Raw genomic sequence first — 55,926 nt, forward strand, 5'->3', positions numbered from 1 at the left:
GCATCGCGGGCGGCTCCGGTATCGCACCCATGGTCTCCATCCTCGATGCGGCTTCCGAAAGCGAGCATGCGCGCCATCGCGGCGCCTGGCTTTTCTACGGTGGCCGCGGACCCGCGGACGTTCCGGTGATCGACGACATCCTGGCGTCGCACCACCTCGAGCGCGGCTTGCAGTGGCACCCCGTCATCTCCGTGCCGGCGCTGGCCCAAGGGGGCGACTGGGCCGGCGAAGTCGGTTTCGTCCACGAGCTCCTGCCGCGCAAACTGCCGCGTCCGCTGCCCGAGTACGAGTTCTATTTCGCAGGGCCGCCGCCGATGATCGAAGCCACGGTGCGCCTTCTCGTGCTGGGCCACAAGGTTGCGGCGAGCCAGATGCACTACGACCGTTTTTTCTGAGACGCACATGAGCTCAACTGCCGGCGAACTGGCGCTTTGCAAGACCGCGGACGTGGACGAGGGCGGCGCGGTGCAAGTCACCGTCGAAGGCTACAAGCCCTTCGCCGTGTACCGCGTCGAAGGCGAGTTCTACGTGAGCGACGACACCTGTACGCATGGGGAGGCATCGCTCTCGGAGGGCAGCGTCGAAGGCGCGGAGGTCGAATGCCCCTGGCACAGCGGCCGCTTCTGCCTGAAGACGGGGACGGCGCTCACCTTTCCGGCTGTCGTCGCGGTGCGCGTGTACCCCGTGAAGGTCCGCGAAGACACCATCTTCATCAACCCCGATGCCGACCAGTGAATCTCCAGTCGCCTCGATCCACTCACGCATGACGAACTCCCGCAAGCTACGCGTTGCCATCATCGGCAGCGGCAATATCGGTACCGACCTGATGATCAAGGTGCTGCGGCATGCGCAGCATCTGGAGATGGGCGCGATGGTAGGCATCGATTCCTCCTCCGACGGTCTGGCACGCGCTTCGCGCCTCGGCGTGCCGACCACGTGCGAAGGCGTCGAAGGACTGATGCGGATGCCGGGCTTCGGGGAGATCGACATCGTTTTCGACGCCACGAGCGCTTCGGCGCACGTGAGGAACGACAGGTTGCTGCGAACCGCGCGTCCGGCGTTGCGCCTGATCGACCTCACACCTGCGGCGATCGGGCCGTATTGTGTGCCGGTCGTGAACGGAGCGGATCACCTGGACGCGCCGAACGTGAACATGGTGACGTGCGGCGGGCAGGCGACGATTCCCATCGTGGCCGCCGTGAGCCGGGTGGCAAAGGTCCACTATGCGGAGATCGTCGCGTCGATCGCGAGCAAGTCGGCCGGGCCGGGCACGCGCGCGAACATCGACGAGTTCACCGAAACCACGTCGCGTGCCATCGAAACGGTGGGTGGCGCGGCGAAGGGCAAGGCCATCATCGTGCTGAACCCCGCCGAGCCGCCCCTGATCATGCGAGACACGGTCTTCGTGCTGAGCGACCTCGTCGCGCAAGACATGCTTGGCGCTTCGATCGAGCAGATGGTCGCCGACGTTCACGCCTACGTGCCCGGCTACCGGCTGAAGCAGAAAGTGCAGTTCGAGCGCATCGACAAGCCCATCCGGATCCCGGGCGTGGGCCATGCCATGCAGGGCCTGAAAACCTCCGTGTTCCTCGAAGTGGAAGGTGCCGCGCACTACCTCCCGGCCTACGCCGGCAACCTCGACATCATGACCAGCGCCGCCATGGCGACGGCGGAGCGAATCGCCGCGCGCCTGCCCGATCGCCCCGGCGTTGCCGCCTGAAGGACCACGACCGTGAACGGCAAGAAGATCTACATCTCCGACGTGACCCTGCGCGACGGCAGTCACGCCATTCGCCACCAGTACTCGGTCGGCGATGCCGCCCGCATCGCGCGCGCGCTCGACGAAGCCGGTGTCGATTCCATCGAAGTGGCGCATGGGGACGGGCTGCAAGGAGGAGGTTTCAACTACGGCTTCGGCGCGCATACCGACCGCGAGTGGATCGAGGCCGTCGCCTCGGCCGTGAAGCGCGCGAAGGTCGCGACGCTGCTGATCCCGGGCATCGGCACCGTCCATGACCTGAAGGAAGCGTATGCCGCCGGCGCGCGCATCGTGCGCATCGCCACGCATTGCACCGAGGCCGATATCTCGAAGCAGCATATCGAACATGCGCGGGAGCTCGGCATGGACACCGTGGGCTTCCTGATGATGAGCCACATGACGACGCCCGCGGCGCTCGCGCAGCAGGCGAAGCTGATGGAAAGCTACGGGGCGACCTGCGTGTATGTCGTGGACTCCGGCGGAGCGCTCGGCATGCAGGACGTGCGCGAACGGTTCCGCGCGTTCAAGGACGTGCTGAAGCCGGCAACGCTCACCGGCATGCACGCACACCACAACCTGAGCCTCGGCGTCGCCAACAGCATCGTCGCGGTCGAAGAGGGCTGCGACCGCGTCGACGCGAGCCTGGCCGGCATGGGCGCGGGCGCCGGCAACGCGCCGCTGGAGGTGTTCATCGCCGCCATCTCGCGCCTGGGCTGGAACCACGACTGCGACGTGATGAAGCTCATGGACGCGGCCGACGACATCGTGCGGCCGCTGCAAGACCGGCCCGTGCGCGTCGATCGAGAGACGCTCGCGCTCGGCTACGCAGGCGTCTACTCCAGCTTCCTGCGGCATTCGGAGGCGGCTGCGAAGAAGTACGGCCTGAAGACGGTGGACATTCTGGTCGAACTGGGGCGCCGCCGCATGGTCGGCGGGCAGGAGGACATGATCGTCGACGTGGCGCTCGACCTCGCGGGAGCAAGGGCATGACGACGCGGAACCCGACGCCATCGCAACCCTGCACGGGGGTGCGCGTGATCGAACTGTCGGCAATGATCTCGGGCCCCTATTGCGCACAGATGCTCGCCAGCGTGGGTGCGGAAGTGATCAAGGTCGAACCCCCGGGCGGCGACCTGTTGCGCCAGTCGCGGCCCGTCTACCGCGACATGGGCGCACTCTTCACGCACCACAACCGCGGCAAGAGGAGCATCGGGATCGACCTGACGAACGAGGAGGGCCGAAAGCTGGCACAGGACCTCATCGCGGGCGCCGATGTCGTCGTCGAGAATTTTCGCCCGGGCGTGATGCAGAAGCTGGGGCTCGGCTACGAGGAAATGTCCAGGCGCAATCCTCGTCTCATCCACGTCTCGATCACCGGCTATGGCCTGGACGGCCCCTACGTGAAGCGGCCGGCCTACGACCAGGCGATCCAGGCCCTTTCCGGCTACTGCTGGATCCAGGGCAACGACGGGAAGCCCGAGGCGGTGCGCAGCACGATCGTCGATCGGCTGTCCGGCGTCACCGCCTATCACGGCGTGCTGGCCGCGCTGCTGCATCGGGAGCGAACCGGCGTGGGCCAACTCGTCTCGGTGCCCTTGCTGGACGCATACGCGGCGGTGATCCTTCCCGGCAGCACCAACAACGAGACCTTCCTGGACGCGGACTTGCCGCACTACCAGCCGCGCAATATCTACCAGCCCATCGCGACACGCGACGGCTACGTGATGGGCCACATCCAGACCGACGCGCAATTCGAGGCCGCCGCGCGCCTCTTCAAGCGCGAAGACCTGATTGCCGATCCGCGCTTCAAGGGCGTCGGCAACCGCCTTTCGCACATCGAGGAGCTTTGGGGCGAACTGGCGATCAGCGCACGCGCCATGGGCACCGACGAGGTGATCGCGCTGTGCGTCGCCAACGACGTGCCCATCAACCGGGTGAACCGGGTGCAGGATCTGATGGTCGACCCGCAGGCGCTGCACAACGAGACCTTCTTCGACTACGAGGATCCCGAATACGGGCGCCTGCGCCAGCTGAATTTCCCGGTCAAATTCTCGGCCGGCCCGAAGACGGCGCGCGTGCGCGCGCCGAAATTCGGCGAACACACGGCCGACATCCTCCGCGCCGCGGGCGTGTCGGATGAGCAGGCCGAAAAGCTGCGCAGCTCGCGCGTCGTCTTCTGATCCGGCGGAGCCGCGCCATGAGGTTCAAGGACAAGTCGGCGCTGGTCGTCGGAGCTTCGGAAGGCATCGGCCTCGCGTGCGCACGCATGATGGCCGGCGAGGGTGCCACCGTCTTCATGATCGCGCGCGACGCGGCCCGGCTCGCCGCGGCCGCGCAATCCGTGGGACCGCGCGCGGTGGCGATCGCGTGCGACGCGACGAATGCGCCGGCCGTCGCGTCGGCAGTGCGCCAGGTGCTGGAGACGGCCGGACGCGTGGATGTGCTCGTCAACGCCGTGGGTGGCAGCACGATCGTCGCCAACGCCGGCAGCCTGATGGAGGACATGGCGCTCGAAGACTGGCAGCAGCTCTTCTCGTTCAACCTCGATCCGATGTTCTTGTTCTCGAAGGCGGTGATTCCGGCGATGAAGCAGCAGCGCGGCGGCAGCATCGTCAATCTGTCCTCGCTTGCGAGCCGCGGCACGGGGCCGATGGTGAGCGCCGCCTACGTTGGATCGAAAGCAGCGGTGACGGCGGTGACGCGGAAGATGGCTTTCGAGCTGGGCCCGGACGGAATTCGCGTGAACTCGATTTCGCCCGGCCTCACTTTGTCCGCGCGCCTCGAGCCCACCTGGGACCGCCTGGGAGAAGCGGGCCGGGCCGAGCTATGCAGCCGGATTCCGCTTCGCAGGGTTGCCACACCCGAAGACCAGGCGCGCGTCATTTGCTTCCTGTGCTCCGAAGACGCGGGTTTCGTGACGGGTGTGAACATCGATGTGACCGGCGGGCAGTAGGAATATGGCGCAGGGACACATCGTCAGCGGTTCGCGGAAACTGGGCACCGAGGCCCTGCAGGAGCGAGCCGCGCGTGCTGCGAGCGGGTTCGAGCAGTTGGGCGTGGGCGCCGGCGACACCGTCGTGCTGTACCTGCGCAATGACTTCGCCCTGATCGAGGCAAGCCTGGCGGCCGGGATGGTGGGAGCCTACCCGGTCCCGGCGAATTGGCACTTCACCGCGGAGGAAGCGGCGTACCTGTTCCAGGACACGGGCGCGAAGGTCATCGTGGTGCATGCCGATCTGCTGGAGGCGATCGAGTCCGCGATTCCTGCCGATGCCGCCGTGCTCGTCGTTTCCACGCCGCCGGAGGTCCAGGCGGCCTATCGGATCGCCGCGCGCGGCGCGACGGCGCCCTCGCGGCCCGAGTGGGACGCGTGGGTGGCAAGTTTTCCGGCGCGGGACAAACCGCCGGTGCCGGCACCCGGCACGATGATCTACACGTCCGGCACCACCGGCCGGCCGAAGGGAGTACGCCGCCTTCAGCCGACGGCGGCGCAAAGCCGACTGGCCACCCACGTCTGGAGCAGCACCTTCGGGTTCGATCGCATCGAGCCCTCTTCGCTCGTCACCGTGGTGACCGGGCCGATGTACCACTCGGCGCCGAATTCCTACGGCATCCTCGCCGCGCGCATGGGCGGCACCGTCATCCTTCAGCCGCGGTTCGACGCGCTCGAACTGCTGGCACTCGTCGAGCGCCACCGCGTAACGCACCTGCACATGGTGCCGATCATGTTCAACCGATTGCTGAAACTCGACGCGAGCGAGCGCGAACGCTGGGACCTGTCGTCGCTGCAGTTCGTCATCCACTCCGCGGCGCCCGTTTCGCCCCTTGTGAAGCGCGAAATGCTTCAGTGGTGGGGGCCGGTGATCTTCGAGTACTACGGGACGAGCGAAACGAGCATCCTCGCCTCGTGCGGACCGCAGGAGTGGCTCGAGCACCCCGGCACCGTCGGCAAGCCCTTGCCCGACGTGGACCTGAAAATCTTCACCGACGATCCCGGTGCCGGCAGCGCCGCGCCGGGGCCGATCGGCGCGCGCACTGCGCAGCGGGCAGGGTTTACCTATCACCGCGACGATGCGAAGCGCGAACGTGCGAGCCGCGACGGCTATTTTTTGACCGGAGACATCGGCTACCTCGACGCCGACGGCTTCCTGTTCCTGTGCGACCGGGCAACGGACATGATCATCTCGGGCGGCGTCAACATCTACCCGGCGGAGATCGAGGCCGAACTGCACAAGATGCCCGGCGTGAAGGACTGCGCCGTCTTCGGCATTCCCGATGAGGAATTCGGCGAATCGATCTGCGCCGTCATCGAGACGCCGGATGGCGCCGCGATCGGTGCGGATGACGTGAAGTCGTATCTGCGAGGGCGCTTGGCCGGCTACAAGGTCCCGCGCCGTGTCGAGTTCGGACGCGACCTCCCGCGCGAGGACTCGGGCAAGATCTTCAAGCGCAAATTGCGGGCACCCTACTGGGCCGGCACGGGTCGGACGATCTAGGCCAGGGCCGTCACCGGGGAAGCCCACGATCTTCGCGCAGTCGTCCGGCTTGCCGGACTCTTTCAAATCAGATACACAGGTCGTTCCAATGAAAATTCTGGTTCCCGTGAAGCGAGTGGTGGACTACAACGTGAAGGTGCGTGTGAAGTCGGACCAGACCGGCGTGGACGTCGCCAACGTCAAGATGAGCATGAACCCCTTCGACGAGATCGCTGTGGAAGAGGCGGTCCGGCTGAGGGAAAAGGGCATCGCGACCGAGGTCGTCGCCGTCTCCTGCGGCGTGCAGCAGTGTCAGGAAACGCTGCGGACCGCCATGGCGATCGGCGCCGACCGCGCGATACTCGTGCTCACCGACGTCGAACTGCAGCCGCTCGCGGTCGCCAAGCTGCTGAAGGCGCTCGTCGACAAGGAGCAGGCGGGCCTGGTGATCTGCGGCAAGCAGGCCATCGATGACGACTGCAACCAGACGGGTCAGATGCTGGCCGCACTGGCCGACCTGCCGCAGGCGACCTTCGCCTCGAGGGTCGAAGTGGCCGAGGGCAAGGCAACCGTCACGCGCGAAGTGGACGGCGGTCTCGAGACGATTTGCATGACGCTGCCCGCGGTGATCACCACCGACCTGCGCCTGAACGAGCCGCGCTACGTGACGCTGCCCAACATCATGAAGGCGAAGAAGAAGCCGCTGGACACCGTGAAGCCCGAAGACCTGGGCGTGGACGTGAAGCCGCGCCTGAAGACGCTGAAGGTCGTCGAGCCGCCCCAGCGCGGTGCCGGCGTGAAGGTGCCCGATGTCGCGACGCTCGTCGCGAAGCTGAAGAACGAAGCGAAGGTGATCTAGCCCATGGCTGCTCTCGTCATTGCCGAACACGACAACGCGCGTATCCGCGGCGCGACCCTCAACACCATCACGGCGGCCATCGCCTGCAGCGGCGAGGTCCACGTGCTCGTGGCCGGGGCCAATGCGGCAGAAGCCGCGAAGGCCGCTTCGCAGATCGCGGGCGTCGCGAAGGTGATCCACGCGGACGGCGCGCAATTCGAGCACGCCATGGCCGAGAACATCGCCGAACAGGTACTGGCAGTCGCCAGGGGCTACTCGCACATCGTGTTTCCTGCCACCGCAGGCGGCAAGAACGTCGCCCCGCGCGTCGCGGCGAAGCTGGATGTGGCGCAGATCAGCGACATCACGAAGGTCGGTGCCGCCGACACGTTCGAGCGGCCGATCTTCGCGGGGAACGCCGTGGCCACGGTGCAGTCGTCCGACGCCGTCAAGGTGATCACGGCGCGCACGACGGCGTTCGAGCCGGCCGCGGCTTCCGGCGGCAGCGCGTCCATCGAAAGCGCGACCCCGGTGGCCGACCGCGGCAAGTCGAGTTTCGTCGGCCAGGAGATCGCCAAGAGCGACCGGCCCGAACTCACCGCGGCGAAGATCATCGTCTCCGGCGGCCGGGCGCTCGGCTCCAGCGAGAAGTTCCACGAAGTGCTGGAGCCGCTGGCCGACAAGCTGGGCGCCGCCATCGGCGCCAGCCGTGCGGCAGTGGACGCGGGCTATGCCCCGAACGACTTCCAGGTCGGCCAGACCGGCAAGATCGTCGCGCCACAGCTCTATGTGGCGTGCGGCATCAGCGGTGCGATCCAGCACCTGGCGGGCATGAAGGATTCGAAGGTGATCGTCGCGATCAACAAGGATCCGGAAGCACCGATTTTCTCGGTGGCGGACTACGGGCTGGAGGCGGACCTGTTCACCGCCGTGCCGCAGCTGGTTGCGCAGCTGTCCGGAACAAAATAGTCGTGCTGCAGTCGAGCGAGTGACCGCAGGGGTCGCCGCCGATGCTACGCGGGTGTCAGGATCGAGCCTCCGCACACCGAGATGCATTGACCCGTGACGAAGCTCGAGAGGTCCGTCACGAGGAACTCGACCACCTTCGCGCAGTCTTCCGGCTCACCGGCGCGGCCGAGGGGAATCCGCTCGATGTCCGCCGCGGTCCCGAGGTTGCGTTGTTGCGCGCTGTACTTCATTCGCGATGAATGAATGAGGCCGGGGGCGATGCAATTGGCGCGAATGCCGAAGGGGCCGAGCTCCATCGCGAGGTTGCGAGTGAAGTGCGTCACGGCCGCTTTCGCCGCACCATACATCGCGAAGCGGCCGCCGCGCACCACGTTGCGAGCCGCGGCGGAAGACACGTTGACGATCACGCCCGATCGCTGCGTCTTCATGTGCGGAATGACGGCCTGGCAGCAGAACACCGCGATCATGAGGTTCGCATCGAGTGTCGCGCGAATGTCTTCTTCCGGTATGGCGCAGGCGTGACTGCGTTCGATGGGTGTCAGCAAGCCTCCTGCGTTGTTCACGAGGATGTCGACGCGGCCCAGCTCGTTGACCGTCCGCTCGACGAGACGTTGCGCGTGCTCCCGGCGCGACAGGTCTGCCTCGAAGTCGATCGCTCGCCGGCCGAGCGCGAGAACCTCCTCGCGCACGGAAGGGGCGGTGAGTGTTTCCTCGTAGCGCGCCGCACCGTCCAGGTCGATGTCGGCAATGGCGATGTCCGCGCCGAGACGGGCGAGCCGCAACACATATGCCCTTCCGAGGCCGCGGGCGCCACCCGTGACAATGGCGACTTGTCCTTGAAGGCTCATGCGGGTTCCGTGGGTTGAGGTTCAGGCGGGCAGGGCGATGCGTGGTGGCTCGCGATCTTCCACTCGCCGGCAATTCGCACAAGTGCGAGAGTGAGCCGGTAGCGGGAGGGCAGGCCACCTTCTCGGCGAAACGAGAGGAAGCCCGCCGTCGAAATCACCGAGGCAGCGAGCACGCCCGAGCACTGTTGTTCGAAGTCGGCGCGCAGCACAACGGCGGGCAGGGAATCGAAGTAGTCGCGGATGGCGCGGCGACCGGCGGAAAGTGCGGGCTTGCCGCCGAACAGGAACGCGTCCTGCGTGTAGAGCGCCGCGAGCCGGTCCACGTCGCGCGCCTCGAAGGCCAATTTCCACTGTTGCAGCAGCTGCGAGACCGCGGCCGGGACGGGAGTGTTGTCCATCGCTAGCTCATGCTCTCCATTCCGGCGTCCACGCTGATCGCCTGGCCGGTGATGCACGCCCCGAAAGGACTCGCAAGGTACAGAGCCATGTTCGCGATGTCCTCAGCGGGCACCATGCGCCGAAGGCTCACCTTCGCGAGCGCGCGTGCCGCGTATTCGTCGACATCGACGCCTGCCTGTGCCGCCTTGGCAGCGAGGATGGTGCGCACGCGCGCCCCCTCGACGGCGCCGGGAAGAATCGCGTTGACGCGGATATCGTGGGGCCCCAGCTCGATGGCCAGCGAGCGTGTGAGGCCGATCACGCCCCACTTGCTTGCCGAGTAAGGCGTACGCAGGCTGAAGCCGAATTTGCCCGCGGCGGAACTGAGGTTGACGATGCAGCCGCGGCCGGATTCCTTCAGCGCCGCAACGGCCAATCGCACGGTGTGAAACTGGCTCGAGAGGTTGACGCGGAGCACCGTATCGAGATCGGCGGGCGCGATGGACTCTACCGCGGCCACGGGTCCCGCGATGCCGGTGTTGTTGACGAGCACATCCAGGCCACCGAGGCGACCGAGCGCCTCTGCCATGAAGCGCTCGACGTCTTCCACCTTGCCCATATCGGCGACACACCCCGCATGCCGGCTCGCCGAGAGGGCCTGCGCATCGATGTCGCTGATCTGCACCTGGGCGCCGCAGGCTGCGAACGCGTCTGCGATCGCAGCCCCGATGCCGGCAGCCGCTCCCGTCACGATGACGCGCACACCGGTCATGTCGACTGGGAGATGGAGAGTCGTGCGCGTGGACATGGAAATGATGCGAACATCGAATGTGGCGCCATGTGAAGGCACGGTCAATCCAGCCTTTGTCGTGCGGCGTGAGTTTTCCTGCGGCGCCGCGGTGTGGCGCCCCGTGCTGCTGCGCGCATGGACAAGCCCTGACCGGGGGATGGCCGCGTGGTCGTCCTAACCGAACCGTCCTTCATGGCGACATGCGATCGTCATGTCGCTTCTCACCCCTGACGATTGCCCGCCGTTCGTGTCGGCTTCCTTTTCGCGGGCCGGCGTCGCCGCGCCGCCCGCGACTGCTCGGCCGGCAGCGCAAGTGCCGCCTCTCGCAACAGGGATCGCAGCCAGGTGATCGCCGGATCGCGCTCCTGATGACGGTGCCATTGAACCTGCTCGATGAAGCGTGGAATCTTGATCGGACATCCGAGCACCCGCAAGGGAAAGCGCCGTGCCATCTGCAATGCCAGCCGGGTCGGCAAAGTCGCGATGCGCGCCGTTCCCACCAGAAGTTCGGGAACCAGCGTGAAGGATGGCGCAATCACATCCTGCCTGCGAGCGCGGCTGCCCGTTGCGATGAGGCGCGCGTCGATCGTGACGACGCGCCCGCTGCCCCACTCGACGCCCACGTGCGCCGACGCGAAGTAGCGGTTGGCGGTGAGTGATTCACGCTCGGAGAACTGTTGTGCGCACACCAGGCAGGAGAAACCGTCCTCGAACAGCGGCTCGGACGGGTGGCCTGGGACCATCGCGAATTCGGGCGAGATGAGCAACTCGATTTCGCCGCCTTCCAGGTGTTCGGATGTCTGCGGGCCGCGTGTGCGCAAGTCGAAAGTCATGAGCGGCGCGAGCTTGGCGGCGCGCCTCACCACGTCCGACAAGAGCACGCTGATCACATAGTCCGACGACTCGATCCTGAAGCGGCGAACCGACGTTGCCGGATCGAAGCTCGGCCGCGCCCGCGTGATGGCCTGCACTTGCAAAAGCACGTCGCGAACCGGCTTCACCAACTCCACGGCCAGGGGCGTGAGCACCTGGGTCTTGCCGACGGATTGCAGGAGTTCGTCGGCGAAGTACTCGCGCAATCGCCGCAGGGACAAGCTGGTGGCCGGTTGGCTCAGAAACAGCTTCTCCGCCGCGCGATTGACGCTGCGTGTCGCGAGCAATGTATCGAGCACGACCAGCAGGTTCAGGTCCAGTTTTTCGAAACGCATCGCACCTCCAGATATTTGCGCGGCAAATCCACGAAATTTGAACAATGAATTTTACAGATTGATCCGCAACGCCAATCATCGCAGCCAGCGTAGTGCGTGGCATGTGGAGACAAATGCAAAACTGGGATGTGATCGTCGCCGGCGGCGGCCCGTCGGGCTTGACCATGGCGGCCGAATTGGCCGGGTCGGGTGTGCGGACCCTGGTTCTGGAGCGCCGTACCGAAGGTGTCCAGTCCCGAGCGGGCACGCTGCTGCCTCGCCTGCTGGAGCTGTTCGACGCTCGCGGCATCGCCGAGCGCTTCATCGACAAGACGCGCGAGATCGCGCCCTACCCCTTCCGCCCGTCGCACATCTGGGCGGGATTTCATCCCATCGAGTGGCGCCATCTCGAGACCCGCTTCGGTTTCACGCTGGGCTTGCCGCAGAACTTCACCGAGGAAATCCTGTGGCAATGGGCGATCGATAGCGGCGCCGAAATCCGGCGCGGCGCCGAACTGACGTCGTTCCACCAGGACGGCGACGGCGTTCGTGTGGAGGTCGCCGATGCGGCCGGCCAGGCGTCCACCTTGAGCGCCCGCTACCTCGTCGGCGCCGACGGTGGCCGCAGCAGGGTGCGCAGCGTCGCGGGGTTCGCGTTCGAAGGCCACTCGGGCACTTTCCGCGGCATCGTGATCGATGCCGAGCTGGATGCGCCTTGGCCGGGCGGGCGCATCAACGTCGACAACGAAATGGGCTGGGTGCGCGGGTACGTCTTCGGAGACGGCATCACGCGCTTCAACATCGTTCATCGCGACCGGCGCCATGCGGCCAAGGACGAGCCCGTCACGCTGGAGGAGGCCCTGCAATGCATCCGCGACGTGCACGGCACCGACTACGGCATTCGCGGCGCACGCTGGATGTCACGCTTCGACGACCAGATGCGCGCGGTGCCGAATCTGCGCAAGGGCCGCGTGTTCCTGGTTGGCGAGTCGGCACGCATCCATTACCCGGCCAGCGGTGTCGGCATGAATTTCTGCCTGCAGGACGCTTTCAACCTGGGCTGGAAACTCGCCAACGTCGTGAACGGCCAGGCCGACGAAGCCACGCTCGACACCTACAACGCCGAGCGTCTGCCCGTGATGCAGGCGCTGCTCGCGAGCGTCCGGGCGCAATGCGCGCTGCAATTCAACTTCGACGCCGACGGCGTGGCGCTGAAGCGGCGAATGGCCAGGCACTTCATCCCGCTGCCCGACGTTCAGCGCAAGTTGGTGCTGGAGCTGTGCGGTCTGGAGGAGCCGTACCCCGCCGAGCCCGGCTGCCACCCGCTCACGGGGCAGCGCGTTCCCGATTTTGACTTCATCACGCTGCAAGGGCATCCGACGCGCGTCGCGCAAGCGCTGCGCGACCGCCGTTTCCTGCTGCTCGACCTGGAGGGCTACAGCGGCCAGTTTGCACAGGCCGACGTCTGCGGCCTGCCGGTGAACGTGATGCAGGCGCGCGTGGGCCGGCCCGCTGCATCCATGGCAAGCGTCAAGGCCCTGCTCGTGCGGCCCGATGCCTACGTGGCGTGGGCCAGTGACGAGGTCGCGCGGCCCGGCGAGGTCGAGGCGCAACTGGCCCGATGGCTCAAGAGGTGACGCCATGAGCCCGACACATCATGTCGTCGCGGCGGTCCCCGAGACGCCGATGGCCAACGCCGCCGCAACCAGTCCCCTCGACGGCGAGCTCGCCGCCATCGTCGATGCGATGCGCGCCGGCAATGCGCCGCCACCGTTTTCCGGAACGGCCGATCAGGCGCGCGAGCGCATGCGCCGCGCGGTGGTTGCGGCGCGCGAACGGTCGCAAAGGCCGGTCGTGGGCGCCATCGAAGACTCGATCGCCGCCCAGGACGGCCTGCGCATCCCGGTCCGCGTCTATCGTCCGGTGGGCGCCCCCGCAAAGTTGCCCACGGTAGTTTTCTTCCACGGTGGTGGCTTCGTGCTCGGCAGCGTCGATCTCGCGGACGACATTGCGCGAAAACTCTGCCGCGACGTCGAAGCCGTGGTTGTTTCCGTCGACTACCGGCTGGCGCCGGAACATCCGTTTCCGGCGGCGCACGACGACGCGCTTGCCGCCACCTTGTGGGTGCTGCGCAACGCGGGTGCGCTCGGCGGCGATCCCCTGCGCGTCGCGGTGGCCGGCGAGAGCTCCGGCGGCAACCTCGCCGCATCCACGGCCCTCACCCTGCGCGCGCGCGGCGAGCGCCTGGCCGCGCAATTGCTGGTGGTGCCCGGCGTCGACGTGGCGCGCGACGTGGACCGGATCGAAGCGCGGCGCAGCGACTTCCCGATGCTGTCGCCTGCCGACCTGCGTGACATCGCTCGCCTGTACATGGGCACCAACGCCGCACGTTCGGTCGCGTTTCCACCTTCGCCTTTGCGTGCGCGCGATTTCGCCGGACTGCCGCCCACGGTGATCGCACTCGCCGCTCATGACCCGCTGTGCGAAGAGGGCCTGGTGTACGCGGAGCTGCTGCGCGCCGCCGGCGTGCCGGTCGATGTCCGCTGTTTCGCCGACATGTTCCATCCCTTCCTGGGCTTCTTTCAGACCTGCGCCTCGGCGGCCCGTGCCAACGATGAAGTGTGTCGCGCGTTCGCCGACTGCCTGGCCGGCCATGCGCAAGGGAAATCGCATGCCGGTTGACCGCCTTCCTCCGCTGGCGCCCGAACGATGGACCGACGAGCAGCGCCGGTACGCGCAGGAAATCATCGCCGGCCCGCGCGGCGCGCTTGTGGCCCCTTTCGTGCCGCTGCTGCGCAGCCCGGAATTGATGGCCCACGCACAGCGCATGGGCGAGTACCTGCGCTACCGCAGCGCCATCGGCCAGCGCCTGTCGGAGCTCGCGATCCTCGTCACAGCCCGGCAGTGGGCGCAGCCGGTCGAATGGGCCATTCATGCGCCCATCGCCTTGCGCGAAGGCATCGGATGCGACACGGTGGATGCCATCGCGCAAGGCTGCCGGCCCACCGCAATGCGCGACGACGAGGCGCTGGTGCACGACTTCTGCGTCGAACTGCAGTGCCACCGCGGCGTGTCCGATGCCACCTGGGCCCGGGCCGTCGATCGTCTCGGCGACCAGGGCGTGATCGACCTGGTCGGCATCAACGGTTACTACACCTTTTTGGCCATGGTGATGAACGCGGCGCGCACCGCGCCACCACCCTCGACCTGCGCTTCCCTGCCCACCCTCTCACCTTGAACCCCGAGGAAAAACCATGAAGACAAGCACCCTGTTCGGAGCCACCCTTTGCACCTTTCTCGCCGCGGGCGCCCACGCGCAGTCCTCGGTCGCGATTTACGGTTTCGTCGACGTCGGCATCCGGCACGTGAACAACAGCGGCGTCGGCTCCATCACCTCCGAGGCGAGCGGCGGCTACCGGACGAGCCGCCTCGGGTTTCGCGGAACGGAGGACCTGGGCGGCGGGACGTTCGCCGGTTTCAAGCTCGAAGCGGCGGTCGGCGCCGACACCGGCACAGCCGGTTCGACCACCGTGGCCGGCCAATTCTTCAACCGCGGCTCTTATGTCGAGCTCGGCAACAAGTCCTACGGCACCGTGCGCCTGGGCTTGGACCTCAACCCAACCTATGTCACGTGGTTCGAGAACGACCCGTGGTACGGCATCGGCATGGGCAGCGCCGGCAACCTGTTCAACACCACGCAGAACGGCCCGCTGCGCTCGGTGTTCGGCCCGGTCAGCAACACCGAGACCACGACCTTCTATACGCGCAACATGGTGCAGTACTTCAGCCCGAACGTCGGCGGCTTCTTCGGCGTGGTGGCCTACGCGCCACGCGAAGGCGCCTTGAGCTCGGCCGGCGCGGCCCAGCAGGCTCACTTCAGGCTCGGCTACAACGCAGGCGGCCCCTTCAAGGCGGCGATTTCGCGCGCCACGTCGCATGCGCAAGTGGTCGCCGCGGGGCCGGTGAGCCTGGAGGTCGACACGGACGCCAACGCGAGCTATGACTTCGGACCTGTTAAATTGGCCGCAGCGTGGCGTCAATTCAAGGCCGACACCAGCAAGCAGAACAACTACTTCCTGGCCGCCACGATTCCCTTGCACTCGGGCAATCTGCAAGGCTGGTACGGCAGGAGCAAGATGTCCGGCACCGTTGCCGCCAACCTGGTGCCCGGCACTTCGGCAGGCTCCATCGACCGGGACGGCGCAGCGATGTGGGTTCTCGGCTACCAGTACTTCCTGTCCAAGCGCACCACGCTGTACACCACGGCCGCGCACCTTTCCAACCATGGCCACTCGTTTCTGTCGCTGCCAGGCGGCCCGGCGGTCACGATCGCGAACTTCGCCGGCCACACTTCCACCGGTTACGAAGTCGGCATCTCCCACGCCTTCTGACCCTCACCCCCGCTTCGGAGCAACACCATGCGCCACACCCATTTGTCACGCCGTTCGCTGCTCGCCTATGCTGCCGGACTCGCTTGCGCCAGTAGTGCCGCGCCGGCCCTGGCGGCGAAATACCCTGCGAAGCCGATCCGCGTCGTCGTCCCGTTCGGCGCGGGCGGCAGCCTCGACGTGATCTGCCGGTTATGGGGCGACCGCATCGCCAAGGCGACGGGCCAGTCCGTCGTTGTGGAGAACAGGGTTGGCGCCAGCTCGATCATCGGCACGCAGGCGGTGGCCACCGCACCGGCGGACGGCTACAACCTGCTGTACACCGGCGTTGCGATGTCGATCAACCCGCTCGTGTACGACAAATTGCCCTATAAGGCCGAGGACTTCGTGCCGGTCATCCGGATCTGCTCCGTGCCGTTCGTGTTCATCGTGTCGGCCAACTCGAAGATCAAGACACTGAAGGACCTTGTCGACATGGCAAAGGCCAAACCGGGCTCCCTCAGTTTCGGGCACTATGGCGTGGGGCAGCTTTCGCAGGTGGCACTGGTGATGCTGATGAACATGGCCGGCATTTCGTTGCTGCCGGTTCCTTACAAGAGCGCTTCGGCCGCCGTCACCGACCTCATCGGCGACCGGCTCGACGTGGCGATCGACGCCAGCACGACCGCGATCCCCTCGGTCCAGGCGGGACGTCTGCGCGCCCTGGCGATCACGGGACCGCAGCGCCTCGAAGGGCTGCCGGGCGTGCCCACTGTCTCGGAATCGTACCCCGGCTTCACCGGAAGTTCGTGGCAGGGCGTCTTCGCTCCGCGTGGCACGCCCGACGATGCGATCGCGACGTTGAACGCCTTGTCGCGCAAGATTGTCGAGGCGCCGGACTTCCGCGCGATGCTTCACGAGTCGGGCTTGCTGCCGGCCGGCGGAACGGTGGACGACTTCCGGAAATTCCTGGTTGCGGACGTCCGCTCGTGGGCCAAGGTCGTCAAGGACAACGGCATCAAGGCGGACTGACGCTCGCATGGACCACCCCGCCCACCTTGACCTGGCTGCGCGCCGGCCCGATGCGCTGGGCGTGCATTCGGTCGATCGCGTCGTCTTTGCGGTACCGGATCTGTCCGAGGCGCAGAGTTTCTATCGAGCCTTCGGGCTCGACACGCGCCGCCAGGGCGATCATCTGGATGTGTATACGGCCGGTGGCAGTCACTGCTGGATGTCGATCCACGAATCCGGCCCGCGCAAGCAGCTGCAATATCTGCGGCTGGGTGCCTTTGCCCAAGACCTCGAGGCGCTGCGCGAGGTCATCGCATCGCGCGGTATTGCCACCGAGGCGCATCCGCTCTCCGACGGCGAGGGGCTCTGGCTCAGAACCCCGGACGCCGTTGCGATCCAGATCGTCGCCGCACCCAAGGTGTCGCCTGGCGCGAAGACGCAGCCGCTGTCGCCGGCACCGGTGGCCGCGGGACGGCGCGCCGCGCCGGCCCGAAGCCGCGTGGCGCGGGTCAGGCCGCGAACGCTGTCGCACGTGCTGCTCTTCACTGCCGATGTCAGTCGCATGCTCGCGTTCTCGCGCGAGGTACTGGGCCTGCGGCTTTCGGACCATTCAGGCGACATCATCGCCTTCATGCATGGCGCGCACGGCAGCGACCACCATCTGATCGCGTTCGCGAAATCGGATGCGCCGGGCCTGCACCACACCAGCTGGGACGTGGGCAGCATCGACGAAGTCGGGCATGGCGCCGAGCAGATGCGCGCCGCCGGTTACGTGCAAGGGTGGGGCGTGGGTCGCCACGTGCTGGGCTCGAACTACTTCTACTATGTTCGCGACCCGTGGGGCAGCTACGCCGAATATTCCTTCGACATCGATTTCGTGCCGCACGACGTCGAGTGGCCGGCTGCCGATCACCGACCCGAGGATTCGCTCTACGTCTGGGGCCCCCCGCCCCCGGACAACTTCACCACGAACTACGAGCCGCCGGTCGCTGCATGAACCCGATGAACCCGATGAACCCGATGCTCGAGCAATACCTGGTGAAGCGGGAGATCCTCGACCTGCTCTGCGCCCGCGCGCGCGGCGCCGATCGCTACGACCCCGCGCTGATGAAGGCCTGCCATCCTGCGGACGGCACCGACAACCATGGGACCTACCAGGGCCCGATGCACGGCTTCATCGACAGCCTCGAAACCGCTCGGCGAAGCGGCCCCGAGTGCTTCGGCAAATTGCACGTCATCGGCAACGCGCTCTTCGAGTTCCGCGCCAATGGCGACGTGTTCGTCGAGAGCTATCACGTCGCGCATGAAACGTATGCGCAGGGCGACGGCCGGGTCTTCTTTCACATCGGAGGGCGCTACCTCGACACCATTCGCAAGCACGGCGGCCGCTGGCTGATCCAGCATCGCGACATCGTCTACGACTGGTCGCGCGTGATGCCGGCGACGCGGCCGTACTGGAATCCGGCAACGCAGCCGCCCGACCTCCTCGGCCGCCGCACGGCCGAAGACCCGCTCTATGCCGCCGGCGGCGCGACGCGCGGCCGCCTGCCGGCGAGGACCGCGCCCGATTCAATTCAGAAGGACGACGCAACCATGGATGCCATCCAGCAACTGCTCGCCAAGCAGGCGATCGCGGAGGTGCTTTACCGGCGCGCCCGCGCGGGCGACCGCTCGGACGCCGAGCTCGCGCTCAGCTGCTACCACCCCGGTGCCACCGAGCGGCACGGCGAATTCGACGGGCTCGCGAGCGAATTCATCGACGTCGTGTCGTTCACACGCCCGAAGCCCGGCTCGCCGATCAAAGGGATGATGCACTTCATCACCAATGTGCAGTGCGAATTCAGCGATGCCGACCACGCCTTCGTGGAGTCGTATCACGTGGCCTGGTGCCAGATGACCGACGGCATCGACGCGACCATCGGCGGGCGCTATCTGGACCGGTTCGAGCAGCGCGAGGGGCGCTGGGCCATCGTGCACCGCGACGTCATCTTCGACTTCAGCCGAATGGATCCGGAGACTTCCAAGTTCTGGGACAGGTACCCGGCCGCGCCGTTCCTGCGCGGCAAGCGCGGCGCCGAGGACCCGCTCTACGCCTACATCCACCGGGGTCCTTGACCATGGCGAACGCTTCTTTTCCCGCGATTCACCGCGTAGTCACCGGCCATGATGCCCATGGCAAGGCGATCGTGTCATCGGACGGACCGTTGCCGAAGGTCGTTGAACTCTCGGCCATTCCCGGCACGCTGTTCCACGAGGTGTGGAGCACGACGGGCAGCCCTGCGCCGATCGACAACGGACCCGATCCCACGCTTGGCGAGTTGACGCTCGCACCTGCCAGGCAGGGCACCCGCTTTCGATTTGTCGACATACCTCCGGACACGCCTGAATTCCTTGCACACGGCGCGAAAAAGGTCGGCGCGGCATTCGCACAAACCGGCGATGCCCACGCTTCCACGGTCAAAGCCGATTCGCCACATCCATTGATGCATCGAACGCAATCGGTCGACTATGGCGTTGTGATCGAGGGCGAAGTGACGCTGGTCCTCGACGATTCGGAAGTGCAATTGGCGGCAGGAAGCGTGGTGGTGCAGCGAGGCACGAACCACGCCTGGGCCAATCGCTCGGGCCGTCCGTGCCGGATGTTGTTCGTGCTCATCGGCGGCGTCTGGGATCCGGCCATCGCCAAGGAAATTCTCGAATGAAGTTATTACGTCACGGCCCGGTGGGCCAGGAAAAGCCCGGTGCACTCGATGCCGCCGGCCAGGCCCGCGACCTCTCGCTGCTGGTGCCGGATTTCACGCCCGACTGGCTCGCGCCGGCCAAGCTGCAAGCCTTGTCCGCGATCGACCTGTCGCGTATGCCGCGCGTGCCCGAAGGAACGCGACTCGGCGCGCCGGTTGCCGGCGTGCGCCAATTCGTCGCCATCGGATTGAACTACCGCAAGCACGCGCAGGAGGCCGGGATGGAGATCCCGCGAGAGCCGGTCGTGTTCAACAAGGCGCTCACGTCCATCGCGGGGCCCAACGATGACGTCCAGCTGCCTCCAGGTTCCGAGGCAGGCGACTGGGAGATCGAACTTGCGGTGATCATCGGAACCGAGGCGCGAAGCATCTCGACTTCCGATGCGCTGGGCCATGTGGCCGGCTATTGCCTGGCCAACGACGTGTCGGAGCGCGATTGGCAGATCAAGCGAAACGGCCAGTGGGGCAAGGGCAAGAGCTTCGATGGCTTCGGCCCGCTCGGCCCTTGGCTCGTGACCTGCGACGAGCTGCCGGATCCGCAGAACATTGCGCTCGAGCTTGCGGTCAATGGCCGAATGCGGCAATCGAGCAGCACGGCGGACATGATCTTCCCGGTGGCCCAGATCGTCTCGTATCTGAGCGAGTTCATGACGTTGCTTCCTGGCGACGTGGTCATCACCGGAACACCCGCGGGCGTCGCCCTGGGCATGAAGCCGCCGCAATTCCTGCGCCGCGGCGATGTGATGACGCTCAGCGCGGGCCCATTGGGCACGCAACGCCAGCAAGTCATTTGAGCAGGGCTGCCCGCAGCCCGTTCGATCCAAGTTCAGTTTGCCGCGGACCCCACGGGGCTTCGCGCCTGCGGCGCTAGCCTGGTCTTTCGCCCGTGTCGGGCCGTCGCGACGGTAGCCCGACCGAGCACGCCCGAAGAGGAGACAACGATGTTCAAAGACCGAGTATTCCGCGCGGCGTTGTTGCTGCTGCTCTGCATTGCCGGCCAAGGTGCATGCGCCGACATCGTCGTCGGACAGGTGGCGCCATTGTCGGGACTGGATGTCAACCAGGGCCGCGCGTATTCGGCGGGAATGCAGGCGTATTTCGATCTGGTGAACCGCAGCGGCGGCATCCACGGTCGGTCGATTGCCCTGGTTGTCCGCGACGACGCCGGGCGCGCCGATGAAACAGTCGCCGCCACGCGCAAGCTCCTTGCCGAATCGAAACCCGTCGTGCTCGCCGGCTACTTCGGCGCGCGCAATCTTGCCGAACTCGCCAAGTCCGGGCTGCTCGAGACGGATCGGATCGCACTGGTGGGATATCGCACGTCCGAGGTGCAGCCGGACTCCGCGCTCCTCTACAACGTGCGCGCGGGACTGAAGGACGAGCTGGAGAAGATCGCCGAGCACCTGGGAACCGTCGCCGTGACGAGACTCGCGCTGCTTTACGAGGAAGGCCCCGGGAGCGCCGAGATGATCGCGGCCATGGAGGACGCGGTCGCGCGAAACAAGAGCCGGCTCGTCGCGACGGCAGGCTACGAGGCGGGCTCGACTCGGGTGTCGGCCGCCGTCACCAAGTTCATGGCGGCGAATCCGCAGGCGGTGGTGGTGGTGGCTTCGGGCTCGGCGGCCGCGGCGTTTATCGAGCAGTACCGCACCGCCGGTGGCAGCGCGATGCTGTTCGCGAATTCCGCCGCCGATGTCGAGCAGTTGTCCAGGCGACTGGGCGATGAGCAGTTGCAAGGCGTCGCGATCGCGCAGGTCACGCCCAGTCCCTATCGAGTCTCCAGCCGTATCGCGAAGGAACTCGTGGATCTCGCGGCGAAGAACCCCGATCTCACACAGCACATGAGCTTCGCGACCATCGAGGGATTCATCGCAGCCAAGGTCATCGTCGAAGCGATGCGCAGAGCCGGATCGCGCACTTTGACACGAGAAGCGTTCATCTCGGGCCTCAACTCATTGGATCGGCTGGACCTTGGAGGCTACGCCGTGAGCTACCGCGGAGGCAATCGCACCGGTTCGCGCTTCGTCGAACTGTCGATCGTGAGCAGCACGGGCCGGATTCGCCAGTGATGCTGCAATGCTGTCGTGCATCCGCTGTCGCGGCGCATGCGCACCTCGTCGCAGACGGCGATGACCTCGAGGCGCGCCCGGGGCATCGAGTGGCCGAGGGTTTGTACGAGTGTCTACCATTGTTAGACGAGTGTCTAATAGGCGACATGAAAGACCTTGATGCGCGGGCCGCGCCCCTCGAGACGACTTCGAGGCGGCGCCGCGCCGCCGAGCCGGCCGAGTCGCAACCCAACCGCAAGCAGGCGATCCTGCTCGCGGCTGAAAAGCTCTTTGCCAAGCGTGGCTATCACGCGGTGTCGATGCGCGATATCGCGCAGGAAGCGCACGTGCAGGTGGCCTTGGTGGGCTACTACTTCGGGCTGAAGCACGAGCTGTTCTACGCGATCTTCGAGCACTGGAATCGTGCCATCGAAGAACGGCTGGCGGCATTGCGCGCGGTCTCGCACGACCCGGCCGATCCCCAATCGCTCACCCGAATCATCAAGGCATTCACGGACCCGGTGATCAAGCTGCGGGCCAGTCCGGAGGGCGAATACTACGCACTGCTGGTGGCGCGCGAACTGAGGCAGGAGTCGCAGGAGACCGATCGCGTGCTGCGCTCGTTCTTCGACCCGATGGCGCACGCGTTCATCGACGCTTTGCAAGAGGCCCTGCCGCACGCCACGCGCGGCGAGGTCGCCTGGGTATACCAGTTCGCGGTCGGTGCGTTGTTGCACCACCTGAGCGACATCCGCGTGGAGCGGCTGTCGCGCGGCGAAAACAGGCGGGCCGACTCGGGCGCCGCCGACAAGCTGGTTTCTTTCATCGTCGGTGGCATCCGCGCCTCGCTGCCGCCGCCTGAGCGTTCCCGCTCGCGCGCACCATCCAAGAGGAGACAACCATGAAACGTCGGATCGTTCTTTCCGGTTTCGCCGCCGCATCCGCGGCATCGATCCTGCCTGCCTGGAGCCAGACCCCGAAGATCGTTTTCGGCTACACCGCCGTAAGCGACTTCGCCTCGGTGTTCGTGGCCCGTGAGGAAGGCATCTTCGCTCGCCACGGGATCGACGTGGAGCCCAAGTTCATTCCGCTCAATCCTTCCATCCCCGCGGCCATCCAGTCCGATTCGCTGCAGATGGGCGGCCCTACGCCCTCGGTCTACCTGCAGGCAGTGGACGGCGGCCTGGACCACGTGGTCGTGGGCGGCGGCGGCATGACTTCAAGCCGGATGACCGGCGCCGGCTTCGTCGCACGGTCCGGCACCGGCATCCACTCGGCCCATGGTTGCGTCGGCAGGAAGATCGGCGTCCCGGGTCTGGGCGCCTACCTTCATGTGACGTTCAGGGCCTGGCTCATGAGCGCCCGCGTGAACCCCGATGAAGTCAACTTCGTCGAGGCTTCGTTTCCGCAGCATGGCGACTTGCTGCGCAGCGGCTCGCTGGACGGCGTCGTTACCGCGGACCCCTTCATGGGCCGCATCGTCGACAGCGGCATCGGCTACGTCGCGGCCTACTACACGACGTTCCTGCCGGAAGGCAACCCCACCATCCTGTACACCGCGCGGCGTGACTGGGCAAACAGGAACAAGGATGCGGTCAAGGCCTTCCAGGAATCCATCGTCGAGGCGGCAGCCTTCATGAACCATCAGAAGAACAACGCCAAGGTGCGCGAAGACATCGGCAAATACATCAAGCTGCCACCCGACGTGCTGGCCAAGGCCCAGATCAGTCCGCCCGCTCCGCTCATCAACGAGAAGCAGCTCACGTACTGGGTGGAGGTCATGAAGGCGCAGAAGATGCTCAAGACCACGCCCCAGGTAGCGCAACTGATCGTCAAGTAGCCGGTGGGCGATGGACTTGCTCTTGCCCGTCAATCTGCTGTGCTTCGACCAGGTGGCCATCCGCCTCGGTGGGCGCGAGATTCTTTCGCCCACGAGCCTGGAAGTGGCCAAGGGCGAGTTCGTCTGCATCATCGGGCCCTCGGGCTGCGGCAAGACCACCTTGCTGCGCGCGGCGGCCGGCTTCGTCACGCCCGGCTCGGGCGCAGTGCTGCGCCATGGGCAGCCCGTGAAAGGGCCCTCGCGAGAAGTGGCGTTCGTGTTCCAGGACTACGGTCGCGCGTTGCTGCCATGGCGTACGGTGGAAGGCAATGTGGGCCTTGCGCTGGAAGCCGCCGGCGTGCCGGCGGCGCAACGCCCGCAGCGCATCCGGCGCGTGCTGGAGACCGTGGGCCTTGGCGCTCATGCAACGAGATTTCCCGCGCAACTGTCCGGAGGCATGCAGCAGCGCGTGCAAATCGCGCGCTGCCTCGCGCAGGAGCCGGAGCTCATGATGATGGACGAGCCCTTCGGCGCTCTCGACGCCATGACGCGCCAAAGCCTGCAGGACGAACTGGCGCGGCTGGTCCGGGACAACGGCCTTACCGTCGTGTTCGTCACGCACGATCTGGAAGAAGCCATCTACCTTGGCGATCGGGTGATCGCGTTGCGTACCAACCCCACTGCCGGCAAGCCCAGCGTGGCGGCGGTGATCGAGGTGAACATTCCGCATCCACGCGACCAGCTCTCGACCCGGGAACATCCCGAGTTCCTGCGCCTGCGGCGCGAACTCTATCAATACCTGGGGCATGACTGATGCGGGTATCGAAGCTGCTTCGTGCTCTCGTGTTCCCTGCGGCGTTGCTGGCGGCGCTGGAGGTTTACACGCGCACGGCAGGCGCCGCCAGCGATGCTTTGGCGCCGCCGAGCGCCGCGGCACGGGCGCTTGCCGCTGCTTTTTTCTCGACCGGTGAAAGTTCGCTGTGGCAGGCCACGGCATTCACTTTGGGGTCCGCCGCGCTGGGGCTGCTACTGGGTGCGGCACTGGGTATCGGACTCGGAATCCTGCTGGGACTGTCGCGCCGCGCCGCGCACATGAGTTTCCTGTCGGTGGAAGTGCTGCGGCCTGTTCCTTCGGTCGCGCTGATCCCATTGGCCATGCTCGTATTCGGCTTTGGCCTGCGGATGGAAGTCAGTGTCGTTGCCTTCGCAACATTCTGGCCGATGCTGATCCTCGCACAAGCGGCGGCTTCGCAGGTCGAGCCGGCGCTGCTGGAGGTCGCGCGCGGCCTGGGCCTCACACCATTGCAGCGCGCCGCGAAGATCGTTTTGCCGGCCATGGTGCCGCGCCTGTTTGTCGCACTGCGGCTCGGCGTCGCGATTGCGCTGGTGGTGGCGGTGACCGTGGAGATCGCCGCCAATCCGAACGGCATGGGCTACGCCATCATGATCGCGCAGCAAAGCATGGAGCCGGCGCTGATGCTCGCCTGGCTGTTCTGGATCGGTGTGGTCGGCTATGCCATCAACGCCGGCGCGATGCGGCTGCAGCGATGGGCCGGGCAACGCATGGGCGTGCCGGCCGCGGCGGATGCAAGGATCGTCGAATGAGGCCCGGCGCCCGCTGGATCGCGGCGCTCGAGTCGGGCACCATGCTGCTCGTGCTCGCAGGCCTGTGGTGGCTCGCAAGCCACCAGGAGTGGGTCGGCAAGGTGTTCCTGCCCACGCCCGAGGCCACCTTCCGCAGCCTGGCCGAGGGCATCGTCGACGGCAAGCTCGCGGCATTCACTGCGGCGACCGTACAGCGCATGGTGCTCGGATGGCTCATGGCGTCGTTCGCCGGCATCGCGCTTGGCGCGCTGATCGGCATCTCGGCTGGCGCTCGCGTCTGGATTCAGCCAACGCTCGAATTCGTCCGGCCGCTGCCGGCCTCCGCCGTCTTGCCCCTGGCCATCTCGATCTTCGGCCTGAGCCCGGGCATGGTGTTGTCCGTGGTGGCGTTCGGCGCGATGTGGCCGGTGCTGCTGGCCACCGTGCACGGCTTCGCGTCGATCGAGCCGCGGCTGCGCGAAGTGTGTGCCGCGCTGGAAGTCTCCCGCGCGGACTTCATCTGGAAAGTCGGCCTGCCCAGTGCGATGCCCGACATCCTGGCGGGCATGCGCCTGTCGATGACCGTGTCGCTGATCGTCGCGGTGGTCGGCGAGATGATCGCCTCGCAGGCAGGGCTGGGGCAGGCCATCCTGCTTGCCGCGCGGTCGTTTCGCGCGAGCGAACTGTTTGCCGGCATCGCCTTGCTCGGCCTCATCGGCTTCGCCAGCAACGCGCTGCTTGCCGCCGCGGAAAAGAAGCTGTTGATCTGGCAGAAACCTTGAACGCCCAGGAGTTCCCGCAATGCCTCGCAAATTCGTCGACCTGTCCATCTTCCTCGAGAACGACGTGCTGTCGGACCCACCGGCCTTCGCGCCGAAGATCCAGTACTTCACCCATGAAGACAGCTTTGAGCAGATCGAGCCATTCTTTCCCGGCCTGAAGAAGGAAGACCTTCCCGATGGCGAAGGCTGGGCGGCGGAGCTCGTGAACCTCTCCACGCACAACGGCACGCACCTGGATGCGCCTTACCACTTCCACAGCACCATGAACAAGGCGCTGGGTCACCAGGAGCGCTCCATCGCGATCCATGAGGTGCCGCTCGAGTGGTGCTTCCAGCCCGGCGTGAAGCTGGACTTCCGTCATTTCCCCGACGGCTATGTCGTGACCGCCAGGGACGTCGAGGCAGAGCTGGAGCGCATTCACCACACCCTCGAACCGCTGGAGATCGTCGCGGTGAACACTCGCGCCGGATCGCGCTACGGGCACCCCGATTTCGTGTCGGCCGGTTGCGGCATGGGCTACGAAGCGACGATGTACCTGCTCGAACGCGGCGTGCGCCTGACCGGCACGGACGCGTGGAGCTGGGATGCGCCCTTCGTGCACACGGCGAAGAAATACGGCGAGACGGGCGATGCGTCGCTGATCTGGGAAGGTCACAAGGCAGGTCGCGACATCGGCTATTGCCACCTCGAGAAGATGCACAACCTCGAAGCGCTGCCGCCCGACGGCTTCTACATCTCGTGTTTCCCGCACAAGATTCGCGGCGCTTCGGCCGGCTGGACGCGCGCCGTCGCGATCTTCGACGATGCGCTGATGGCGACCGTGCCATGAGCCCCTAGGGGCGCAGCGCCCCGCCGCTTCGTTTTCCCCGCATCTTCGCAAGCGGCCTCGAGCCGTTGCTGCGAAGCAGCTTCGCCAACGCTTGCCTGGAGATACCTGCCATGTTGAACGAAACGCATGCTCCCGACCTGACCAGCTGGGTGCCGTCGGCCAATCGGCCCGACTGCGACTTCCCGCTGCAGAACCTGCCCCATGGCGTGTTCCGCCGCCGCGGCACACGCGAAGCCTTTCGCGGTGGCGTGGCCATCGGCGATCAAGTCCTCGACATGGCGATGGCTCACGCCACGGGCATCTTCGAGGGTGAGGCCGCCCGCGCGGCCCATCATGCGGGTGCGCCGGCGCTCAATGACCTGATGGCGCTCGGGACAACGTCCTGGCGCGCGCTGCGGCTGGCGCTGTCGCGCGCGCTGCGAGAGGACGGTGGCGATGCCAAGGCACTGCGCCCGTGCCTCGTGCCGCAAACCGACGTCGAGCACACGGTGCCGTCGCGGATCGGCGACTACACCGACTTCTACACCTCGATCGACCATGCGCGCAACGTCATGAGGATCGTGCGACCGGACGAGCCGATCTCCGCCAACTTCCAGTGGATGCCGATCGCCTATCACGGGCGGGCTTCCAGCATCGGCGTGAGCGGCCAGAGCTATCGTCGCCCCATGGGACAGGCCATGCCGCCGGGCGCCACGGCGCCGGTCCACGGTCCTTGCGCGCGGCTGGACTACGAGCTGGAACTCGGCATCTTCGTCGGCCCCGGCAACAGGCAGGGCGAGCCGGTCGCGCTGGCGGATGCCGAGCGGCATCTCTTCGGCGTCTGCCTGCTCAATGACTGGTCGGCCCGCGACATTCAGTTCTGGGAACTGGTCCCGCTCGGACCTTTCCTCGGCAAGAATTTCTGCACGACGATCTCGCCGTGGATCGTGACGATGGAGGCGCTCGCCCCGTTCCGCCATGCATGGAATCGTGCCGCAGACGAACCGCAACCGCTTGCCTACCTGGAGTCGGCCGACAACCGGGCGCAGGGCGCGATCGACATCCGCCTGGAAGCATGGCTCGACACCGGGAAAAGCCGGGCCGGGCACGCTGGCCCGACGCGACTGTCGCACACCAGCTTCAGGCATCAGTATTGGACGCCGGCCCAAATGCTGACGCACCACACCATGGGCGGTTGCAATCTGCAAAGCGGCGACTTGCTGGGCAGCGGCACCATCTCCGGCCCGGGCCCGGGGGAGGCAGGCGCGATGATCGAGCTGACATTGGCCGGGCGCAAGCCACTCGTGCTGGCCAACGGCGAAGAGCGCGGCTTCCTGCAGGACGGCGATGCGGTCACGTTGCGCGGCTGGTGCGAAGCGCCGGGCCGCGCGCGCATCGGTTTCGGCGAATGCCGCGGCACGGTCCTGCCGGCGCTGGCGCGCTGATCGAAATCTACCAGGCCGTTGCGCGTCGGCATTGCGAGGCAGAAGCAGTGCGGCGCCTGAACGACCTGCTGCCGATGTTCGAGGGCTGGCTGCCACCCGGTGCTCTGACGCGTCTTGGCGAGCCGATCGCCAGATGATGAGGCGCCGAAAGGCGCGCCTGACAGGCTGGTCACAGACTGTCCGGCAACAGACACTAAAATGACGCCCGATGCAAAAGAAAGAACCTGCGTTCCAGCGCGGCCAGCTTGTTCTGCCCCCTTCCTGGAAGGAGCGGCAGAAGAAGACCTACCCGAATCTTTCGCCGGCGATCTTCGATGCGTTCTTCGCTTTGCGCCGCACTTCCCAGCGGGTCGACAACATGTACGCGAGCTGGCTTGCCGGCACGGGCCTCACGCCCGCGAAGATCGCGTTGCTGATGCTGATGTGGGCAGCCAATGACGAAGCGGTGAGCTTCTCCAGCCTGGGCTCCCATCTTTCAGTGGGCAGGGCAACGATTTCCGGCCTGGTCGATGGCCTGGTGAGGGATGGGTTTCTCAATCGCAGGGAGGACCCCGTGGACCGCCGCAACTCCCTGGCCGAGCTGAGCGCATCGGGCCGCAAGCGACTGAGGTCGATCATGGACGACCACTCGCGGCGATTGACCGCAGCCTTCGGCAAGATCGATCCGCACGAGCTCGAAGCGTTGACGCATCTGCTGAATCACTTCGCAAACGCCGCGGAGGCGGGTGATTTGCCCGTTGCGAAGCCGGCCCCGCGAAGGCGGGAATCCAAGGCGTCCTCGCTTTCCGCGGCAGGCCGGTGATCGCGGAGAGCCTCCCCCCACCCGGCTCACCGAAGGGCGTGCCTCAGGCCAACCGCACCCGGCTCGTGGGGCGTCGTCCGTGCGCGAGCCGCTCGCGCCTCACTCCAGCGTGAACCCGACCTTCACCGTCACCTGCCAGTAGGCGACCTTGCCGTCGGCGACGTAGCCGCGCGTTTCCACCACGTTGAACCAGTGGATGTTGCGCACGGTCTCGCTCGCCTTCGCGATGGCGTTGTTCACGGCGTCCTCGATGCCGTTGGCCGACGAGCCGGTGAGTTCGATGTGCTTGTAGACGTGGCTGGACATGGTCGTGTGCTCCTTGCCAGCCCATCATCTAACCCTGAGGCGGCTTGCGCAAGTCGAGCGTGAACGGAAACTCCCGGCTTCCCGCCACCCCGATCGTCGCGGGCGGCACCCGCAGCGTCCCCGGCGTGTGCCCGAGCGGCAGGAACCGCGCGAGCCGGCGGCTTTCGGCCTCGTAGGCATTCACCGGGAAGGTCACGTAGTTGCGCCCGCCCGGATGCGCCACGTGATAGCGGCAGCCGCCGAGCGACCGGTTCATCCAAGTGTCCACCACGTCGAACGTGAGCGGCGCATGCACGCCGATCGTCGGGTGCAGCGCCGACGCGGGCCGCCACGCGCGGTAGCGCACACCCGCCACATACTCCCCCACGGTCCCCGCCGGCTGCAGCGGCAACGCCCGGCCGTTCACGGTGACGGCGTAGCGGCTCTCGTTCATGCCGGTCACGCGCACTTCGATGCGTTCCAGCGACGAATCGACGTAGCGCACCGTGCCGCCGGTCGCGCCTTCCTCGCCCATCACATGCCACGGCTCCAGCGCGTTGCGCAGCGTGAGTTCCATGCCCATCAGCTCGATGTGGCCCGCCACGGGGAAGCGGAACTCGAAATGCGGCGCGAACCACGCACGATCGAACGCGAAGCCCGCCTGTGCCATTTCATCCAGCACGTCGTGCAGGTCCATCTGCACGAAAAAGGGCAGCATCCAGCGGTCGTGCAGTTCGGTGCCCCAGCGCGTCGCGGGCGCCTTGTAAGGCTCGTTCCAGAACCGCGCGACGAGGGCGCGCATCAAAAGCTGCTGCACCACGCTCATGCGCGCATGCGGCGGCATCTCGAAGGCGCGCAGCTCCAGGAGGCCGAGACGGCCCGTCGCGGAATCGGGCGAATAGAGCTTGTCGATGCAGAACTCGCTTCGGTGCGTGTTGCCGGTGACGTCGACGAGCACGTTGCGAAGCATCCGGTCGACGAGCCACGGCGGCATGTCCGCGCCGTGGATGCGCCGGTTGCGCTCGATCTCCCTCAGCGCGATCTCGAGTTCCAGCAACTGGTCGTTGCGCGCTTCGTCCACGCGAGGCGCCTGCGACGTGGGCCCGATGAAGAGCCCCGAGAAGAGGTACGAGAGGCTCGGGTGGTTGTGCCAGTAGAGCAGGAGGCTCGCGAGCAGCTCGGGCTTGCGCAGGAAAGGCGAATCCGCGGGCGTCGCGCCGCCGAGCACGAAGTGGTTGCCGCCGCCCGTGCCGGTGTGGCGGCCGTCGGTCATGAACTTCTCGGCGGAAAGCCGGCTTTCGAACGCGGCCTGGTACAGAAACTCGGTGTGGTCGACGAGTTCGCCCCAGTTGTGCGCGGGGTGGATGTTGACTTCGATCACGCCGGGGTCGGGCGTGACCTGCAGCATCTTCAGGCGCGGATCGCGCGGAGGCGGATAGCCCTCGAGCACGATCTTCACGCCGAGGTCTTGCGCGGTGGCTTCGACGGCCGCGACCAGTTCGAGGTAATCCTCCAGGCGCGCGAGCGGAGGCATGAAGACGTAGAGCGCCGCGCCGGCTGCGCCGTGCTCGCGCTCGGCGCGCGGGCCGTTGGAGCGCTGCGGGTCGCGTGCTTCGACGCAGAGGGCGGTGCGGGTGATCCCGTGGGCGGATTGGAAGCGGGTGGGGCCCCTCACCCCCGCCCTCTCCCCAGAGGGGAGAGGGAGTTCATCCGGGGCTCCCTCTCCCGCCGGCGGGAGAGGGTTGGGGTGAGGGTAGGGGCGCGCCTCGACCCGCCCCTGCATCACATACCTCGCGCTCATCTCCCGCGCCGCCGGCAGCGACGGCCGCTGCACCATCGGGTCCTGCTCGTGCAGATACGGGTAGTCCTCCTTGCTCACCCACGGCAGCGATTCGAGGGGCAGGCGATAGCCCATCGGCGAATCCCCCGGGATCAGGTACATGCGGTCGTCGCGGAAGAACCAGGGTCCGGTGCTCCACGTCGGCCCCGCGAGCGCCGGCCCGGCGTTCGCCTGCAGCGGCATCACGTAGCCGACGACCGAATCGAGCTTCTGCTCGAACACGCGCCGCAGCCGCTGCCGCTCCATCTCGTCGTCCAGCCGCGAATCGAACGGGTCCACGTTCACCGGCAGCTTGCGTTCGCGCCACAGGTAGTAGAAGACGTCCTCGTAGCCGGGCTGGATGAACCGGTCCGTGATGTTGAGCCGCCCCGCGAGCCCCCGGATGAAGCGTTCCGCGTCCTCGCTCGTGTACCGCGTGGCCTCGCGCTCGTCGGCGAAGAGCGCCGGATTGCGCCAGCACGGCTCGCCGTCGGCGCGCCAGAAGATCGAAAGCGCCCAGCGCGGCAACTGCTCGCCCGGATACCACTTGCCCTGGCCGAAATGCAGGAAGCCGTTGGCGCCGTATTCGGCGCGCAGCTTGTGCACGAGCTCCGTCGCGCAGCCGCGCTTGGTGGGGCCGAGCGCATCCGTGTTCCACTCCGGCGCATCGCGGTTGTCGACCGCGACGAAGGTCGGCTCGCCCCCCATCGTGAGCCGCACGTCTCCCGCGTCGAGCGCGCGGTCGACCGCGGCGCCCAGCGCCAGCACGCTCGACCACTGCTCCTCGGTGTAGGGCCGGGTCACGCGCGGCGACTCGAAGATGCGCGTCACCTCCATGCGATGCGAGAACTCGGCTTCGCTTTCGTCCACGAGCCCCTCGATGGGCGCGGCGCCCGAAGGCTGCGGCGTGCAGGCGAGCGGGATGTGGCCTTCGCCCGCAAGCAGCCCGGAAGTCGGATCGAGTCCGATCCAGCCCGCGCCCGGCAGGTAGACCTCGCACCAGGCGTGCAGGTCGGTGAAGTCCACCTCGGCGCCGCTCGGGCCTTCCAGCGATTTCACGTCCGGCTTCAGCTGGATCAGGTAGCCCGACACGAAGCGCGCCGCGAGCCCCAGGCGGCGCAGCAGCTGCACGAGCAGCCACCCCGTGTCGCGGCAGGACCCGCTCGCGTTGCGCAACGTCTCCTCGGGCGTCTGCACGCCCGGCTCCATGCGGATCAGATAGCGAACGTCGCGCTGCAGCCGCTGGTTCAGATCGACCAGGAAGTCGATCGTCGCGCGCGGCGCGCGATCGACCTTCTCCAGATACGCCTTCACGAGCGGGGTGAGCGGCTCCAGCGCGAGGTAGGGCGCGAGTTCCTGCGCCACGAGCGGTTCGTATTCGAACGGGAACTTCTCGGCCTTCGGTTCGAGAAAGAAGTCGAAGGGGTTGTACACGGCCATCTCGACCACGAGGTCGACTGTCACCGTGAACTCGCGCGTCGTCTCCGGGAACACGAACCGTGCCTGGTAGTTGGCGAACGGGTCCTGCTGCCAGTTGACGAAGTGGTTCGCGGGCTCGACGCGCAGCGAATACGAAATCACCTTGCTGCGGCAGTGCGGCGCCGGTCGCAGGCGCACGACCTGCGGGCCGAGCTGCACGGGGCGGTCGTAGCGGTAATGGGAGACGTGGTTCAGCGCGGCATGGATCGACATGCGCCGAATCCTAGCAAGACGCAAGCCTGCCGGTTCGGATCGGCGGTACGCAGGCGGTTTCGCCCTCAGGCCCGCAGGTCCGTCCGGAAGCGGTGCTCGGGCAGGCCGCGGCTCGCCACGGGCACTTCGAAGACGTCCCCCGCGGTGGGTTGTGCCCGCAGTTGCGCGTCGTCGAGGCCCGCGCGCGCGGTGGTGACGAAGAGCCGGTCCAGCCCGGCGCCGCCGAAGGCCGGGCAGGTCACCTGGGAAGCGGGCAGGGGCACGCGCAGGGTCGCGCTGCCGTCGGGGGCGTAGCGCACGACGCAGCCGCCCGCCCATTGCGCATTCCAGAGGCCGCCTTCGGCATCCACCGCCGAGCCGTCGGGAAAGCCCTCGCTTTTCGGGATCCGGACGAAAAGCCGCGGCGTGCCGAGCCGCCCGTCGGCGTGGTAGTCCACGCACCAGATCTCGCGGGACCAGGAATCGGTGAAGTACATGAGGCGCCCGTCCGGGCTGAAGGCGATGCTGTTGGCGACGGCCACGGCCGGCAGCGGCAGGCGCTCGACTCGCAGGTCCGCGCCGACCCGGTAGAAGTGGCCGATGGCCGCGGCGTCCTTCGCCTGGTTGAAGGTGCCGAAGACGAAGCGCCCTTGCACGTCGCATCTGCCGTCGTTCAGGCGCGTGACGGGGTTGTCCGCTTCGACGGGGATCACCGGCGTCATCGCGTCCGTGTCCAGGTTGAAGAGGGCGATGCCGCTCGCGAGGCCGAGAAGCAGCTGCTCGGTGCGTTCGCAGAGGGCGAAGCTGCCGCAGCGCTCCGGCAGCGTCCATTGCCGCACGCTTGCGTCCGCCTCGCGCCAGCGGTTCACGGTGCGGCCTTCGATGTCGGTCCAGAAGAGCGCCGAGCGCCGCTCGCACCAGAGCGCGCATTCGCCCAGTTCCGCGCGGGCGCTCGCGAGCAGGGTCGCCTTCACGTCCAGCCTCCGTCCACCACGAAATCCTGCGCCGTGCACATGTCGCTGTCGTCGGCGGCGAGAAAGAGCGCCATGCGCGCGATGTGTTCGGGCAGCAGCGGCCGGTGGATGCACTGGCCCCGCTCCAGCTCCGCGCGCCCCGCGTCGTCGAGCCAGAGGCGCACCTGCTTTTCCGTCATGACCCAGCCGGGCACGATCGAATTCACGCGGATGTTCATCGTGCCCAGTTCGCGCGCGAGGCTGCGCGTGAGTCCTTTCACCGCGGCCTTCGCGGTCTGGTAGACGGTGAGGTTCCTGATCTTGAGCATCCAGCTCACCGAGCCCAGATTGACGATGGAGCCGCCGCCTGCCGCGCGCATGTCGGGCAGCACGGCTTTCGCCGCGAAGAACTGGTGCTTCAGGTTCACGGCCATGCCCGCGTCCCAGCTTTCGGGCGTTGTCTCTTCCACCGTGTGACGCACGTCGTTGGCCGCATTGTTGACGAGCGCGGTCACGGGGCCGAAGCGCGCACGCAACGATTCGATGGCCGCTTGCATGGCTTTCAGGTCCGTGAGGTCCGCGTGGAGGAAGAGCGGCACCGTTCGCGACTGCCCGAGGCGCGCGACCAGCGCGCGGCCCGCGGCTTCGTCGATGTCGATGAAGCCCACGCGCGAGCCCTGCGCGGCGAAGTGCTCGACGAGGCTTTCGCCGATGCCGGTGGCGCCGCCCGTGACGAGCACGGTGCGGTCGACGAGGCTCGGATAAGTTGCGTAAGTGGCGTAAGGATGCATGGCGATTCAGCGAAGTGAAGATGAGGCGATCTTCGAGGCGATGAGTTCCGCGAGCGGCTGGCGGCGCACGCATCGGTCGAAGCGGAACGAGTCCGCCAGCTCGATCGCCGCCGCGTCGTCGACGCCCGCGAAGCAGGCCTCGAAATCCGCGACCATCGGCTCGGCGAGCAGGATCGCGCGCACGAGCGTCTGAATCCAGCGCTGCTGGCCGAAGGGGAACGGTTCGAACGCGGGATATTCCTTCGCGAAGGTCTCCTCGATGGGCGCCATGATGTGGCGGATCGACGCATCGGTCGTGGCCCAGCTGTCCACGCCGAGTCGAATCTTCTTTGCCACGACGGGTGCGATCCGCCCGAGCCATGCGGAATCCGGCGCCGCGTACACGAGCCCTTCGCCGCCGATGTCCTTGTAGGCCCAGATCGCCCAGCTCGCGCCATGCGACTCGTAGAGATCGAGCTGGTCCGAGAGCAGCCGGTACTTGTCTTCGTCGCGCGCGGGGTCGTTCGTGAAGACGGGGCCGAATTCGCCGATCCACACGGGCGTTGCCGTTTTGCGCATGTACGCCGTGCGTTCGAGGAAGGTCCGCTCGACATGCGCACGGTCCACGAACACGCCGCGCGTCACGCCCGGGTACGGCCCGCCGTAGACCATCCCCGGCGTCTTGTAGTCGTGCGCCGAATACACGGTGTTCGGCGCGGGCACGCGGCCCTCGAAGGGCGTGAAGTCCGTGCCGTAGCGGTTGCCGTCGAGAAAGAGGATGTGGTCGGGATCGACCGCGCGGATGGCCGCGGCGATCCGGTCGCAGACCGGTGCGATCTTCTCGCCCGTCGCATCGCCGGGCTCGTTCATGAGGTTGTAGCCGGCGACGGCGGGGTTGCCGCGGTAGCGGCGCGCGAGCGCCTCCCAGAGGTTCACCACGCGATCCTGGAAATGCCGGTGCGTCCAGAAGTGCGCGTGATGCGTCGGGTTGTTGCTGTGCCAGTCCATGTTCTGGCAGCCCGGCAGCGCGTGCAGGTCGACGATCACGTAAAGGCCGTGGCGATCGCACGCAGCCACGACTTCGTCCACGAGGCGAAAGCCCTCTTCCTTCAGCTCGAAGGGCCGGTCGTCGTCCTCGAAGTGAAGATAGTTCACCGGCAGGCGCACGTGGTTCATGCCGAGCGAGGCGATGAACCGCGCGTCGTCATCGCCGAAGAAGGCGGACATGAAGCGGTCGAAGAAGCGCTTGCACCGCTCGGGCCCGAGCGCGCGCGCGAGCGCGCCGCGCTGCAGCGACTCCGTCGAAGGGAACCCCGTGAGGAAGTTCTCCATGTTGAGGAATCCGCCGATGTTGTAGCCGCGCAGGACGACGGTGCGTCCCGCCGCGTCGACGAAGCGGTCGCCCGCCACCTGGAGGAACCGGTCGCTTTCCATCTTTCAGCGCTTCCGGGGGCGATAGGTGTCCACGAGCCAGTCCATCGTCGCGTCCTTCGCGGCATCGACGATCTTGCGCTCGGGATGCGCGTCGAACCATTCCATCATTTCGCGCGCGCCCTCGGCGAACGTCGTGGTGCACACGAATTCCGGCACGAGCGAGCGGACCTTGCGGTTGTCGAAGACGAGGCTGTGCGCCATGTCGCCCAGCAGCGCGTCGCCCCAGTCCTTGTCCGCGGCCGCGATGGCATCCGAGGGCACGTGAACGATCTTCGGCTCGCGCACGCCCGCCGCGTGCGCGAGCGTGAGCACGATCGTGTTCCAGCACGGCGACTCGTCCGAGGTGATGTGGAAGCTGTCGCCGTACGCGCGCGGATTGGCGAGCAGCCCGACCACGCCCTTCGCGAAATCGCGCGCGTGCGTGAGTGTCCAGAGCGACGAGCCGTCCCCGTGCACCACGATCTCCCTGCCCGCGCGCATGCGCGCGATCGAAGTCCAGCCGCCGATCATCGGGACCACGCCCCGGTCGTAGGTGTGCGAGGGCCGCACGATCGTGACGGGGTAGTTCTCCTCGCGATACGCGCGCACGAGGCGCTCCTCCGCGCGAATCTTGTTCTGCGAGTAGGCCCACACCGGGTTGTGCAGCGGCGTCGACTCGACGATCGGCAGCCGCGCGGGCGGCGTCTGGTAGGCGGAGGCCGAGCTGATGAACATGTATTGCCCGGTGCGGCCGCGAAAGAGTTCGAGGTCGTGGCCGACGTCGTCGGCCGTGAACGCCACGAAGTTGACGACCGCGTCGAACTCCATGCCCTGCACGGCCGCGCGCACGGTCTGCGGCTCGCGCGCGTTGCCTTTGAGCGCCCGCGCGCCGGCCGGAACCGCTCGCGCGTCGCTCTGGCCGCGATTGAGCACCGACACGTCGAAGCCCTTCGCGATCGAGCGCTCCACGCACGACCAGCTGAGGCGGCCCGTGCCGCCGATGAAGAGGACCTTGGGGGCCGTCATGTTCGCGCGCCGTTCACTTGCCGCTCGTGAGAATCGCCGCGAACCGGTCGAGCGCCTGGTCGGTGGGCATGTCGGTGTTGAAGTATTCGCTCACGAGGTCCACCACCGAGCCCATCGCGTCGGGCGACAGGATGAGCGCCGAATTGCGCACGACGTTCGCGCCCGTGCCGTAGGTGGCGGCGGCGGTCTGCACGCACTGGTCGAAGTCGGGGTTGCCCGCGACCTTCACGTCCGTGCGCGGCGGGATCGAGCCGTGCTTGATGTTGAACTCGAGCTGGATCTTCGGCGCCATCGACACCTTGGCAAGCAGCTTCTGCGCCTGTTCGGCCTCGGGCGATTTCTGCTTCGGGAACGCGAGCACGTCGCCCGTCATCACGAAGATGCCGCCCGGCAGTCCGCAGCCGAAGTCCACGCCCGGCTTCTTGCCCGCCGCGACGAACTCCGCCTTGCCCCAGTCGCCGAGGATCTGCATGCCCGCCTGCCCCGAGATCACGAGGTTGGTCGTCGCCTGCCACGCGCGGCCGGGGCTGCCCTTGTCGATGTACTTCGAGAGGCGCCGGTAGGTCTCGAAGACCTTGCGCTGCGTCGCGTCCTTCATCGCCTTCGGATCGCGCTGCACGTAGACGGCAAGCCAGTGGTCCTTGCCGCCCACGGCCGACATCACGGCGTCCCACGTCCAGCGGTATTGCCCCGCGTTGCCGCCGAGCGCGAGCGGGATCACGCCGCTTGCCTTCAGCTTGTCGAGCGCGGCGAAGAAATCCTCGTTCAGATCGGTGGGCGCCTTCTCCACGCCCGCTTTCTTCAGCACGGGGATGTTGTAGTAGAGGCGGTTCATGCTCGTGATGTCCACCGGCGAGAGGTACACCTTGCCGTTGAACGAGATGCCGTCCATGATTTCCTTGGGCAGCACTTTCGCCCAGCCTTCGGCGCGCGCCACGTCGTCGATGTCGGCGAGCTGGCCTTTCTTCAGCAGGTCGTCGAAGATGCGCGAGAAGGCGAACTGGCTGGAGGTCGGCGGGTTGCCGCCCACGATGCGGTTCACGGTCATCGCCATCACGTTGTTGCCGGTGGGAACCGGCGTGTTGACGAACTTGCCGCCCGCCGCGTCGTAGCCGTCGGCCAGCACCTTCAGCATGACGCGTTCGCCCGCGCCGGTCCAGACGTTGATGAGCTCCGCCGGCAGCGGATCGGCCGCGAACGACGGCGCCGCCAAGGTGGCGATCATGCATGCGGCCGCTGCGACGATCGCGCGCCTTGCGGTTACTTTGCGTGTCTTCATACGTGTCTCCTGGGTTGGTCCTAGCTCCATCGTGCTGCGCGGTTGCGCCCGCCTTGGGAGGGGCGTCGCGTCAGATCCGCTCCTCGGTCGCCGCGTCGAACAGCGACACCCGGTCGGAGTCGAAGCCGGCCGGCATGAGGTCCCCGATCGCCGCGCCCGAGCGCGCGGTGGTGCGGATGGCCGCGCGCGCTCCGGCGAGCGAGGACCACAACAGGGTTTCGCTGCCGAGCGATTCGCGCAGCGTCACGGGTGCCTGCCAGCGGAACCCCGCGGCAGCGGCTTCTTCTCCGGTGACGATGTCCTCGGGCCGGATGCCCAGCGTCACCGGACGGCCCGCCAGCACCTCGGAGAGGCCCGCGTAGCGCGGCAGCGGCACGACGATGCCCTCGGCGCGAAAGACGGGCGTGCCCGCTTCGGCGTCGAGCGTGCCCGGCACGAAGTTCATCGCGGGCGAGCCGAGAAAGCTCGCGACGAAGCGATTGGCCGGCCGGCGGTACACCGTGTCCGGGTCGGCGAGCTGCTGCATCACGCCGCCGCGCATCACGGCGATCCGGTCGGCGAGGCTCAACGCCTCGACCTGGTCGTGCGTCACGTACACGGTCGTGTTGCGAAGGCGCAGATGGAGCTGCTTGATTTCCACGCGCAGTTCGGCGCGCAACTGCGCATCGAGATTGGACAGCGGCTCGTCGAACAGGAACACCTCGGCCGCCCGCACGAGCGCGCGGCCGATCGCGACGCGCTGGCGCTGGCCGCCCGAGAGCGCAGCCGGGCGACGGCGCAGCAGCGGAGCGAGTTCGAGCAGTTCGGCGGCGCGCATGACGCGTTCCTCGATCTCCTTTTTCGGCAGGCCCGCCACGCGCAGCGCGAAGGCGAGGTTGCCGTACACATCCATCGCCGGGTAGAGCGCATACGACTGGAACACCATCGCGATGCCGCGGTCCTTCGGTTCGGCCCACGTCACGTTGCGCCCGGCGATCCACACCTGGCCGGCCGAGACGTCGAGCAGCCCGGCGATGGCGTTCAGCAGCGTCGACTTGCCGCAGCCCGAAGGCCCGAGCAGCACGAGGAATTCGCCCTCGGCGATCGTGAGGTCGATGTCGCGCAGCACCGGCACGCCATGGAAGGCAACCGACACCTGGCGCAATTCGATCTTCGGCTCCATCGCGCGTTCAGCCCTTCACCGCGCCCGCGGCGATGCCGCGCGCGAACCATTTGCCGGAGACGAAATAGACGATGAGCGGGATGAGCGCCGTCTGCACCGTGGCCGCCATGTCGACGTTGTATTCGTGCGCGCCCATCTCCGCGCTCACGAGCAGATTGAGCTGCGCCGTCATCGGCAGGTTCTCGCGGCCCGCGAAGACGAGGCCCAGGAGATAGTCGTTCCAGCTCGCTGTCGCCTGCCAGATCACGGCCACGACGACGATCGGCTTGGCCATCGGCATCATGATCTCGAGGAAGATGCGCCAGAAGCCCGCGCCGTCGACGCGCGCGGCCTTGAAGAGTTCCGGCGGCAGCGTCGCGAAGTAGTTGCGGAACATGAGCGTCATGATCGGCAGGCCGAAGACGACGTGCGCGAGGATCACGCCCGCGAGCTTGCCGTACAGGCCGAGCCGGGCGGCGATCGCGATCATCGGAAATACGAACACCTGGTAGGGAATGAAGATCGCGAAGAGCATCACGCCGAACATGAGGTTCGCGCCGCGAAAGCGCCAGAACGACAGGCAGTAGCCGTTCACGGCGCCCAGGAGGACGGCGAGGATCACGCTCGGCACCACGATGCGCACCGAGTTCCAGAAGCCGACGTGGATGCCCGTGCATTCGAGGCCGATGCAGGCCCCCGACCACGCCTTGACCCATGCGACGAGATCGGGCGCCGAGGGCCACAGCAGCACGTTGCCGCCGCGGATTTCGGACATGGTCTTCAGCGCGGTGGCGATCATCACGTAGATCGGCATCAGGATGACGCAGGCCGATGCCAGCAGGAACACGTAGAGTCCGATGCGCGCGGGGCCGATGCGGGCGGGCGCCGGGCCGGCGGCGGTGGCGGGAAAGCGGTTCGCGTGGGCTGCCATCGTCGTCATTCGCCGCGCACGGGCCGCCGCCGCTTCTGCCACGCGCCCCAGACGAGCAGCGGCGCGGAGACCGCGAGCGTCACGAGCAGCATGGTGGCCGCGCCCGCGGCGGCCAGGCCGATGTTGGATCGCTCGAAGAGATACTCCATCACGAACTTCGACGGCACGTCGGTCGCGATGCCCGGTCCGCCGTCGGTCATCGCGATCACGAGGTCGTAGTTCTTCACGGCGCCCGTGCCGAGGAGCGCGACGCTCGTGAGCAGCATCGGCACCATCATGGGCGGCACCACTTCGGTGTACACGCGCCACGGCGGGATGCCGTCCACGCGCGTGGCCTTCCAGAGGTCCTCGTCGATGCCGCGCAGGCCCGCGAGCATGAGCACCATGACCACGCCGATGCTTTGCCACACGCCCGCGATCACGATCGTGTAGATCGCCATGTGCCGGTCGGCGATCCAGTCGAACGTGAACGTGGTCCAGCCGAGGTCGCGCACGAATTTCTGCAGGCCGAACTCCGGGTCGAGGCACCACTTCCAGATCTGCCCCGTGACGATGAAGGAAAGCGCGTGCGGGCAGAGAAAGACCGTGCGGAAAAAATTCTCGCCGTGCACGCGCTGGTCGATGCACACCGCGAGCACGTAGCCGAGCACCAGGCAGCCGGCGATGTAGAAGGCGGCGAACACGAACATGTTGCCCATCGCCGTGCGCCAGCGGTAGTCGGTGAAGAGGCGAGTCCACTGGCCGAAGCCCGACAGCGTGAGGTCGGGGATGGAGCGCGAATCCGTGAACGAAACGAACACGGTCCACAGCAGGCAGCCCACGAAGACGGCAACGACCGCGACGATCGTCGGCAGGAAAGCGACGACCGGCGCGATCCTCGTCGCCCGGATCGCGGGGAGGGTAGCGGCGCGGGACGTCTCCAAGGTTTTAATTAGTTTGACGGTCGAACAAATGTGCCATACTCACTCCGGCTTCCTGCTAGGGAAATCACCAACTCGGACGATCGGAAGAAGGAGAGAGCGGCCATGGAGCGACCCGTCTTGCTCGTGACCGGCGGCGGCCGGGGCATCGGTGCGGCCATCTCGAAGCTCGCGGGCGCGCGCGGCTTCGACGTCGCCGTGAACTACAGACAGGATGCCGCGGCCGCGGCCGGCGTCGTCGACGCGGTGAAGGCGAGCGGCGCGCGCGCTGTCGCGATCCAGGCGGACGTCTCGCGCGAAGCGGATGTGGAGCGGCTCTTCGCGGAAGTGGACTCGCGGCTCGGCCGCCTCACGCATTTGGTCTTCAACAGCGCCATCACACCGAAGCTCTCGCGCGTGGAGTCGATGTCCACCGAGGCGTTGAAGGAAGTGTTCGACGTGAACGTGATCGGCGCTTTCATGGTGACGCGCGCCGCGATCGCTCGCATCTCGACGCGGCACGGCGGGCGCGGCGGCGCGATCGTGCTCGTGTCATCGATCACCGCGGTGCTCGGCGCACCGAACGCCTACGTCTGGTACGCGGCTTCCAAGGGCGCCATCAACACGATGGCGACGGGCCTGTCGCTCGAGCTCGCCGAAGACGGCATCCGCGTGAACGCCGTGATGCCGGGGCTCACCGACACCGGCACGACGGAGCCCGAGCGCATCGCGCAGGTGGTGCCGATGATTCCGCTGAAGCGCATCGGCCAGCCGGACGAAGTGGCGCGCAGCGTGCTCTTTCTCCTCTCGGACGAGGCCTCCTACGTCACGGGCGCGAACCTCAAGGTGTCCGGCGGGCGCTGAAGCGCCCGGGTGATGTACAACCGGGAATCGCGAGGAATTCGATGCCCACGGTGCCGCTCACCGGTGACCAGCAGTTCATCAAGAACATCAACCGCATGGCGCTGCTGCGCCTGCTGCTGAAGGCGCGCGGCCTGTCGCGGTCGGACCTTTCGGGCTCGAGCGGCCTCACGCGGTCCACCGTGAGCGTGCTCGTGAAGGAGCTGATCGACGAAGGCTGGCTCGTCGAAGACGACGCGGCCGTCACCGGCGCGCCGGGCCGGCGGCCGACGCCCCTGCGGCTGGACGGCACGCGCATCCTGCTGCTGGGCGCGGACCTGGGGCCCGATGCGATCCGGGTGGTGGCGACGTCGATTCGCGGCGACGTCGTGGCATCGGAGCAGGCGACGCTGCGCTCGAAGGACCCGGATGCGGCCTGCCATCAGCTCGCCGAAATGGCCACCGCGCTCTTCAAGCGCGTGGCGCGCCGGGGCGTGCGGCTGCTGGGCATCGGCGTGGGGCTGCACGGACTCATCGACAAGCGATCGGGCGTGCTGGAGCTCGCCCCCAACATCGGCTGGCGCAACGTGGAAGTGGGCCGACGGCTCGGCAAGGAGCTCGCGTCCGCGGGGCTCGGCGACGTGCCCGTCTACTACCAGAACGAGGCCGACCTCGCCGCGGTGGGCGAGGCGGAGTTTTCCGAGCGGCGCGACGACCCGCTCGTGTACGTGAGCTGCGGCGTGGGCGTCGGCGCGGGCATCATCCTGGACGAAGCGCTCTTCACCGGCGCGAGCGGGTCGGCGGGCGAGATCGGGCACACGACGCTCGTGATCGGGGGTGCGGCGTGTTCGTGCGGGCGGCTCGGATGCGCGGAGGCGTATATCGGGTTGAAGGCGATCGCCACGGCTTCGGGGTGCGTGCGGCGCGGCCACATCGACCGGCGCGCGCTCGCACGCCAGCTGGCCGCGGGCGACGAGACGACGCACGATGCGTTCGCGCGCGCTGGGGCTTCGCTCGGCGTGCTGATGCAGAACGTCTGGTCCACGTTCAATCCGCAGGTGATCGTGCTCGGGGGCGAGACGGTGACGCTCGGCGGCGCGACGCTGCTCGACGCGGCCACGGGCGCCCTGGCCGATTTCGCGGCACGGGCGCGCCTCACGGCGCCGGAGGTGCGCCTTGCCCGGTACGCGGAGCTCGCCACGGCAGTGGGCGGCGCCGCGTACGTGCTGCACGCGACGCTGCATCCGCACCAGCTCGCGCTGCATACGCCCTATGTGGGCGAGGCGCTGGCGGCTTCGTAGCTCGCCGTCTGCTGCATCGCGCCGCGGCAGCAGGCGCACGCGTGGCGCGCCGCTCGAACTGGAATTTTGCGAACTGTGCACGGTCGTGTCGGCGAATCGGGCGCAGGTGCCGTTGAGCACGGCGTCATGCAAGAACAGGCAAGAGGGAGTGGCAAGTGGCTCGCGATGGCGCTTGCGGGCGTCGTCGCCGGAACGGCATTGCAGCTGCAGCAGGCCGAGCTGTGGGCGGGCTTCGCCTATGGCGGGCTGGCGCTCGTGGGGTGCGCGCTTTGCGCCGCGTGGCGTCGGGTGCGCAGTCCGCTGGTCGTCTTCATGGCAGCCGGGCTTCTCGCCTTCGCACTTGCGGGCGCGCGTGCTTCGGCATTTGCCGCGACTGCGCTCGACCCGGCGCTGGAAGGCCGCGACGTGAGCGTGACCGGCCTCATCGCGGCCATGCCCCAGCGAGGCGATGCGGGCCAGCGCTTTCGGTTCGAGCTGGAGGCACCGAGCGGTCTGCCGCCGGAGATGTTGCTTGGCTGGTACGCGGATGGTGCCACCGCGTCGATACCGCAGCTGCGTCCCGGCGAGCGCTGGCGCATGACCGTGCGGCTGAAGGCGCCGCACGGCAACGTCAATCCGAACGGCTTCGATTACGAACTCTGGCTGTGGGAGCAGGGCCTGCAGGCGACGGGCTACGTGCGCGCGGGCGCGAAGGACGCGCAGGTGGCGGGCGATTGGCAGGATTCGAGTGACGCGCGGGTGGTCGGCGATCCGCGCGGGGCGCAGGCGGCGGGCGATGTGCGCGGCGATTCGAATGACGCGCGGGCGGCCGGCGATGCGCACACGGCTTCCCAGGCCGGCGGCCCGTTGCGGCTCGGGCGCACGTGGCGGCATCCGCTGGAGCAGTTGCGCTGGTCGGTGCGCGAATCGATCTACGAGCGCGTGGCCGATCGCCGGCTCGCGGGCGTGATCGCGGCGCTCGTGGTGGGGGATCAGTCCGCGATCGAGCGCAACGACTGGGACGTGTTCCGCGCGACCGGCGTCGCGCACCTCATGAGCATCTCGGGGTTGCACATCACGATGTTCGCGTGGCTGGCCGCCGCGTTGGTGGGCGCGGCCTGGCGGCGCAGTGAGCGCTTGTGCCTCGCATGCCCGGCGCAGCATGCGGCCTTGGCGGGGGGACTCGTGCTGGCGACGCTCTATGCGCTTTTCAGCGGGTGGGGTGTGCCTTCGCAGCGGACGATCTGGATGCTCGCGACGGTGGGCGCGCTGCGCATGAGCGGCAAGGCGTGGCCGTGGCCGATCACGTGGCTGCTCGCGTGCGCCGTGGTCGTGACGATCGATCCGTGGGCGATGCTGCAGGCGGGGTTCTGGCTGAGCTTCGTGGCGGTGGGGGTGCTCTTCGCGACGGATCGTTCCGGGCAGTCTCGCGATCCTCGGCGCCCCCTCCGTCATTCCCGCGAAAGCGGGAATCCAGCAGATCCCCACCCTCGTCATTCCCGCGAAAGCGGGAATCCAGGCGATCCCCGCCCTCGTCAGTCCCGCGAAGGCGGGCATCCAGGCGATCCCCACCCTCGTCATTCCCGCGAAAGCGGGAATCCAGGCGACCCCCAACCTCGTCATTCCCGCAAAAGCGGGACTCCAGGCGACCCCCAACCTCGTCATGCCCGCGAAAGCGGGAATCCAGGCGACCCCCACCCTCGTCATTCCCGCGAAAGCGGGAATCCAGAGCGTTGGAGGCCCTGGATTCCCGCTTTCGCGGGAATGACGGAGGAGCGGGGCGCGGCAATGACGGAGGAGCGGGGCGCGGGAATGACGGAGGAGCGGGCCGCGGGAATGACGGAGGAGCGGGGCGCGGCAATGACGAAGGAGCGGGGCGCGGCAATGACCGAGGAGCGGGGCGCGGCAATGACGGAGCAGACCGGCGCGGCAGCGACGGAGAAGACGGGCGCCGGAATGACCCAGCGGCTCTGCGCCGCCACGCGCTCCCTCCTTCGCGAGCAGGCGATCGTCACCGTCGCCCTCACGCCGCTGTCTCTCCTCCTCTTCGGCCAGGTGTCTCTCGTCGGCATCTTCGCCAACCTGCTCGCGATCCCCTGGGTCACGCTCGTCGTCACGCCGCTTGCCATGGGCGGCGTCTTCGTGGGCGCGCTGTGGGGCATGGCCGCATGGTCCATTCAGGTGCTCGGCAGCGTGCTGCAATGGCTCGCGCAACTCCCCCTCGCCACGCTTTCGGTCGCCGCCGCACCGTTATGGGCCGGCATCGCGGGTGTCGCCGGCGGCCTGCTGCTCGCCATGCCGTGGCCGCGGCACATGCGCCTGCTCGGCCTGCCGCTCCTCCTGCCCGTGCTCCTCTGGCAGGCCCCCCGGCCCGCCACGGGCGAATTCGAGCTGCTTGCCGCCGACATCGGCCAGGGCAACGCCCTGATCGTGCGCACGGCGCAACACGCGCTCGTCTACGACGCCGGCCCCCGCTACAGCCTCGAAGCCGACGCGGGCCACCGCGTGCTGGTGCCGCTGCTGCGCAGCCTCGACGCGCGCGTCGACATCGTCGTGCTGAGCCATCGCGACACCGATCACGTCGGCGGCGCCGCCGCGGTGCTCACGATGCAGCCGGACGCGGCGCTCGTGAGCTCCATCGCCCCCGATCACGAATTGCAGGCACTGCGCCGGGCAACGCGCTGCGAAGCCGGACAGCACTGGCAGTGGGACGGCGTCGCCTTCGACATCGTGCATCCCGTCGCGGGCGACTATGCGAATTCTCCCAAATCCAACGCCATCAGCTGCGTGCTGCGAATCTCGAACGGCCGCACCGCGGCGCTGCTCACGGGCGACATCGAAGCGCCGCAGGAAGCGGCCCTCGTCGCGCGCCATTCGACGCTCGCGGCGGACGTGCTGCTCGTGCCGCACCACGGCAGCAAGACTTCGTCGAGCGACGTCTTCCTGCAAGCCGTGGCGCCGAAGATCGGCCTCGTCCAGGCGGGCTACCGCAACCGCTTCGGCCACCCGGCCGCGCAGGTGGTCCAGCGGCTGCGCGAGCACGGCCTGGCGATCTTCGACTCGCCCCACTGCGGTGCCGCGCTCTGGCGTTCCACCGAGCCGGGGGCGGTCCGCTGCGAACGCGAGGCGGCGGCGCGCTACTGGCGCCATCGCGCCCCCTGAAGCCGGCCAGGCGCGCGCAGGCGGCCTGGAAGTTGCTATCCTTTGCGGGGAGGCAAAACTTCAAGCCATGCAAAAATTCGACGAGATGCTCGCCGGGGCCCCTGCAAGCGACGCGACGCTGCAGTTCCAGAGCCAATCCATGGGCGGCCCCTCGGGCATGGTGCAGACGCAGACCCAGGGCGTGCGCGATCACTATCGCACCTACGCCGAGTGGCTCGCGCGCCAGAGCCCCGCGGTCATGAAGGCCCGCCGCGACGAAGCGGAGATGATCTTCCGGCGTGTGGGCATCACGTTCGCCGTCTACGGCGCGAAGGACGAGGACGGCTCCGGCACCGAGCGGCTCATCCCCTTCGACCTCATTCCGCGCATCATTCCCGCCCACGAGTGGCAGCGGATGGAGCGCGGCCTGGTGCAGCGCGTGGCGGCATTGAACCGCTTCATCCACGACGTCTATCACGGGCAGGAAATCATCAAGGCGGGCGTGGTGCCTGCCGACCAGGTGCTCGGCAACGTGCAGTTCCGCCCCGAGATGATGGGCGTGCACGTCCCGCACGACGTCTATTCGCACGTGGCCGGCATCGACATCGTGCGCGCGCCCAATGCGCAGGGCGAGGGCGAATACTACGTGCTCGAAGACAACCTGCGCGTGCCGAGCGGCGTGAGCTACATGCTGGAAGACCGCAAGATGATGATGCGGCTCTTCCCCGAGCTTTTCAGCGCCTACCAGGTGGCTCCGGTGATGCACTATCCCGACTTGCTGCTGGAGACGCTGCGCGCGGCGGCGCCCGCGACGGCCGACGAGCCGACGGTGGTCGTGCTCACCCCGGGGATGTACAACAGCGCCTACTTCGAGCACGCCTTCCTCGCGCAGCAGATGGGCGTGGAACTCGTCGAGGGGCAGGACCTCTTCGTGAAGGACGGCTTCGTCTACATGCGCACGACGCGCGGGCCGCGCCGGGTCGACGTGATCTACCGGCGCGTGGACGACGACTTTCTCGACCCGTCGGTGTTCCGCCCGACTTCGACGCTCGGCTGCGCGGGGCTCCTGAACGTCTATCGCGCGGGCAACGTGGCGCTCGCCAATGCCGTGGGCACCGGCATCGCGGACGACAAGTCGATCTATCCGTACGTGCCGAAGATGATCGAGTTCTATCTCGGCGAAAAGCCGATCCTCTCGAACGTGCCCACGTACATATGCCGCAATCCGGCGGACCTGAAATACGTGCTGTCGAACCTGCGCGACCTGGTCGTGAAGGAAGTGCATGGCGCGGGCGGCTACGGCATGCTCGTCGGACCCGCGGCCTCGACGAAGGAGATCGAGGATTTTCGAGAGCAGCTCGTCGCGAATCCGGGAGGCTACATCGCGCAGCCGACGCTGTCGCTTTCGTCGTGCCCGACTTTCGTGGATCGTGGCATCGCGCCGCGCCACATCGACCTGCGGCCGTTCGTGCTCTCGGGCAAGGACGTGCAGATGGTGCCCGGGGGCCTCACGCGCGTGGCGCTGAAGGAAGGTTCTCTGGTGGTGAATTCGTCGCAAGGCGGTGGCACCAAGGACACGTGGGTGCTGGAGGTCTGATCATGCTCTCGAGGACCGCCGACCACCTCTTCTGGATGTCCCGCTACACCGAGCGCGCGGAAAACACCGCGCGCATGCTGGACGTCAACTACCAGACGTCGCTTCTGCCGCAGTCGGCCGCCGTTGCCGAAGTCGGCTGGCAGGGCATGCTTTCCATCAGCGAGCTCATGCCCGCCTACACCGCGAAGCACGGCGAAATCCGCCCGCACCGCGTCATGGAATTCATGGTGCGGGACGAAGAGAACCCGTCTTCCATCGTCTCGTGCCTGCGCGCCGCGCGCGAGAACGCGCGGGCCGTGCGCGGCTCGCTCACCACCGAGGCGTGGGAGACGCAGAACCAGACCTGGCTGGAAGTGAAGCGCATGCTGGCCGCCGACGACTTCGAGCGCGATCCGGCCCAGTTCTTCGAATGGGTGAAGTTCCGCTCGCACCTCTCGCGCGGCGTGACGGTGGGCACGATGCTCATGGACGAGGCGCTGCACTTCATGCGCCTGGGCACCTTCCTCGAACGCGCGGACAACACCGCACGGCTCGTCGACGTGAAGTTCCACGCGGTGCAGAGCGACTTCTTCGGCGTGGCGAGCGAAAAGGATCAGGAATACGACTTCTACCACTGGAGCGCGATACTGCGGTCGGTCTCGGGCTTCGAGATCTATCGCAAGGTGTACCGCGACGTGATCAAGCCCGAGCGCGTTGCGGACCTCCTCATCCTGCGGCCCGACATGCCGCGGTCACTGCACGCGAGCATGAACGAAGTCGTCTCCAACCTCGAATGGGTCGCCAACGACCAGTCGGCCGAAACGCGCCGCCGCGCGGGGCGCCTGCGCGCCGAGCTGCAGTACGGCAGCATCGACGAGATTCTCGCCAACGGCCTGCACGCGTTCCTCACGCAATTCCTCGATCGCGTGAACGATCTCGGCGGGCGCATCAGCCGCGACTTCCTCATTCCCTCGGGCTTGCCCATCGCATGAGCGGAGGCGGCCGCGCGGCGGAGGCCGCCCGATGACGCCGATGGAGCAGGGCGCTTCGCTGCTTGCGGGCGGGCGCTTTCACGAAGCCCTGGCCGTCTTCGCGAAGCTCGTGCCGCAGATGCCCAACGCGGTGGAGCCCCGCGTGGGACTCGCGCGCGCCTACGTGGGCACCGGCGACGGCTGGAGCGCCGCGGCGTGGCTGAGCGACGCATGCCGGGTCGCTCCGCAGCGCGCCGAGCTGTGGCTCGAACTCGCGCGCATGCTGCACACGCAGAACCGCAAGAGCGAACTCGAGCCGCTGCTTGCCACGGCCGTCGCCGCCAATCCGGACCACCGCGAGCTGCTGCAGGCACAGGGCGAGGCGCTCATGAACCTGCGGCGCTACGAGGCGGCGCTCGTGCCCTATGCGCGGCTGCGCGAGCTCGAAGAAACGCCGACCCGCGCGACACTGCTTCACACCGGCTTCTGCCTGGAGCAGACCGGCCGCATCGACGACGCGGCGGAGTTCTATCGCAAGGCGATCGCGCTCGATCCGGACTTCATGGAAGCGCACGTGGACCTCGCGGGGGTTCTGTGGCGGCTGGAGGATTTCGACGGCGCGATGACGCACGCGCAGCGTGCCGTGGCGCTCGCACCGGACCATCCGTACGCGGTGCGGATCATGGGAACGGCGCTGCTCGGCTTCAACCGCGTCGCCGAGGCCGAGGTGTACCTGCGCCGATCGCTGGAGCTGCTGCCGGACTTCGCGCTCGCGCAGGTCGACCTGTCGCTTTCGCTGCTGCTCGAAGGCCGGCTCGAAGAAGGCTGGCAGTGGTACGAAAAGCGCTGGAACGACACGACGCGCATGCAGCGGCCGAGCTTTTTCATGCCGGATCGCGAGTGGAAGGGCACGGCCGTGCATCCGCTTCGGGGCAACATCCTCGTCTACGCGGAGCAGGGCCTGGGCGACGTGATCCAGTTCATGCGCTACATCCCGTTCTTGCAGCGCGACGGCGGCATCGTGCGCTGCGTCGTGCAGCCGGAACTCGGCTCGCTCGTCGAGGCGAGTTTCGAGGACGTGCTGTGCCTGGGCGCGGGCCGCAACTTCGAAACGTATTACCACGTGGCGCTGCTCGACTTGCCGCTGCGCTATGGCACCACGCTCGACACCATCCCCGCGGCCGTCCCTTACGCGAAGACCACGCCCGCGAAGCGGGCCGAGTGGCAAGCGCGCATGAAGCCGTGGGCGGGCCGCTTCAAGGTGGGACTCGCGTGGTCCGGCTCGCACGTGCAGGTGAACAACCGCAACCGGGCGATGCCGCTGTCGACGCTGCGCGGCCTCTTCGAGCATCCGCGCGTGCAGTGCTTCAGCCTGCAAAAGAGCGACGCGGGCGTCTACACCGACATGAAGGCGGACCCCGAGCGGCTGGTGGACCTCACGGGCGAATGGCGGGACTTCACCGACAGCGCGGCGATGATGCAGGAGCTCGACCTCGTGATCACGGTGGACACGGCGGTTGCGCATCTCGCGGGTGCGCTCGCGCGACCGGTATGGATCCTGCTGGGCCCCAATGCGGACTGGCGGTGGCTGCTGCATCGCGAGGATTCGCCTTGGTATCCGACGGCGCGGCTCTTCCGGCGCGACTATGGTGAAGCGCGCACGCGGCACGCGGCGCGCGTGGTGGCCGCGCTCGACCGGCTGCTGGAGACTTGAACGCGATGCGGCCGGTGGTGCGGATGCGGCTCGCGACGGCGACGGCCCTGATCGCCGTCCCGTTCGCGGCTCTCGGCGCCGTCGACGTCGATGCGCTCTGGAATTTCGACAACCCCGCGCAGAGCGAAGAGCGTTTCAGCGCCGCGCTTGCTTCCGCCGAGGGCGACGACGCGCTCATCCTGCGGACGCAGATCGCGCGCAGTTACGGCCTGAGAGGCGACTTCGCGCGGGCGCGCGGCATTCTCGCCGACGTGCAATCGCGGCTCGCCGGTGCGGGCGCCGAAGCGCGCGTGCGCTACCTGCTGGAACTTGGCCGAACGTATGTGTCGGCGACGCACCCGCCGGCAAGTCAAACGGCGGATGCGCGCGAAGCCGCGCGGCGCGCGTATCTCGATGCGATCGATCAAGCCAGACGCGCCGGGCTGGACGCGCTCGCGATCGACGGCCTGCACATGCTCGCCTTCGTGGATACCGGGCCCGCGGACGAGCTGAGGTGGGGCCGGGAGGCGCTCGCCATCGCGCTCGCGTCGTCACAACCCGCCGCACGCAAGTGGCAGGCATCTCTGCGCAACAACATTGGCTATGCGCTGCACGAGCTCGGCCGATACGACGAGGCGCTGCAGGAATTCGAAGAGGCGCTCGCGCTGCGCGAGCGAGGCGGCAATGCCGAAGCCACGCGCATCGCGCGCTGGATGGTCGCGTGGACCCTGAGGTCGATGAAACGCTTCGACGAGGCGCTTGCGATCCAGCTGCGTCTCGAGCGCGAATGGCAGGACGCGGGCGGCAGCGACCCGGACGTATTCGAGGAACTCGCGCACCTCTATCGCGCCAAAGGCGACGAGGCAACGGCGCGCGAATACGACGCGAAGGCGAAGTCCGGTTCAAAATAGCCGCACCCCGCCCCACACAGGAGACCCGGCATGAATGCGGACGAGTTGCGCGCGATGCAGGCGCCGTTGAAGTCGCGCTACCGTGAGGAACCCGCCTCCGCGCTCGTCACGCTGCGCGCGGAAGGCTGCATCGGCGAAGGCGTGAGTTGCAAGGTGGAAACCGGCAAGGCGCTGGTCACCGCGGGCCTGCACCCGGCAACTGGCGGCACGGGGCAGGCCGCGTGCTCGGGCGACATGCTGCTCGAAGCGCTGGTCGCCTGCGCGGGCGTCACGCTCAACGCGGTGGCCACGTCGCTCGGCATTCCCTTGCGCGACGCCACGCTTCGCGCCGAAGGCGACCTCGATTTCCGCGGCACGCTCGGCGTGGCGAAGGATGCGCCCGTCGGCTTCCAGGCGATCCGGCTGGTCGTCACGCTCGACACCGATGCGAGCGACGAGGAGCTCGATACGCTCCTGAAGCTCACCGAGCGTTATTGCGTGGTCTATCAGACGCTCGCGCATCCGCCCTCGCTTGCCGTCGCGCGGGCTCGCTCATGATGGATGTCACGCTGCAGACGGACCGGCTTCTTCTTCGCATGTTCCGCGAGGAGGACCTCGCGGCTTACGCGCAAATCTGCGCCGACCCGGAGGTGATGCGATTCCTGGGCAACGGCAACGTGCTGGACCGCGCCCAGACCTGGGGGCAGATCGCGTGGTTCCTCGGCCACTGGGCGTTGCGCGGCTACGGCATGTGGGCGGTGGAGGAGCGCGCCACCGGCGAACTCGTGGGCCGCATCGGCTTCATCGACCCGGAAGGCTGGCCGGGCTTCGAGCTCGGCTGGACCCTGCGCCGGTCGTCATGGGGGATGGGGTTTGCCACCGAGGGCGCGAAGCGCGCGCTGCAATACGCATTCGAAGCGCTGGGGCGCGACCGGGTGATCAGCCTCGTGCGGCCGCTGAACGCGCCTTCGATCAAGGTCGCCGAGCGCATCGGCGAGCGGCTGGAAGGAGAAGTGGAGCTCTTCGGCAGCAAGGCGCTCGTGTACGCCGCCGGAAGAAATCCAGGTTGATCCGCGCGGGTGTGCAATTTCATCAATAATATGTTGTAATTGCCTCATGAACGCCGCAGTCGCCTTTCATCGCCGTCCTGTGGCGCCAGCGCCATCGGCCCGTCCGCAGGACAACCGGCGAGCCCTCTGGAGCATCCTGTTGCGCAGCCTTCCCGAGGCGGGGGCGCGCCGCGCCCGGCAGGACGCGAAGCAGTTCGCTATCTCCAACGACACCGCGCATGCGATCGTTCGCGAAGGCATCGCCGCGGAGGTCCTCGTGCCGCTTGGCGAACTGCTCGAGATCGGCGCGACGCAACTCGCGCCCGTGATCGGCGTGGACCGCACGACGATGCGCCGCTATGCGCAGAACGACCAGACCCTGCCACGGCACAGCGCCGAGACGGTGCTGCGCCTGGCGGAGCTCGAAGCCATGGCACTCGGCGTCTTCGCTTCGGAGTCGGCGGCGCACGCGTGGCTCAAGAAGGAGCATCCGCTGCTGGGCGAGTCGCCCATCGATGCCGCCTCCACGTCCTACGGCGCGCAACGCGTGCGCGAGATCCTCATCGCGATCCGGCACGGCGGCGTCGTGTGAGCACGGCGCGGCCGGCGGCCGGCGTGCAGGTGTGGCGCATCGGATGGAAAGGCGCGCTGAGCCTCGCAAGCCTTCCCTTCGGCTCGCTGCTGGCGGACGGCCGCTGGCATGTTGCTGCCGATCGCGTGCCGGTCGTGTATGCGGGCGGCACGCGAGCGCTCTGCCAGCTCGAAAGGCGCGTGCATTGCAACGGCTGCGCACCGAAGGACATGGTGCTCTTGCGGCTCGCGCTGCCCAAGGGTGCTCGGCTGGAGGATGCGTCGCCGCTCCTGCCCGCGAACTGGCGCTCCGACATGGGCGCGACCCAGGCCATCGGCGCCGATTGGGCGCGCTCGGGCCGCTCGCTCGGGCTGTGGGTTCCGTCGTACGTGGAGACGGCGGAGCGCAATCTCGTCATCAACCCGAGTCATCCGCAGTACTCGGCGATCGTGCTTCACGTCGAGAAGAATCCGTTCGAGTTCGACCCGCGCCTCTTCGCGTGATGCTTGCGGCAAAGCACGCGCCTCGTACGGTCGGCAGCGCTCACGGCAATCCCACCTCACGTCCCCACCGCACGATGGCCCGCGCGAGATTGCCGCGCGCCTGCGACTCGAAGCGATCGTGGAATGCGTCCGTGGCATAGAGCCGCGGACGCCCGAGGAACCCGCCGAGGATCGTGCACCGCCGCTTGCCGAACTGCGCGAGCGGCACGTACGAGTATTCGCTGCGGATCTGCGCATCCGATTCGTCGAAGCGCTGCGGCGGCGCGCCGAGGATCGCGAGGTCGATGTCGAGCAGCAGGCGGGTGTCCGGATCGTCCACGGGGGCGCCCGTGTGCTTCGTCGCGATCACCATGTCGTGCACGCGCCGCCCCGCCGCCGACGGGCCGATCGCCTCCTCGGCCCAGGTCGCGCTGCGCTCCTCGTTGTCGCCGGCATGCACATCGTAGACGGCATCGTGGAACCACAACGCGAGCTCCACTTCGTGCGGCCGTGCCGCGAGCGCGCGCGATTCGTCGAGCAGCACCAGGCATTCGCGCAGGTGCTGCAGGGTGTGATAGTGGCGATGCCGCTCGCTGTAGGCGGCCACGAGCTTTTCGAAAAGTGCGCGGTCCGCCTCGCGGCCGTCGAGCGCCCGCCAGACCGCCTGCCACGATGCGAAGGTCACGCTCATGGTGTCTTCGCCTGCGGCCGGTCGCGCGCTTCCTTCACCGCCCGCCCGAGCTCGATCACCGCCATCGCGTAGTAGCTCGACCAGTTGTACCTCGTGATCACGTAGAAGTTCTCCGTGCCCGCGACGTAAGTCGGCGGCTCGCCGCCGTTCAGGAGTTCGACGAGCGCAAGCGGCCCCTTGTGTTCGAGCGCGGCGCCCTCCAGGATCACGCCCTTTTCCCGCATCGACTGCACGGTGAAGGTGGGCAGGATGTCGGGGGCGAGCAGCGTTTCGAGGTCCAGCTTCTCCGTGTCGAATGCGACGGGGTAGTACGTGGGCATGCCCGGCTGCCAGCCGAAACCCTTGAAGTAGTTGGCGACCGAGCCGATCACGTCGTCGGCGCTGCGCGTGAGGTCGATCACGCGGTCGCCGTCGTAGTCCACCGCCCATTTCGCGATGCTGCCCGGCATGAATTGCGCCATGCCGCTCGCGCCCGCGTAGCTGCCGCGAGGCTTGCGCGGATCCGTGCGGTTCGCGTAGTGCGTCGCAAGGAAACTCTCGAGCTCGCCTCGGAAATAGCGTTCGCGCTCGGCCGCGCGCGGATGGCTCGCGGGGAAGTCGAAGGCGAGCGTGGCCAGCGCATCGAGCACGCGGAAGTCGCCCATCTGCTGCCCGTAGATCGTCTCCACGCCGATCAGGCCGACGATGATCTCGGCCGGCACGCCGAACTCCTGCTCGGCGCGCGCGAGCGTCGCGCGGTTCTCGTCCCAGAACCGCACGCCCGCGCCGATGCGCACCGGCTCGATGAAGCGGCTGCGATACGCGTTCCAATTCTTGGTGAAGGTGGCCGGCGGCGGCTGCATGAGGCGCGCCACCACGGCAAGCTGCCGCGCCTGGCCGATCGCGTCGCGCACCCATCGCGGGTCGAGGTGGTCGCGCGCCGCGACTTCGTCGGCGAAGCGCATCGCATCCTCGCGCCCCGAGTACGGCACTCCCTTGCCGCGCACGGCGCGTTGCTGCTTCAGGTTCTGGGGCGGCTGGGCGTGGCTCGGCTGCGCGGCCATGAAGACCGCGGCCGCGAGGAGAAAGACAGCGCAAGGAAGACGCATCAGCTCGGCCAGGCCAGGTTCTTGTATTCGCGGCGCAAAGCGGCAAGGTCCTCGCGCGCGCCACGGCTGTAGCGCTGGGCTTCCAGCTTCAGCAGCCACTCGGCCAATGCTCGCGCATTCGCGCCGAACCGTGTTGTGACCAATTGCGCAATCTGCCGGGGCGGCGTGGATGCGGGCAGCTCGATGCCCTGGTGCCTGAGGCGCCTGCGCACGCGCGACAGCATCCGCAGCCAGGGGTCGTGCTGCACGCGTTCCCAGTAGCTCCATGCCGCGCCCGCGAGCGACACGAAGACGACGAGCGCGATGAGCACGTAGCTCAGATCTTCCCAGCTCGGCGACTTGAAGCCGAGGTTCTTCAGCAGATCGAGCTGCTTGCTCTGCGTGTAGTTCAGCACCCACTGGTTCCAGCTGTTGTTCAGGGCCTCCCACGCGGCGCGGAGGTTGGCCGCGAGCGTCGGATTCACCGCGCCGAGCGCGCCCGCGAAGAGGCCTTCGGGTGCCTGCAGGCGCTGGCGCGAGCCCACGCGGCCGGGCATCACGGCGCCCGTCGGGTCGACGCGCACCCAGCCGCGGCCGGCCAGCCACACTTCGGTCCACGCATGCGCGTCGCTCTGGCGAACCGTCCAATAGCCGTCGACGGAATTCAGCTCGCCGCCCTGGTAGCCCGTGACGACGCGCGCCGGGATGTTCAGGTCGCGCATCAGCACGGCAAAGGCGGAGGAGATGTGTTCGCAAAAACCCTGCTTGCGATCGAACCAGAATTCGTCGGCCGTGTCGGCGCCGTAAGTGCCGGGCTGCAGCGTGTACACGTAGCCG

General features: G+C 67.5%; 55 protein-coding genes (2 of these 55 cut by a window edge). 38 read left to right on the plus strand and 17 right to left on the minus strand.

Translation table 11 applies throughout. The features are described 5' to 3' along the window. The 9 genes from VHA82_RS18520 to VHA82_RS18560 all read left to right on the plus strand — a co-directional run. Positions 1-395 carry the 3' portion of a 2Fe-2S iron-sulfur cluster-binding protein gene (locus VHA82_RS18520; protein ID WP_325546499.1) on the plus strand. It extends 631 nt beyond the left edge of the window, so the window shows 395 of its 1,026 coding nt (coding positions 632-1,026); its start codon lies beyond the left edge, outside the window; its stop codon occupies positions 393-395. 7 nt (positions 396-402) lie between these two features. Then, complete coding sequence (locus tag VHA82_RS18525) at positions 403-735, plus strand: bifunctional 3-phenylpropionate/cinnamic acid dioxygenase ferredoxin subunit (RefSeq protein ID WP_325546501.1); 333 nt, start codon at positions 403-405, stop codon at positions 733-735. A 28-nt stretch (positions 736-763) separates the two neighbouring features. Then, positions 764-1,720 carry an acetaldehyde dehydrogenase (acetylating) gene (locus VHA82_RS18530; protein WP_325546503.1) on the plus strand — a complete coding sequence of 319 codons (957 nt, stop codon included), beginning with the start codon at positions 764-766 and terminating at the stop codon, positions 1,718-1,720. A gap of 12 nt (positions 1,721-1,732) precedes the next feature. Further along, the gene (gene dmpG / locus VHA82_RS18535; RefSeq protein WP_325546505.1) at positions 1,733-2,749 is read left to right on the plus strand and encodes a 4-hydroxy-2-oxovalerate aldolase; all 1,017 of its coding nucleotides are present in this window, start codon (positions 1,733-1,735) and stop codon (positions 2,747-2,749) included. Then, the gene (locus tag VHA82_RS18540) at positions 2,746-3,939 is read left to right on the plus strand and encodes a CoA transferase (RefSeq protein WP_325546507.1); all 1,194 of its coding nucleotides are present in this window, start codon (positions 2,746-2,748) and stop codon (positions 3,937-3,939) included. The genes dmpG and VHA82_RS18540 overlap by 4 nt, the downstream gene beginning before the upstream one ends. A gap of 17 nt (positions 3,940-3,956) precedes the next feature. Further along, on the plus strand, positions 3,957-4,712 hold the full coding sequence (locus VHA82_RS18545) for an SDR family oxidoreductase (protein WP_325546509.1): 756 nt from the start codon (positions 3,957-3,959) through the stop codon (positions 4,710-4,712). A gap of 4 nt (positions 4,713-4,716) precedes the next feature. Further along, positions 4,717-6,255, plus strand: coding sequence for an acyl-CoA synthetase (locus VHA82_RS18550; RefSeq protein ID WP_325546512.1), 1,539 nt, complete (start codon positions 4,717-4,719; stop codon positions 6,253-6,255). 88 nt (positions 6,256-6,343) lie between these two features. Beyond that, complete coding sequence (locus VHA82_RS18555) at positions 6,344-7,093, plus strand: electron transfer flavoprotein subunit beta/FixA family protein (RefSeq protein WP_325546513.1); 750 nt, start codon at positions 6,344-6,346, stop codon at positions 7,091-7,093. A gap of 3 nt (positions 7,094-7,096) precedes the next feature. Then, complete coding sequence (locus tag VHA82_RS18560) at positions 7,097-8,041, plus strand: electron transfer flavoprotein subunit alpha/FixB family protein (protein ID WP_325546515.1); 945 nt, start codon at positions 7,097-7,099, stop codon at positions 8,039-8,041. A 44-nt stretch (positions 8,042-8,085) separates the two neighbouring features. Here the strand turns inward: VHA82_RS18560 and VHA82_RS18565 are convergent, their stop codons facing one another. The 4 genes from VHA82_RS18565 to VHA82_RS18580 all read right to left on the minus strand — a co-directional run bounded on the left by VHA82_RS18565 (position 8,086) and on the right by VHA82_RS18580 (position 11,265). Next, positions 8,086-8,889, minus strand: a complete 804-nt coding sequence (locus VHA82_RS18565) for an SDR family NAD(P)-dependent oxidoreductase (protein WP_325546517.1) — start codon at positions 8,887-8,889, stop codon at positions 8,086-8,088. Further along, positions 8,886-9,287 carry a YybH family protein gene (locus VHA82_RS18570; RefSeq protein ID WP_325546519.1) on the minus strand — a complete coding sequence of 134 codons (402 nt, stop codon included), beginning with the start codon at positions 9,285-9,287 and terminating at the stop codon, positions 8,886-8,888. Before VHA82_RS18570 ends, VHA82_RS18565 begins: the two co-directional genes overlap by 4 nt. Positions 9,288-9,289: 2 nt before the next feature. Continuing rightward, positions 9,290-10,039, minus strand: a complete 750-nt coding sequence (locus VHA82_RS18575) for an SDR family oxidoreductase (RefSeq protein ID WP_325546521.1) — start codon at positions 10,037-10,039, stop codon at positions 9,290-9,292. A 239-nt stretch (positions 10,040-10,278) separates the two neighbouring features. Continuing rightward, a complete protein-coding gene (locus tag VHA82_RS18580; protein ID WP_325546523.1) occupies positions 10,279-11,265 on the minus strand; it encodes a LysR family transcriptional regulator in 987 nt (328 codons plus the stop codon). A gap of 113 nt (positions 11,266-11,378) precedes the next feature. Between VHA82_RS18580 and VHA82_RS18585 the strand changes: the two genes are divergently transcribed. The 18 genes from VHA82_RS18585 to VHA82_RS18670 all read left to right on the plus strand — a co-directional run bounded on the left by VHA82_RS18585 (position 11,379) and on the right by VHA82_RS18670 (position 28,651). Further along, complete coding sequence (locus tag VHA82_RS18585; protein WP_325546525.1) at positions 11,379-12,881, plus strand: FAD-dependent monooxygenase; 1,503 nt, start codon at positions 11,379-11,381, stop codon at positions 12,879-12,881. A 49-nt stretch (positions 12,882-12,930) separates the two neighbouring features. Beyond that, positions 12,931-13,926 carry an alpha/beta hydrolase gene (locus VHA82_RS18590; protein WP_325546527.1) on the plus strand — a complete coding sequence of 332 codons (996 nt, stop codon included), beginning with the start codon at positions 12,931-12,933 and terminating at the stop codon, positions 13,924-13,926. Further along, positions 13,916-14,482 (plus strand): carboxymuconolactone decarboxylase family protein, encoded by a 567-nt coding sequence (locus VHA82_RS18595; protein WP_325546529.1) that lies wholly within the window; start codon positions 13,916-13,918, stop codon positions 14,480-14,482. The genes VHA82_RS18590 and VHA82_RS18595 overlap by 11 nt, the downstream gene beginning before the upstream one ends. 16 nt (positions 14,483-14,498) lie before the next feature. Next, positions 14,499-15,635: a porin gene (locus tag VHA82_RS18600; RefSeq protein ID WP_325546531.1), complete on the plus strand. Its 1,137-nt coding sequence runs from the start codon at positions 14,499-14,501 to the stop codon at positions 15,633-15,635. 27 nt (positions 15,636-15,662) lie between these two features. Continuing rightward, complete coding sequence (locus tag VHA82_RS18605; RefSeq protein WP_325546533.1) at positions 15,663-16,643, plus strand: tripartite tricarboxylate transporter substrate binding protein; 981 nt, start codon at positions 15,663-15,665, stop codon at positions 16,641-16,643. Positions 16,644-16,650: 7 nt separating this feature from the next. Continuing rightward, the gene (locus VHA82_RS18610) at positions 16,651-17,619 is read left to right on the plus strand and encodes a VOC family protein (protein WP_325546535.1); all 969 of its coding nucleotides are present in this window, start codon (positions 16,651-16,653) and stop codon (positions 17,617-17,619) included. Continuing rightward, a complete protein-coding gene (locus VHA82_RS18615; protein ID WP_325546537.1) occupies positions 17,616-18,737 on the plus strand; it encodes a nuclear transport factor 2 family protein in 1,122 nt (373 codons plus the stop codon). Before VHA82_RS18610 ends, VHA82_RS18615 begins: the two co-directional genes overlap by 4 nt. 2 nt (positions 18,738-18,739) lie before the next feature. After that, positions 18,740-19,324: a cupin domain-containing protein gene (locus VHA82_RS18620; protein ID WP_325546540.1), complete on the plus strand. Its 585-nt coding sequence runs from the start codon at positions 18,740-18,742 to the stop codon at positions 19,322-19,324. Then, complete coding sequence (locus tag VHA82_RS18625; RefSeq protein WP_325546911.1) at positions 19,321-20,157, plus strand: fumarylacetoacetate hydrolase family protein; 837 nt, start codon at positions 19,321-19,323, stop codon at positions 20,155-20,157. Before VHA82_RS18620 ends, VHA82_RS18625 begins: the two co-directional genes overlap by 4 nt. Before the next feature lie 147 nt (positions 20,158-20,304). Continuing rightward, positions 20,305-21,432: an ABC transporter substrate-binding protein gene (locus VHA82_RS18630; RefSeq protein ID WP_325546542.1), complete on the plus strand. Its 1,128-nt coding sequence runs from the start codon at positions 20,305-20,307 to the stop codon at positions 21,430-21,432. After that, a complete protein-coding gene (locus tag VHA82_RS18635; protein ID WP_325546912.1) occupies positions 21,432-22,316 on the plus strand; it encodes a TetR/AcrR family transcriptional regulator in 885 nt (294 codons plus the stop codon). Before VHA82_RS18630 ends, VHA82_RS18635 begins: the two co-directional genes overlap by 1 nt. Then, a complete protein-coding gene (locus VHA82_RS18640) occupies positions 22,313-23,251 on the plus strand; it encodes an ABC transporter substrate-binding protein (protein WP_325546544.1) in 939 nt (312 codons plus the stop codon). Before VHA82_RS18635 ends, VHA82_RS18640 begins: the two co-directional genes overlap by 4 nt. Positions 23,252-23,261: 10 nt before the next feature. Further along, positions 23,262-24,044 carry an ABC transporter ATP-binding protein gene (locus VHA82_RS18645; protein ID WP_325546546.1) on the plus strand — a complete coding sequence of 261 codons (783 nt, stop codon included), beginning with the start codon at positions 23,262-23,264 and terminating at the stop codon, positions 24,042-24,044. Next, positions 24,044-24,835 carry an ABC transporter permease gene (locus VHA82_RS18650; protein ID WP_325546548.1) on the plus strand — a complete coding sequence of 264 codons (792 nt, stop codon included), beginning with the start codon at positions 24,044-24,046 and terminating at the stop codon, positions 24,833-24,835. The genes VHA82_RS18645 and VHA82_RS18650 overlap by 1 nt, the downstream gene beginning before the upstream one ends. After that, entirely contained in the window at positions 24,832-25,596 is a 765-nt protein-coding gene (locus VHA82_RS18655; RefSeq protein ID WP_325546550.1) for an ABC transporter permease, read from the plus strand. The genes VHA82_RS18650 and VHA82_RS18655 overlap by 4 nt, the downstream gene beginning before the upstream one ends. Before the next feature lie 19 nt (positions 25,597-25,615). Continuing rightward, entirely contained in the window at positions 25,616-26,425 is an 810-nt protein-coding gene (locus VHA82_RS18660) for a cyclase family protein (protein ID WP_325546552.1), read from the plus strand. A gap of 110 nt (positions 26,426-26,535) precedes the next feature. Beyond that, on the plus strand, positions 26,536-27,849 hold the full coding sequence (fahA, locus tag VHA82_RS18665; RefSeq protein WP_325546554.1) for a fumarylacetoacetase: 1,314 nt from the start codon (positions 26,536-26,538) through the stop codon (positions 27,847-27,849). 208 nt (positions 27,850-28,057) lie between these two features. Further along, on the plus strand, positions 28,058-28,651 hold the full coding sequence (locus VHA82_RS18670; protein WP_325546556.1) for a MarR family winged helix-turn-helix transcriptional regulator: 594 nt from the start codon (positions 28,058-28,060) through the stop codon (positions 28,649-28,651). Positions 28,652-28,750: 99 nt separating this feature from the next. On the opposite strand, the gene VHA82_RS18675 is transcribed toward VHA82_RS18670, so the two are convergent. From VHA82_RS18675 to VHA82_RS18720, 10 genes are all read right to left on the minus strand, one after another. Continuing rightward, on the minus strand, positions 28,751-28,957 hold the full coding sequence (locus tag VHA82_RS18675; protein ID WP_325546559.1) for a dodecin: 207 nt from the start codon (positions 28,955-28,957) through the stop codon (positions 28,751-28,753). 28 nt (positions 28,958-28,985) lie between these two features. Further along, positions 28,986-32,447 carry a transglutaminase family protein gene (locus VHA82_RS18680; RefSeq protein WP_325546561.1) on the minus strand — a complete coding sequence of 1,154 codons (3,462 nt, stop codon included), beginning with the start codon at positions 32,445-32,447 and terminating at the stop codon, positions 28,986-28,988. A gap of 65 nt (positions 32,448-32,512) precedes the next feature. Further along, positions 32,513-33,400 (minus strand): SMP-30/gluconolactonase/LRE family protein, encoded by an 888-nt coding sequence (locus VHA82_RS18685; RefSeq protein WP_325546563.1) that lies wholly within the window; start codon positions 33,398-33,400, stop codon positions 32,513-32,515. Then, positions 33,397-34,170, minus strand: coding sequence for an SDR family oxidoreductase (locus VHA82_RS18690; RefSeq protein WP_325546565.1), 774 nt, complete (start codon positions 34,168-34,170; stop codon positions 33,397-33,399). Before VHA82_RS18690 ends, VHA82_RS18685 begins: the two co-directional genes overlap by 4 nt. A gap of 6 nt (positions 34,171-34,176) precedes the next feature. Next, a complete protein-coding gene (locus VHA82_RS18695; protein WP_325546567.1) occupies positions 34,177-35,583 on the minus strand; it encodes a glycoside hydrolase family 5 protein in 1,407 nt (468 codons plus the stop codon). A gap of 3 nt (positions 35,584-35,586) precedes the next feature. Continuing rightward, positions 35,587-36,588 carry an NAD-dependent epimerase/dehydratase family protein gene (locus VHA82_RS18700; RefSeq protein ID WP_325546569.1) on the minus strand — a complete coding sequence of 334 codons (1,002 nt, stop codon included), beginning with the start codon at positions 36,586-36,588 and terminating at the stop codon, positions 35,587-35,589. 13 nt (positions 36,589-36,601) lie between these two features. Beyond that, positions 36,602-37,867 carry an ABC transporter substrate-binding protein gene (locus VHA82_RS18705; RefSeq protein ID WP_325546571.1) on the minus strand — a complete coding sequence of 422 codons (1,266 nt, stop codon included), beginning with the start codon at positions 37,865-37,867 and terminating at the stop codon, positions 36,602-36,604. 70 nt (positions 37,868-37,937) lie between these two features. Continuing rightward, entirely contained in the window at positions 37,938-39,029 is a 1,092-nt protein-coding gene (locus VHA82_RS18710; RefSeq protein WP_325546573.1) for an ABC transporter ATP-binding protein, read from the minus strand. A 7-nt stretch (positions 39,030-39,036) separates the two neighbouring features. Then, on the minus strand, positions 39,037-39,948 hold the full coding sequence (locus VHA82_RS18715) for a carbohydrate ABC transporter permease (RefSeq protein WP_325546575.1): 912 nt from the start codon (positions 39,946-39,948) through the stop codon (positions 39,037-39,039). Next, complete coding sequence (locus tag VHA82_RS18720; protein WP_325546578.1) at positions 39,945-40,862, minus strand: sugar ABC transporter permease; 918 nt, start codon at positions 40,860-40,862, stop codon at positions 39,945-39,947. Before VHA82_RS18720 ends, VHA82_RS18715 begins: the two co-directional genes overlap by 4 nt. A 102-nt stretch (positions 40,863-40,964) precedes the next feature. Between VHA82_RS18720 and VHA82_RS18725 the strand changes: the two genes are divergently transcribed. The 11 genes from VHA82_RS18725 to VHA82_RS18775 all read left to right on the plus strand — a co-directional run bounded on the left by VHA82_RS18725 (position 40,965) and on the right by VHA82_RS18775 (position 53,352). Then, entirely contained in the window at positions 40,965-41,702 is a 738-nt protein-coding gene (locus VHA82_RS18725) for an SDR family oxidoreductase (RefSeq protein ID WP_325546580.1), read from the plus strand. Positions 41,703-41,743: 41 nt separating this feature from the next. Then, positions 41,744-42,979 carry an ROK family transcriptional regulator gene (locus tag VHA82_RS18730; RefSeq protein WP_325546582.1) on the plus strand — a complete coding sequence of 412 codons (1,236 nt, stop codon included), beginning with the start codon at positions 41,744-41,746 and terminating at the stop codon, positions 42,977-42,979. Between the two features lie 126 nt (positions 42,980-43,105). Next, the gene (locus tag VHA82_RS18735) at positions 43,106-46,120 is read left to right on the plus strand and encodes a DNA internalization-related competence protein ComEC/Rec2 (RefSeq protein WP_325546584.1); all 3,015 of its coding nucleotides are present in this window, start codon (positions 43,106-43,108) and stop codon (positions 46,118-46,120) included. A 139-nt stretch (positions 46,121-46,259) separates the two neighbouring features. Then, the gene (locus VHA82_RS18740) at positions 46,260-47,696 is read left to right on the plus strand and encodes a circularly permuted type 2 ATP-grasp protein (protein ID WP_414708675.1); all 1,437 of its coding nucleotides are present in this window, start codon (positions 46,260-46,262) and stop codon (positions 47,694-47,696) included. Between the two features lie 2 nt (positions 47,697-47,698). After that, positions 47,699-48,667: an alpha-E domain-containing protein gene (locus tag VHA82_RS18745; protein WP_325546586.1), complete on the plus strand. Its 969-nt coding sequence runs from the start codon at positions 47,699-47,701 to the stop codon at positions 48,665-48,667. 31 nt (positions 48,668-48,698) lie between these two features. Further along, a complete protein-coding gene (locus VHA82_RS18750; RefSeq protein WP_325546588.1) occupies positions 48,699-50,360 on the plus strand; it encodes a tetratricopeptide repeat protein in 1,662 nt (553 codons plus the stop codon). Between the two features lie 5 nt (positions 50,361-50,365). Further along, positions 50,366-51,250, plus strand: a complete 885-nt coding sequence (locus VHA82_RS18755; RefSeq protein ID WP_325546914.1) for a tetratricopeptide repeat protein — start codon at positions 50,366-50,368, stop codon at positions 51,248-51,250. 30 nt (positions 51,251-51,280) lie between these two features. Continuing rightward, positions 51,281-51,787: an OsmC family protein gene (locus VHA82_RS18760; protein WP_325546590.1), complete on the plus strand. Its 507-nt coding sequence runs from the start codon at positions 51,281-51,283 to the stop codon at positions 51,785-51,787. Beyond that, the gene (locus VHA82_RS18765; protein ID WP_325546592.1) at positions 51,784-52,299 is read left to right on the plus strand and encodes a GNAT family N-acetyltransferase; all 516 of its coding nucleotides are present in this window, start codon (positions 51,784-51,786) and stop codon (positions 52,297-52,299) included. The genes VHA82_RS18760 and VHA82_RS18765 overlap by 4 nt, the downstream gene beginning before the upstream one ends. Before the next feature lie 46 nt (positions 52,300-52,345). Beyond that, the gene (locus VHA82_RS18770; RefSeq protein WP_325546594.1) at positions 52,346-52,870 is read left to right on the plus strand and encodes an antitoxin Xre/MbcA/ParS toxin-binding domain-containing protein; all 525 of its coding nucleotides are present in this window, start codon (positions 52,346-52,348) and stop codon (positions 52,868-52,870) included. Beyond that, a complete protein-coding gene (locus VHA82_RS18775) occupies positions 52,867-53,352 on the plus strand; it encodes an RES family NAD+ phosphorylase (RefSeq protein WP_325546596.1) in 486 nt (161 codons plus the stop codon). The genes VHA82_RS18770 and VHA82_RS18775 overlap by 4 nt, the downstream gene beginning before the upstream one ends. Positions 53,353-53,392: 40 nt before the next feature. Here VHA82_RS18775 and VHA82_RS18780 read toward each other — a convergent pair whose 3' ends face one another. The 3 genes in view from VHA82_RS18780 to VHA82_RS18790 are tightly spaced (each overlapping or abutting the next) and all read right to left on the minus strand, a layout consistent with a single transcriptional unit that may run on beyond the window. Next, positions 53,393-54,022 carry an N-methyl-D-aspartate receptor NMDAR2C subunit gene (locus VHA82_RS18780; RefSeq protein WP_325546598.1) on the minus strand — a complete coding sequence of 210 codons (630 nt, stop codon included), beginning with the start codon at positions 54,020-54,022 and terminating at the stop codon, positions 53,393-53,395. Further along, entirely contained in the window at positions 54,019-55,110 is a 1,092-nt protein-coding gene (gene mltB, locus VHA82_RS18785) for a lytic murein transglycosylase B (RefSeq protein ID WP_325546600.1), read from the minus strand. The genes VHA82_RS18780 and mltB overlap by 4 nt, the downstream gene beginning before the upstream one ends. Then, positions 55,110-55,926: the final stretch of a DUF3488 and transglutaminase-like domain-containing protein gene (locus tag VHA82_RS18790; RefSeq protein ID WP_325546602.1), read on the minus strand. Its footprint extends 1,193 nt past the window's final position; the window shows 817 of its 2,010 coding nt (coding positions 1,194-2,010); the start codon falls outside the window, past its right edge; the stop codon is at positions 55,110-55,112. The genes mltB and VHA82_RS18790 overlap by 1 nt, the downstream gene beginning before the upstream one ends.

The organism is Ramlibacter sp. (assembly GCF_035548915.1).
Classification (GTDB): Bacteria; Pseudomonadota; Gammaproteobacteria; order Burkholderiales; family Burkholderiaceae_C; genus Ramlibacter.

Excerpts from the sequence above, each read along its gene's own strand:
- VHA82_RS18525 (WP_325546501.1), top strand. The coding sequence starts at position 403 with ATGAGCTCAACTGCCGGCGAACTGGCGCTTTGCAAGACCGCGGACGTG.
- VHA82_RS18530 (WP_325546503.1), top strand. The coding sequence starts at position 764 with ATGACGAACTCCCGCAAGCTACGCGTTGCCATCATCGGCAGCGGCAAT.
- VHA82_RS18540 (WP_325546507.1), top strand. The coding sequence starts at position 2,746 with ATGACGACGCGGAACCCGACGCCATCGCAACCCTGCACGGGGGTGCGC.
- VHA82_RS18545 (WP_325546509.1), top strand. The coding sequence starts at position 3,957 with ATGAGGTTCAAGGACAAGTCGGCGCTGGTCGTCGGAGCTTCGGAAGGC.
- VHA82_RS18550 (WP_325546512.1), top strand. The coding sequence starts at position 4,717 with ATGGCGCAGGGACACATCGTCAGCGGTTCGCGGAAACTGGGCACCGAG.
- VHA82_RS18555 (WP_325546513.1), top strand. The coding sequence starts at position 6,344 with ATGAAAATTCTGGTTCCCGTGAAGCGAGTGGTGGACTACAACGTGAAG.
- VHA82_RS18560 (WP_325546515.1), top strand. The coding sequence starts at position 7,097 with ATGGCTGCTCTCGTCATTGCCGAACACGACAACGCGCGTATCCGCGGC.
- VHA82_RS18565 (WP_325546517.1), bottom strand. The coding sequence starts at position 8,889 with ATGAGCCTTCAAGGACAAGTCGCCATTGTCACGGGTGGCGCCCGCGGC.
- VHA82_RS18570 (WP_325546519.1), bottom strand. The coding sequence starts at position 9,287 with ATGGACAACACTCCCGTCCCGGCCGCGGTCTCGCAGCTGCTGCAACAG.
- VHA82_RS18575 (WP_325546521.1), bottom strand. The coding sequence starts at position 10,039 with ATGACCGGTGTGCGCGTCATCGTGACGGGAGCGGCTGCCGGCATCGGG.
- VHA82_RS18580 (WP_325546523.1), bottom strand. The coding sequence starts at position 11,265 with ATGCGTTTCGAAAAACTGGACCTGAACCTGCTGGTCGTGCTCGATACA.
- VHA82_RS18585 (WP_325546525.1), top strand. The coding sequence starts at position 11,379 with ATGCAAAACTGGGATGTGATCGTCGCCGGCGGCGGCCCGTCGGGCTTG.
- VHA82_RS18590 (WP_325546527.1), top strand. The coding sequence starts at position 12,931 with ATGGCCAACGCCGCCGCAACCAGTCCCCTCGACGGCGAGCTCGCCGCC.
- VHA82_RS18595 (WP_325546529.1), top strand. The coding sequence starts at position 13,916 with ATGCCGGTTGACCGCCTTCCTCCGCTGGCGCCCGAACGATGGACCGAC.
- VHA82_RS18600 (WP_325546531.1), top strand. The coding sequence starts at position 14,499 with ATGAAGACAAGCACCCTGTTCGGAGCCACCCTTTGCACCTTTCTCGCC.
- VHA82_RS18605 (WP_325546533.1), top strand. The coding sequence starts at position 15,663 with ATGCGCCACACCCATTTGTCACGCCGTTCGCTGCTCGCCTATGCTGCC.
- VHA82_RS18610 (WP_325546535.1), top strand. The coding sequence starts at position 16,651 with ATGGACCACCCCGCCCACCTTGACCTGGCTGCGCGCCGGCCCGATGCG.
- VHA82_RS18615 (WP_325546537.1), top strand. The coding sequence starts at position 17,616 with ATGAACCCGATGAACCCGATGAACCCGATGCTCGAGCAATACCTGGTG.
- VHA82_RS18620 (WP_325546540.1), top strand. The coding sequence starts at position 18,740 with ATGGCGAACGCTTCTTTTCCCGCGATTCACCGCGTAGTCACCGGCCAT.
- VHA82_RS18625 (WP_325546911.1), top strand. The coding sequence starts at position 19,321 with ATGAAGTTATTACGTCACGGCCCGGTGGGCCAGGAAAAGCCCGGTGCA.
- VHA82_RS18630 (WP_325546542.1), top strand. The coding sequence starts at position 20,305 with ATGTTCAAAGACCGAGTATTCCGCGCGGCGTTGTTGCTGCTGCTCTGC.
- VHA82_RS18635 (WP_325546912.1), top strand. The coding sequence starts at position 21,432 with ATGCTGCAATGCTGTCGTGCATCCGCTGTCGCGGCGCATGCGCACCTC.
- VHA82_RS18640 (WP_325546544.1), top strand. The coding sequence starts at position 22,313 with ATGAAACGTCGGATCGTTCTTTCCGGTTTCGCCGCCGCATCCGCGGCA.
- VHA82_RS18645 (WP_325546546.1), top strand. The coding sequence starts at position 23,262 with ATGGACTTGCTCTTGCCCGTCAATCTGCTGTGCTTCGACCAGGTGGCC.
- VHA82_RS18650 (WP_325546548.1), top strand. The coding sequence starts at position 24,044 with ATGCGGGTATCGAAGCTGCTTCGTGCTCTCGTGTTCCCTGCGGCGTTG.
- VHA82_RS18655 (WP_325546550.1), top strand. The coding sequence starts at position 24,832 with ATGAGGCCCGGCGCCCGCTGGATCGCGGCGCTCGAGTCGGGCACCATG.
- VHA82_RS18660 (WP_325546552.1), top strand. The coding sequence starts at position 25,616 with ATGCCTCGCAAATTCGTCGACCTGTCCATCTTCCTCGAGAACGACGTG.
- fahA (WP_325546554.1), top strand. The coding sequence starts at position 26,536 with ATGTTGAACGAAACGCATGCTCCCGACCTGACCAGCTGGGTGCCGTCG.
- VHA82_RS18670 (WP_325546556.1), top strand. The coding sequence starts at position 28,058 with ATGCAAAAGAAAGAACCTGCGTTCCAGCGCGGCCAGCTTGTTCTGCCC.
- VHA82_RS18675 (WP_325546559.1), bottom strand. The coding sequence starts at position 28,957 with ATGTCCAGCCACGTCTACAAGCACATCGAACTCACCGGCTCGTCGGCC.
- VHA82_RS18680 (WP_325546561.1), bottom strand. The coding sequence starts at position 32,447 with ATGTCGATCCATGCCGCGCTGAACCACGTCTCCCATTACCGCTACGAC.
- VHA82_RS18690 (WP_325546565.1), bottom strand. The coding sequence starts at position 34,170 with ATGCATCCTTACGCCACTTACGCAACTTATCCGAGCCTCGTCGACCGC.
- VHA82_RS18695 (WP_325546567.1), bottom strand. The coding sequence starts at position 35,583 with ATGGAAAGCGACCGGTTCCTCCAGGTGGCGGGCGACCGCTTCGTCGAC.
- VHA82_RS18700 (WP_325546569.1), bottom strand. The coding sequence starts at position 36,588 with ATGACGGCCCCCAAGGTCCTCTTCATCGGCGGCACGGGCCGCCTCAGC.
- VHA82_RS18705 (WP_325546571.1), bottom strand. The coding sequence starts at position 37,867 with ATGAAGACACGCAAAGTAACCGCAAGGCGCGCGATCGTCGCAGCGGCC.
- VHA82_RS18710 (WP_325546573.1), bottom strand. The coding sequence starts at position 39,029 with ATGGAGCCGAAGATCGAATTGCGCCAGGTGTCGGTTGCCTTCCATGGC.
- VHA82_RS18715 (WP_325546575.1), bottom strand. The coding sequence starts at position 39,948 with ATGACGACGATGGCAGCCCACGCGAACCGCTTTCCCGCCACCGCCGCC.
- VHA82_RS18725 (WP_325546580.1), top strand. The coding sequence starts at position 40,965 with ATGGAGCGACCCGTCTTGCTCGTGACCGGCGGCGGCCGGGGCATCGGT.
- VHA82_RS18730 (WP_325546582.1), top strand. The coding sequence starts at position 41,744 with ATGCCCACGGTGCCGCTCACCGGTGACCAGCAGTTCATCAAGAACATC.
- VHA82_RS18735 (WP_325546584.1), top strand. The coding sequence starts at position 43,106 with ATGCAAGAACAGGCAAGAGGGAGTGGCAAGTGGCTCGCGATGGCGCTT.
- VHA82_RS18740 (WP_414708675.1), top strand. The coding sequence starts at position 46,260 with ATGGGCGGCCCCTCGGGCATGGTGCAGACGCAGACCCAGGGCGTGCGC.
- VHA82_RS18745 (WP_325546586.1), top strand. The coding sequence starts at position 47,699 with ATGCTCTCGAGGACCGCCGACCACCTCTTCTGGATGTCCCGCTACACC.
- VHA82_RS18750 (WP_325546588.1), top strand. The coding sequence starts at position 48,699 with ATGACGCCGATGGAGCAGGGCGCTTCGCTGCTTGCGGGCGGGCGCTTT.
- VHA82_RS18755 (WP_325546914.1), top strand. The coding sequence starts at position 50,366 with ATGCGGCCGGTGGTGCGGATGCGGCTCGCGACGGCGACGGCCCTGATC.
- VHA82_RS18760 (WP_325546590.1), top strand. The coding sequence starts at position 51,281 with ATGAATGCGGACGAGTTGCGCGCGATGCAGGCGCCGTTGAAGTCGCGC.
- VHA82_RS18765 (WP_325546592.1), top strand. The coding sequence starts at position 51,784 with ATGATGGATGTCACGCTGCAGACGGACCGGCTTCTTCTTCGCATGTTC.
- VHA82_RS18770 (WP_325546594.1), top strand. The coding sequence starts at position 52,346 with ATGAACGCCGCAGTCGCCTTTCATCGCCGTCCTGTGGCGCCAGCGCCA.
- VHA82_RS18780 (WP_325546598.1), bottom strand. The coding sequence starts at position 54,022 with ATGAGCGTGACCTTCGCATCGTGGCAGGCGGTCTGGCGGGCGCTCGAC.
- mltB (WP_325546600.1), bottom strand. The coding sequence starts at position 55,110 with ATGCGTCTTCCTTGCGCTGTCTTTCTCCTCGCGGCCGCGGTCTTCATG.